Below are 56,708 nucleotides of genomic sequence, written 5' to 3'. Positions count from 1 at the left end.
AAATCTGACTCTGACGCGGGATGGAGCAGCCCGGTAGCTCGTCAGGCTCATAACCTGAAGGTCGCAGGTTCAAATCCTGCTCCCGCAACCAATACTCTCAGTCAGATATCAAACACTTAGCGCCCCAAAGGGCGCTTCTTGCGTTTGGCCTATTGGAGCCCGGTGCTACACCGGTGCTACGCGACAGAGCAAACTTAGGCAGCCTAGAAGAAGCGTACCCGCACAAATTCTGTTCACGAGTGCTTTGACTGAAGCATTTCCCTGTGAATAGGGGGAATCCAATGGAGGCTTTGTCCGCAAAGTGCATATAGGCGCTGCGCAAGAACATCCGAAGAGGTAGAACAATAGTAGAAGTTCCCGACCGTTCAGGTCGAGCGCTTGAGCATTTGTTGGGGAGAGAATTCTCACCGACTGGTCATTTCTATCACCCGCATCCCAGCTTTGCCTTCCCGACTGAACGCAATGTTCACACCCTGACGCTGCAATACGGGCTGAACCCTGCGTAGGGCCGCGCCAAGCTCAAGCGACCTGCACTTCCCTCTCCGGCCAGAACTCGTCCACTATGACATAGGCGACAATTACGAAGAATGCGGCCCCTGCGACTTGCAAAACGCGCGTAATACTTTTGACGTCGGCCTCATCCGAAAATGGCGCAATCGACCCACCATAAACGATCAGGACAGTCGTCAACGCCGAGCCGGCTGCCGCGGCGAGAGCGGCCTGAGACTTTCCAAGCGCTCCGAGGGTGAAGCAGAAGAACAGACATAACAAAATTGGCGTCAGAATAACCGGTGCGATCACGTTTACTTCATAACAGATGATCGACACCGCAGCTCCAAGCAGGTTTGCTGTCAACATCGCTTTAGCGACGGTCTTACCCATTGAAGGCATGGCTGCCAGTTGCTGACTCAAAAGGGCGACGAAGAACAGAACCAATAGGGCAGATGCGCCAGATAGAAAAAACACCATGGCAAATGGCACAGTCACAAGTGACATTCTGACGATCCGCCGGTGCGGATCAAATACGGGTGGCGCGTCAGCTTTCTTCTCGGCGGCTGATTGAAGATCTGCTGGGATCAGCACAAACATCAGCGTCGATACGAAACCTGCAAATAGCAGGTTTATCGGTATCCAGAACACGAGCACAAGCGCCAGGTCCTGCGATTGCAGGGCGAGGTTCGGGATCATCAATGCCCCCATAAGCGCGATGACACCAGGTAGAACACCAGCCCCTGAAACTGACCACATGAAGGACAGGATGATCCCGATGGCCACCAGAATAAGGAATACCACTGGGTAGGGTGCGAAGATCGACGACAACAGAAATGAGATGAACATCAATCCTATCGAGAAAACAAACAATTTGGTGAATGCTGCTAACGGCAGCGCAGCGGGTGCTTGCAGGAAGAGCGCAGTGAAAACTGCCCCTACAACCGCCAAGGGCCATCCTAAAAACAGGCCCAAGGTAAAGACGCCGGTCACACCCAAGGCGAGCCTGAAAATGGATTTCCGGCCCTCAATAGGCATAGGAAAGAATCGAAACCAAACGGATATAGGTCTGCCCGACCATGTTCAGCAGGGAATTGTCGCTCAGATACATGATCACGTCGGCCTGCCCGTTAAGTTGGAAGCGTAGGTCGTCTTCGGCGCTTCCGGCCTCATACCCCGGCAGCACGATCCGAACAGGGAACCGTTCTGGTTCGCGTAGAAACCCTTTGGTACTTGGCGGGCTCGCCAACTGGCCGGGTTCATCGCCTCCGCTCAAAGATACGGCCGCGCTGAAGCTCTCAATAACACCCGGGACGATTTTACCGGGATGCATATCCAACACGACATCGACAGGAGAACCTATTGCAGCTCGGCCTAAGTTGTTTTCAGTAAAATACGCCTCAATCCAAACGTCGGTTGCATCTAGGAACGTCAAAAGGTCCTGACCAGATCGTGCGTATGTACCAGGGGCTATCAACAAATTGGATATGACACCCGTCGCCGGAGCGCGAAGTTCCGTCCACTCGAGGTTTAGCTCTGCATCTGCCAAGGCTGCCAATGCGCGTTGTATTTTTGGATTTTCGATCCCGTCGTCACCCAACCTCTGCTTTGCTTTTTCCAAATCCGCTTTAGCGTTCTCATAACTTGCCTCAGACTCTGCCAATTGACCTCGGGCATCATCGGCTTTTGAGACGGCGATCAATCCCTTTCTTTCCAGCGCAAACACGCGCTCTGTTTGAATCCGCATCGTATCCAGATCGCTCTGGGCCCGGGCTAATTTGGCTTGCGCAGCCCTCACCTCTGCCGAGGATGCGCCCACTTCCTGCGTAGCGGCTTCCAGATCAGCTTCGGCCTTGTCGCGTTGAATTTCGTAGGGCCTGGGGTCAATCCGAACCAGAACATCACCTGCCGAGACAACCTGTCCATTTTCGACAAGAACTTCGGTCACTGTACCGGTGACCTGTGGAACAATTTGGGTCGCGACGGCCTTTACTCTGGCATTCCCGGTAAACGGGGTTTTGCGGTCCGCGACAAGGTACCAGACGAGGAAAATAAGAATGACGGCCAAAGTGGTCCAAATCGTCTTTCTCATTTCGCCGCTCCATCAGCTTCACTTTCGGCTTCTGCAGGCGCATCGATCCAGACCTTGAACAGTTCATAGAATACAGCGAACAGAACAGGCCCCATAAAAATTCCGATCAAGCCATACGCCATCATGCCGCCGAGAACACCGATGAGGATGACTAGCATAGGTGTCTCAAGGCCTTTTGAGATAAATACTGGCCTTAGGAAGCTGTCCATTATCGCTACGGGAACGGCCAGTACGGTGAAGATCAACGCTGTGCCACCGGACATGGTACTCCAGGCGTAGATGACTACTGGCAGAAGAACCAAACCGGGTCCAATTTGGATAATCGAAAGGATCAGGCAAATAAACGCCAGCGTCGCGGCCGAGCCAATCCCGAACAGCGCCAACAATACCCAAACTACGACCGCCTGAATCGCAGCCACGCCGATCACACCCTTTGTCACATTGCGGATCGTCGCGCCTGCCAGTGTAACGAATTCGCCGCCTCGGGGCGCAAAGACTCGGTTGGCAAAACGCTGAAGGCCTTGCACAAGACTTGGGCCAGGGCTGAACAAGGCACCCATAATCAAGACGGACAAAGCCAGTGCCAAGAGCCCAAGTCCGATGCTTAGCACCCGTCCGAACAGCGATTTGGTAATCTCAAGAATCTGCGCGCCGTATTTGGCAAGCGCGCCATCAAGGTTTCGTTCAAATAAGCCCCAAACTTCAGAAATCTTGTTGCCGACCAGGGGCAGCTCTTTTAGCCCTTCTGGTGCCGGTGGGACTTTTAGCTCGCCGCTGTCAGCTTGCTCTGCAAACTCAGATCCAAGCTCGGCTGCCCCCGATACCGCTGTTGCGACCGGCCCCAAAGTCAGAAGAAGACCTAACAAAACCAAAATCGTCGTAGCAAGTTTCTTCCGCCCGCCCAACTTGGACTGTAGCCAATCGAAAACTGGATAGAGTGCGACGCATAGGATCGTCGCCCAGATCACCACGCTTGCCAGCGGTGCCACCATTACCAAAGCGCTGTAAAGGAATAGTCCGAGAAACAGCAGTCTTATCGCGAGATCGACAATCTTCGCGTCCTGGGTCTTTTCCATACCATCCCTCCAATATTTGTTTTCTGAATGTTACACTCAAAAAACGAAATATGTATATTTTTAAATTGGAGGGACCTGCAGCAACCTGAATTCTCTTGTAAATTCGTATTTCAGAGGGCTGGTCTGTAGATGTATAGCCTGCGTATGAAATTGGGTTGGCTCATTGGAGCAAAAATTAGTCGTCCCCTTTGGTGTCATCTTGGGACAGGATTGTATCCGCCACCGTGGTCGCTGCAGTCACGAAAATGCCGAGCCCCACGATGATGTAGAACATTGTAAAGATTTTGCCTGCTGCGGTTTCAGGAGAAAAGTCGCCAAACCCTACAGTCGATATTGTCACAACAGAAAAGTAGATGGAGTCGAGCCAACTCCAACCTTCGACATAGCGATAGAATACAGACGCCCACAGGATCATACCGGTTGTGAAGGCCAGAAGGCCTTTGACCCTGCCATCTTTAAAGGCGACGCCTATTCCTCGCGTAATTCTGGCTATCGAATTCATAAAGCGACAATATCAAGGTAAAAACAAATATATACTATTTTTTGAATTTTTTCGTACTAGCCCGAAAATCTTGTGCGCTCTCTCCGCGCGTATCGTGCGGAAATTGTAACCGACTGTTCGCCCAACCGCTTTAGGACTACTCAGTTCTGTTGTTACTCTATCGGCAGTGACGGCAATGGTGAAATGCGACACTTGCAACGAAAGGCTAACGGAAATTTCAAGTTCATACCGCATTGGCGAAATCCACTTTCCCAATGTCAGTAGGGTCCGCTAACAGGGACTGCACAGTCTGTTTTTGAATGTCCGGTTCGGGCTGTATTCTGTTACAGGCGACGGTGGAACGTGGTTCCCCGCATTCACCATGAAGCGAAACCCTTTTACTTTGCCCTGAAATTTTGTTTCGTAGCTTGGCCAAAAAGCGAAATTTCATGACAGCGTAGGCGCGATGGTTTAGGTTTTTACTTTAAATAGAATATCCAAGTCTCGGTGGGCTCCTTGGAACAAGTTACCTTTACGTTTGAGATGGGTGTGGTTTGCGTTTTGTTGGCCTTCACCGTCTTCTTGTTCGTGTCAGAAATTGTCAGAATTGACCTCTCCGCCATACTGGTTCTGGTTCTCGTCGGACTTCTCAGCTACGTACCCGGGCTTGAGAACCTGGCGGATGTTTCGCATCTGTTCGATGGGTTTGCGTCGAACGCTGTGATTTCTATTATCGCGGTCATGATCGTCGGTGCCGGATTGGATAAAACTGGTATCATGAACAAGGTTGCGGCGGTCATTCTAAAATATGGCGGCACGGCTGAAAGCCGGGTCCTGTCGATTGTGTCAGGAACGGTCGGCATCATATCCTCATTCATGCAGAATGTCGGAGCGGCTGCGTTGTTTTTGCCGGTCGTCAGCCGCATTTCTACGAGGTCGGGAATACCCCTGTCCCGCCTGCTGATGCCCATGGGGTTTTGCGCCATTCTTGGCGGCACGATGACTATGGTCGGGTCTTCTCCGCTGATTTTGCTGAACGACCTGGTCCAGACTGCAAACGAGGGGCTACCTGAAGGCCAAAAAATCCAACCCTTCGGGCTGTTCTCGGTAGCGCCAATTGGCGCGGCCTTAATCCTGACCGGGATCGGTTATTTTCTTCTGTTTGGGCGTTGGGTGCTGCCTGAAGACACCGGGTCCGACAACACCGGCACAGGACAGGGTACGCAGGAATACCTGCAACGGGTTTACGGCTTGCAGGCGGATATTTTCGAAGTGATCGTGCCAGAAAAAAGCCCGTTGGTCGGGCAGATACTGGCTGACATCAACCATGAAAATCATCTCTACATAATATCCACATTTTATCGCGGTAAGACTTCCATGGTTCAGGTTCTTACCGCCGAGATTGCCGCTCCGTGCCGGCTTGCCATCATAGGGAACCGCTCGGTTGTCGAACAGTTTGCAGAGAAATTTGGTCTGACTGTTCTTCCTGAACTGGATATCTTCGTAGAAGAGTTTGCGCCAACCAATGCCGGAATAGCCGAAGTCGTCGTGACACCTGATAGCAAGCTGATCGGGAAATGCCCCCGCGAGCTTTTGTTCCGAAAGACGTACGGCATGTCATTGCTTGCTATTCATCGAGGAGAAGAAACTCTCAGTCACGTCGAGACTGATACGCACGCGTCCACTCAGATCGGACTTGAAGAGTTTCACGCAGGCGACATGCTTGTCGCGCATACGAGGTGGGACAACCTGATGCGGGTCAAAAAGGATCCAGACTTTGTGGTTGTGACAACAGATTTTCCGCAAGATGAGCTACGGCCTCAGAAGGTCGGTTGGGCTTTGGCCTTCTTTGCAATATCGCTGTCGCTGATACTGTTCACCGACGTTCGCTTGTCCCTTTGCCTTCTGACGGGCGCCGCTGGAATGATGCTCACGCGGGTACTCAGTGTCGATGAGGCATACAGGGCAGTCGGATGGAACACGGTTTTCCTGCTGGCATGCCTGATACCTCTGGGGCAGGCGGTGCAAAATACCGGCACCGCAGCTTGGATCGCCCAGCAAATCATGATCATTTTGAACGGTTGGCCGATTTGGGCGCTTCAAGCCGGTGTCGCAATATTGGCCACCGCGTTTTCCCTGGTTATGTCGAATGTCGGGGCAACCGTGCTGCTCGTGCCCCTTGCTGTTTCAATTGCCGTAGCTGCCGGCGGAAACCCAGCGGCCTTTGCGCTAACAGTTGCAATCTCGACCTCGAACAGCTTCATCATTCCGACCCATCAGGTAAACGCACTGATTATGGGGCCCGCGGGTTACAAGGTAATGGACTTTGTGCGTTCCGGGGGCATCATGACCGTCCTGTTTTTGTTGGTTTCCTTGGTGATGCTCAATGTGATTTTCTGAACCGACTGACGGGAACAGATATCAAACTTTAGGCACCAAACCAAAACCTAACGATGCCGGTTTTAACTTTTTGCCGCTTACCGGGTTCCACTGGTCATCTGAACTCGCCCATGCCCAATCTGTCTATTTTAGCCGAGAACTTTCACGAGTTTGGCACGCTCGGCGCATCAATTGCATTGCAAATTTCAAACCCGAATTGGAAAGCACGCGGGTCACAACAAATTCGGTCCCGACCTTCAAACGGATTGCTATTTTGCGTCCCGTTGAACGTCCGAAAAGCCAGTTGGATGGCAGACACGGATCCCGGCGCTTAAGGTCCGGTTTTCTCCTCACTAACAATTTCACTATGAGTAACGGTTTTGTGAGGCTCATCGGTTCATGACTAGCTAATCAACTAGTTGAATCAGAATTAGTATTTTCAACAGAGACTGATTGTGTTGGGTGGCGAGTATGTATTCACTATTGTTTTCTATTTGGGCATCTCTTCCGTTTGACTTTGGCCAAAGGGCTGAACACTGCTCTAGGGCAGTGGAACAAGCACTCCTCATAGCTGCGCTTCTGACTGTTCCGGCGACGGTGTTTTCTGCGGAACATCAATTAGAGGACGGCACGACCGTCGCGCCGCTTGAGATGTTTCAGGAATGCGATGTCTGCCCCGAGATGATCGCGCTTCCCGTGGGTGAGTTCATGATGGGTGGGCCTCCAAGGGAATCTCGGCGAACCAAGTATTTTGCTGATGGAAAAACGCGTACCGCTACGCCGGAGGCTCCTTACATCGCAAAACATGAGGGTCCGGTTCACCGTGTAGAAATCGACATTCCAATTGCAATGGGGCGCAACGAAGTAACCTACGATCAATGGATGGCGTGTGTCCAAGATGGGGGCTGTGGCGGGATCGTTCCGCAAAATTGTATTCCTCAGATCGATGGTTCCTGTGTGTCATTGACCGGAAATTTCCCGGTTATCTACGTCTCGTTTGAAGATGCGATTAGTTATACGAATTGGCTTAATCAAAAGGTTGGAGCCCAGGTCTATCGGCTGCCAACCGAGGCTGAATGGGAATACGCCGCGCGGGCGGGAACTCAGACGCTGTTTGCCCAGGGCGAAGAGGTTTCTACTGATCAGGCAAACTTTAGCGGTTCCGCGACCGCGAAGATGTTGGGAGTAGATCGCCCTGATCTGGTCTCACGCCGGCTACCTGTACAGGTTGACCAACTCAATGCCGCGAACGCGTGGGGGCTAAGGCATATGTCAGGCAATGTTGCGGAATTGACGATGTCTTGTTGGTCTAAGAGATACGAAGGGTGGCCGATGTCCAGCCGTTATTTGGTCGAAGCGGAACTTTTAGATTGCGAACTAAGAGTAACTCGTGGAGGAGCTTACCGCTTTGCAATGAACTATGCGCGTACGGCTTCTCGTGGAAGAGGCTATGAAACGAGTCGGCGGAATGCAGTTGGGTTCCGTGTACGCAGAGAATTGAATTATTACGACTAAATTTTGGAGAGTTAATATGACTTGAGTCCATGGTGACAGAGATCCCCACACAGTAATTGGTCCATTTGCGGGGCTTCCAACGAGCTTAGGGGAACCTGTACGGACAACCACCTAAGGTCACGTTTTCTGGCTCACGTGATCGCATCAATCTCCCCTCGAACATAATCCCAAAGACTGAGGCGACCGAGGAAGAGATTTCAGAAAAACTGGAAAAAGGCACAGCGCAACGACATCAATTCATAGTCCCAAAAAAAGGGATAGAGAATTTCTGAACGCATCTCGTTCTGCTTAGATTGACACCGTCAGACAAAGCGAAAACACGCTTTCAGTTTCGCCTAAACTTTCCTTAATCGTTCAGAATAGCAGCCTTAACTTCCGCCTCCTTTATCTGTTGTACGACATCAACAGGACACTAGGAATTGGAGGAATTACCATGGCCAATACTCATGCCGCCCCAGCGCCGAAAAACGTTTTTGCCGGGATGATAGCAGACTATGCAGAGGCACGGACCGAGCTCTTTCGGCGGCGGATTTTCGCAAAGACCGTGCGGGAGTTGGAAAGCCTGAATGATGCACAGTTGGCGGATATCGGCGTCCCGCGCGCCGAGATCAAACAGCGCGCTTACCAAAGTGTCTATCGCGGCGTTTCTTACCACAACTGACATGGCCCTCGACCAGCTCAAAGTAGCAAAGAAGGAAGGACCCTGAATATGTTTGATGACGTTTCATTGAATGGCAGGCTGACCCCGGCCGAAAGCGCATTGTTGCTGTTTGACAGAGCGATGAGGATCCAGGCAATCAGAGCCGATATCGTTCGTGCCGCACAATATCTGGACGGGTTCAGTGATCGCAAACTCTCAGAGCTAGGGATCAATCGCAGCGATATCGAAACAACAATCGACAGGTATATCTGACCGCATCACGCAGGGTTGGATAGCGTCTTATCGAAAAAGCCATTCCGGGGTCCTTGGAATGGCTTTTCAAGCTGAACGGTCAGTTGCAGTGGGTCTCTATCTGTAGGTGCTGTGCCAGCCTGTCGATCTCGGCCATCCATGTTTCCACGAGTTTCGGGTCCCTGGGTGCTGCGTGAACCCCGGCTGGAATGGCCCGGTTTAGAACCGCTTCGACGGCTAGTGACACCGGCACTGAGACAAGGCGCGCCATCGCCGTGCCCCGCGCGTCGCCCCACGCGTCCATGACGTAGGTTTTGTGCCAGACAGGAATGCCGTCCTTCTCGGCTTTCAGGCCCACGCACAGGACCACGCGGTCAGGCTCGCCCGCGTCATAGGCGTTCTCGGCCCAGAACTGATCCGACATCTCTTTCAAACGCGCGTCACCTTCGGGGCCCGAGAGGGTCTCGATCTCGGTAAATACGTCCGCCCAGGCATCGGCCCAGCCGTTCAGGCGCAGAGTGCCGCGGACGAATTCCTTGACGGTCCAGTGATCCTCGAATTGGTACTCGGCCATGAACGGCAGAGAATCCCGGTTGGGATAGACCTCAAAGCTTTCGGGAGCGGGTAGCGGTGCAATATAGCTGGTGATGGCATCCCACGGGCGGGCAACGTCCAGCGGCGCGTAGTCGCGGATGGATTTTGACGGCGACCGCAGGGCTTTCAGAACGCCCAGAGGCGACCAGCTGAATTTATAGCGGAACGGGTTGGGGTTTTTGGGGATGCCGCCGCAATAGGAGATGAAGCTCAGGTGGTTTTGCGCGTCAAAAGCATCCGAGGCGCGGTAGTCAGCGACCAATGCGTGCGCCATCAGGTGATCGATGCCCGGATCCAGCCCGACCTCGTTGACAATGGTAACACCCGCTTCGCGCGCCTTGTCATCCAGCGCGCGCATTTCGGGGGCGATATAGGATGACGACACAAAGTTCGCGCCTTTGGAGATCGCCAATTCGGCCAGCGGTACATGCCAGTCGCCGGGTAGCATGGATACGATCACATCGCCCTTTTCCAACACCGCGCCCAAAGCGTCTATGTTAAATGCGCGAATGTCATCCGTCAGGTCGCCGACCTCAGCCTTGGCCTTGTCGATGGTCCGGTTCCAGACGGTGACTTTGTGACCGCCCACGATCAGGCGGCGCAGGCCGGGGATGGCCGACAGGCCGGTGCCACACCAATGGATGGTCATTCGTATGCTCCTTTTTGGCTTTCAGCCGAATTTAAGTTTCGCAGTTACAATCGCACCGACAAGCAGGATCGATATCACATTGCCAAGGATCAACGGCCACGCAGCGATCATCAGCCCATAGATCAGCCACAGTGTCAGCGTGGTCAGAATCAGCAAGTTGGCGGGAAGGGACAGGTCTTTTGTTTCGCGGGTGCGCCAAGTTTTGAGAGTTTGAGGCAACCAGCATACTGTTCCCAAAATTGCCGCTGTTGCCCCAATCAGGTGTTCCATGGTTCGCCTTGCCTAACAATGTTTGACGAACTCGGCCCGTGCGCGGCCCCAAACGCCGCTGTCCAGATCGGTCAGGGTCAGCAGGGAGGGCAGCAGTTGCGTGGCATAGTCTTCCGAGCTTTCGACCGGCAGCATCGAGGGCAGGTTGTCGATGGCCATCACGTCCATCACCGGGTCGGTGGCCACGCGCAGCGCGGGGGCGTCCCATGTGGTCGCCCGGTCATAGACTGGCACTGGGTTATAGTCGCTGTCCGGATCGCAGGCCACGTCTCCGATGGCGGTCAGGTTGCGCTGTGCGCTGAGCGCCTCGCGCGGGACAAAGATCGGCGTGCCGGGGCGAGCGAAGATGCAGTTCAGGAACAGATCATGGTCGAGGATCTCGGGGAAGGGTCCACCGCTGGCGGTCTCGGCCATGTCCCACTTTGTAACAGTGACTCCCATCGCCTCGCACAAATCCGCAGCACCCGTGCCCACGCGGCCCAAGGCGCCTATGACGATAGCACGGGGGCGGGTGCCCGTGGCGTCCAGCTCGGCCAGCAACTCGGCGTTCAGCGCGTCTTTGTTGGGGAACACCCCGACCGGAGGGCATTCCTGCCCCCGCTGCTGCGCAGCCCATGTTTTCAGTGTCACCGCCGCGCCCGCATAACCGGCCCAATAGCCAAAGGCAGCGACCCGGCGGCCGTCTTCGTCGACCAGATATTCCAAATCATAAAGCGTTCCGCCCCCGGTCTTGAAACGCTCTAATAGGGCGCGTCCAGAATGCTGGCCCTTATAAGCATGGCCGAACATGATATGGCGATGGGGCAGGGGCGTGCCGTCCTCTGGCAGTTCTTTAAGGCCAAAGATTATCGCGTCCAGCGGGGCTTGGGGCCAGGAGTTCTCAGCTGCGACCTCACACCCGGCCGCCTTATATCCGTCCAGCGGGATGGCGCGGACCGAGCTTTCCTCGACCGTCACGCGGATGCCTGCGGCGATCAAAGCTGCGGCGCCTTTGGGGGTCAGCCCAACCCGTTCTTCGTTCGGGCGCTGTTCTGCCCGGACCCAGAGATGTGTCATCGTCGTTCCTTTTTCAGAGCATTCCGGCAGCGCGTACGGTCTGCACCGATGCCCGCGCCTCCATCGCGTCTCGGAACGCGATAATCTTGGGAAAGGCTGTAACGTCAACGCCGTCGCTCTCGAGCCAACTGCAGACCACATACAGATAAGCGTCCGCCAGCGAGAACTCATCCCCCAGTACAAAAGGCCCACGCAGCCCGTTCGAGGAGATATAGTCGCAGGACGCGGTCATCGTCTGCGCTACCTTACCCTGCATGTCTTTCCAGCTGGATTGCTTGTCAGCCCACCGCGCTCCGCGCATCTTGTGGGCGTGGTTCACATGCATGGTCGAGGCAAGGTAGTACATCACCTCGCGCATCCGCGCGGCCATGATCGGATCAGAGGGCACAAGCCCGGCCTCGGGCGCTATGGTTGCGATATAGTCCAACAGTGCGCCCGTTTCAGTCAGGATACCTCCGTCTACTACCAGCGCTGGCACACGACCCTTAGGGTTGATTTGCTTGTAGGCGGGTTTGGTCTGCTCACCGCCTGCGAAATCCAGCTTGATCGCCTCGTATTCCAGCCCGGCCTCTTCCAAGGCGATGGCCGCGGCGACTGAAATCGTACGGGGAGCATAGTAAAGCTGCATGAAGGGCCTCCTTACAGGTGGGTCTGGGCGTATTGCCGATCGGGTGCTTCCAGATGCGGCACTGCATTGAACAGCACCGGGCTCAGCTGCGCACCAATTGGGTGCAGACGATGCATCGACGTATTCATGATGGCAAGCGCCACACGCGCCATCGCCGGGATATCCAGCCCCATCGCCTGCCGCACGACCATCGAGATCAGCCCGCCTGATGTCACCACAATCGCAGGGCCCCCTGCGGTTCCAATATCGTGCAGAGCGTCGCGCACGCGGGTTTCGAAGGTCTCAAACGTTTCTGGTGCGTTGGCGATTTCACCACTCGCCCACGCGGCGAATGTGCGGGGCAGGTGTTCCACAAACCCTTCGCGGTCTGTGGGCACGGCCACGTTGTGTTGTGTTTCATAGAGCTTGGCGATGTTGAAATACTCGATCTCGTTCAAACGCGGATCTTGCACGGGGTTCGGAAAACCCATGCTGGCCGCTGTTTCCAAATGGCGTTTCAGCGTTCCTGAATAGACCCGAGGAAAGTTGGCTTGTGTGTCGCGCAGATGCGCCCCCAGCCAACGCGCTTGCTGATGTCCCAGTTCGCTCAGCTTGTCGTAATCAGCTTCGTCCCGCGCGGCGGTATTGGCCTGACCGTGGCGTATCAGAGTTATATGTGACATGTCCGTCCCTTCCGGGGCGAAGTCTTATGACAGCTTGAACCGAGGGACCAGAGGCTTCGGACCTGAACCAGGGAATTTCACCCTTTGGCGCGCGCTTTGCGGGAAAGCAGAAATGACTTGGGTTGCATCGGCAATTTCAAGTGTTGCGTAACGGAAAAAAGTTTCCTATACGCTACAAAACTGCTGTATGCGCCCGTATACACCTCTGGTTTCACCCGCCGAGTTGGGTCTTGTGTTTAAGGTTGTTGACTTGCGGCTGAGACCTCGGAAGCTTGTGGTGGGATCATTTTGAGCGACCAGCGCAAATAACGCGGCGGTACGGGATGCCAGGTTTTGAAAGGTTATAGATATGACATTACCGCGGCGCACGCCTTTGTATGACTTGCATGTTGAGTTGGGCGGGAAGATGGTTGATTTTGCTGGGTGGGAGATGCCTGTTCAGTATTCTTTGGGGATTATGGGTGAGCATTTGCAGTGTCGCGAGAGGGCTGCGGTGTTTGACGTCAGCCATATGGGTCAGGTGATTCTGCGCGGTGAGAATGTGGGGGAGAAGCTGGAAGCTTTGTGCCCGCAGGCTTTTGCGACGCTGAAAGAGGGCAAAGCGCGCTACGGTTTTTTTACGAACGAAGACGGCGGGATCATGGATGACCTGATCGTGTCGAATGCGGGGGACCATTACTTTGTGGTAGTGAACGCGGCGCTGCGGCATCAGGACATTCCGCATATGCGCGAACATCTGGACGGCGTCGAAGTGACCGAGATCTTCGACCGTGCGCTGGTTGCGGTGCAGGGACCCAAGGCCGAGGATGTGGTGGGCGATCTCTGCCCTGCGGCGCGGGATCTGAAGTTCATGGAAACCACGGTGGCGGATATCAACGGCGTTGAATGCCGTATCTCACGCCTGGGTTACACCGGTGAGGACGGGTACGAGATCTCGATCCCCGAGGACAAGGCCATAGAAGTGACCCGCGCGTTCCTGGCGCATGAGGATTGTGAAGCCGCCGGTCTGGGCGCGCGCGACAGCCTGCGGCTGGAGGCGGGGCTGTGTCTTTACGGCAATGACATCGACCAGAGCACCTCTCCGATCGAAGCTTCGTTGGCTTGGGCAATCCAGAAGCGCCGCAAGGAGGAGGGCGGCTTTCCCGGCGCTGCGCGTATCCAAAAGGAACTGGCCGACGGGCCTGCACGCAAGCTGGTGGGCATCAAGCCGACAGGTCGAGCGCCTGCACGTCAGGGCGTGGAAATCCAATGCGCCGAGGGCAATAGCATTGGCCAGATCACCTCGGGCGGGTTTGGCCCCACGGTGGGTGGACCGGTGGCGATGGGCTATGTGGCGGCGGGCCATGGCGCGCCGGGCGAGGTGGTCAACCTGATCATCCGGGGCAAGCCGCAACCGGCCGAGGTTGTGGCGCTGCCCTTCGTCACCCAGAATTACAAGCGTTGAAGTCAGGAGAGAAAGACCATGGCAACCTATTATTCCGAAGAACATGAATGGCTGGATGTGGACGGCGACACGGCCACGCTGGGCATCACCAAGCACGCCGCCGAGCAGCTGGGCGATGTGGTCTTCGTGGAACAGCAGGAAGTGGGTGACGAGTTCGAGAAAGACGGCGAGATCGGCGTGATCGAATCCGTCAAGGCGGCCTCGGAACTCTATGCGCCGGTGGATGGCGAGATCACCGAGGTCAACGAAGCACTGGCCGACAATCCCGGCGCGCTGAACGAAGACCCCGAGGGTGAGGCGTGGATCTATAAGATCAAGATCGCGGACGCGTCGCAACTCGAAGATCTGATGGACGAAGCTGGCTACAAGGCCTTCATCGGCTGATCCAGACCGGGGCCCTGTACAGGGCTTCGCCCGTTCGGGCCGAACCGGCTCGTGATGATGTATCGGAGGCCTGCGTGGTCTCCGCCCGACCTGACTTATTCATAGGAGCGCTGCAATGGCTTTCAAACTGACCGACTACGAAGCCTATGACTTTGCCAATCGCCGCCATATCGGGCCCAGCCCGACCGAGATGCGCGACATGCTCAAGGTGATCGGCTTCAAGACGCTGGACGCGCTGATCGACGCCACCGTCCCGCCCGCGATCCGCCAGAAAGAGCCGTTGGACTGGGGTCCGGCGATGACGGAACGCGATGCGCTGTTCCACATGAAAGAGGTGGCGAGCAAGAACAAGGTTCTGACCTCGCTGATCGGTCAGGGCTATTATGGCACCACCACGCCGGCGCCGATCCTGCGCAACATCCTGGAAAACCCGGCCTGGTACACCGCCTATACGCCCTATCAGCCCGAGATCAGCCAGGGCCGGCTTGAGGCGCTGTTGAACTTCCAGACTATGGTCAGCGACTTGACCGGGCTGGACGTGGCGAATGCTTCGTTGCTGGACGAAGCCACCGCCGCAGCCGAAGCTATGGCGATGGCCAAACGCGGTGGCCGGTCCAAGGCCAACAACGCGGCTTTCTTTGTCGACCGCAACTGCCACCCGCAGACCATCGCGGTCATTAAAACCCGGGCTGAGCCTCTGGGCATCGACGTGCAGGTGGCCGACCCCGACCAACTGGACGCGGGCGCCGTCTTTGGCGCGATCTTCCAATACCCCGGCACCCACGGCCATGTGCGCGACTTCACCGCCGAGATTGCGGCGCTGCATGAGCACAAAGCGATTGCCATCGTCGCCGCCGACATCCTGTCGCTGGCGTTGCTGAAATCCCCCGGTGAGATGGGCGCGGATATCGCCATCGGATCGACCCAGCGCTTTGGCGTGCCGATGGGCTATGGCGGGCCCCATGCCGCCTATATGGCGACCACCGACAAGCTGAAGCGCGCGATGCCGGGCCGGATCATCGGTGTCAGCATCGACAGCCGGGGCAACAAGGCCTACCGCCTGGCGCTGCAGACCCGCGAGCAGCATATCCGCCGCGAAAAAGCCAACTCGAACGTCTGTACCGCGCAGGCGCTGCTGGCGGTGATGGCCTCGATGTACGCGGTCTATCACGGCCCCGACGGCATCAAGGCGATTGCGCAATCGGTGCACCGCAAAACCTCGCGCATGGCCGCCGGTCTGGAAGAGGCGGGCTTCTCGGTCGAACCCGAAGTGTTCTTTGACACCATCACGGTCGAGGTCGGCCACTTGCAGACCACCGTTATGGAGGCCGCCGTTGCCCGTGGCATCAACCTGCGCAAGGTCGGCGAGACGAAAGTGGGCATCAGCCTGGATGAACAGACCCGCGCCGAGACGATTGAGGCGGTTTGGGGCGCCTTCGGCATCGACCGTCAGGATGACAGCTCGAACGTGGCGTACCGCCTGCCGGATTACGCCCTGCGCGAGACGCCCTATCTGACTCACCCGATCTTCCACAAGAACCGGGCCGAGGCCGAGATGACCCGCTACATGCGCCGTCTGGCCGACCGCGACCTGGCGCTGGACCGGGCGATGATCCCGCTGGGATCCTGCACCATGAAGCTGAACGCGACGATCGAGATGATCCCGGTCACATGGCCCGAGTTCGGCAATCTGCACCCCTTTGCTCCGGAAGATCAGGCGCAGGGCTATCATGAGATGATTGCCGATCTGAACGACAAGCTGTGCCAGATCACCGGCTATGACGCGATCTCCCAGCAGCCCAACTCGGGCGCGCAGGGCGAGTATGCAGGCCTGCTGACCATCCGCAACTATCACTTCGCCCGCGGCGAAGGGCACCGCAATGTCTGCCTGATCCCAACCTCGGCGCACGGGACCAACCCGGCCTCGGCGCAGATGGTGGGCTGGCAGGTGGTGCCGGTGCAATCGGATGAGAACGGCAATATCGACCTGAATGACTTCCGCGCCAAGGCCGAGAAGCATTCGGATCATCTGGCCGGCTGCATGATCACCTACCCCTCGACCCATGGTGTGTTCGAGACCACCGTGCAGGAGGTCTGCCAGATCACCCATGACCACGGCGGTCAGGTCTATATCGACGGGGCCAACATGAACGCCATGGTCGGCCTGTCGCGCCCCGGTGATATCGGCGGCGATGTCAGCCACCTGAACCTGCACAAGACCTTCTGCATCCCGCATGGCGGCGGCGGCCCCGGCATGGGCCCGATCGGTGTCAAGGCACACCTTGAAGAGCACTTGCCCGGTCACCCGGAATACGGCACCGCCGTGGGGCCGGTCTCGGCGGCGCCTTTTGGCTCTCCCTCGATCCTTCCAGTGAGCTGGGCCTATGTGCTGCTGATGGGCGGCGCGGGTCTGACGCAGGCGACCAAAGTGGCGATCCTGAACGCCAACTATATCGCAGCGCGTCTGCAGGATGCCTATCCGATCCTCTACACCTCCGAATCCGGTCGTGTGGCGCATGAATGCATCCTCGACACCCGACCCTTGGACGAGGCGGCGCATGTCAGCGTCGACGACATCGCCAAACGTCTGGTCGACAGCGGCTTCCACGCCCCGACGATGAGCTGGCCGGTTGCCGGAACCCTGATGGTGGAGCCCACCGAATCCGAGCCCAAGGACGAGTTGGACCGCTTCTGCGACGCCATGCTCTCGATCCGCTCCGAGGCGCAGGACATCATCGACGGCAAGATCGATGCGGAAAACAACCCGCTGAAAAACGCCCCCCACACGGTGCGCGATCTGGTCGGCGACTGGGACCGGCCCTATAGCCGCGAACAGGCCTGTTTCCCTCCGGGCTCCATGGGCGTCGACAAATACTGGTCCCCCGTCAACCGCGTCGACAACGCATACGGAGACCGAAACCTCGTCTGCACATGCCCTCCAATGTCAGAATACGCGGAAGCGGCGGAATAAAAAGAAAACCCCCGCCCAGCGGGGGTTTTTCTTAGGGAACGAAGCCTTTCGGTACCCCGAATGGTGGAGAGTCCACGCTGGATCCCGTCAGTGCGTTGAGGAATGCCACGAGACTTGCGATGTCAGCTTCGGACAATTCCAATGGCGTGATGTCCATCTTGCCGCGCACACGCGCCATTTCCAACCGGTCGTCCCAGACGACGAAGTCGGCTTTGTGCAACCAAGGAACGTTCGGCAGGTCAGCCATATCACGATTCCATTTCGATAGGCTGTTTTCAGGGTTCAGGTGATGGAGGATCATACCCTCGAGGTCGGGGAAAGCTCCGTTATGACCATAGGGCGCCGTCAAGGCCACGTTGCGCAACATCGGCGTGCGAAAGCGATAGGCGTCCTCCAGCCGGTCGCTTTCCCCCATGCGGCCAACGTCGCGCACATAGGGGTCCCATTGCCGCGTGCGGCCCGGCCCAAAAGGGGGCAAGGCCAAGGCGTGAAATTCCTGATCTGACATCAGCGGCCCGGAATGGCAGATGGAACACTGCGCTTTGCCATAGAAAAGATCCAGCCCATCTTTCTGCTCTGCCGTCAGCGCCGAGGAGTCACCCGCGAGGTATTGATCGAACGCGCTGTCGGCGCTGCGCCATTCAACCGCCATGAACGCGGCTAAGGCGTTGGCGATCTGGGTGATTGTGATATCCTCGGTCGTGTTGACCTCATCAAAAGCAGCGACCATTGCCGGGCCATAGCGCGGATCGGTGCGCACGCGCTTGGCAAGGATCGGCCAGCCCAGATCAATCCTGTCGGCAACCGCTCCGGTCACTTGATTTTCGCCGACATTGCCGGCCATTTCGAATTGTGAGGTCAGCGGGAACAGCGCCTGTGCGGCGAGCAGCGAGTTCAGTCCCTCAGGCAGCCATTCCTGTGCCGGAGAATTAAACCCGTTGCCGTAGACATCCGAGATGCTCAAGCGGCCATCGTGGAATACGGTGTGAATCTCTTTCGCGCCAAGGTTCCACAGCCCCGGAGAGTTGCGCGGGATGCGTTTGCGGATCTTGTCCTTACCCACACCGGGCGTGCGGTCCGGTCCCAGCCCCCGCCCGCCTTCTCCAATCCCAAGCGACAGCCCGTCCGATGTGCCGAAATCCGGGTGGTGGCAATGGGCGCAGGATATGTTCTGGTTGCCTGAAAGGATGGGGTCGTAAAACAGTTGATGACCGATGGCAGCCTGTTCCATATCAAAGAGGATGAAGTCATCATCGCTCAGCGGGCGCGGCAAATCCTGAGCCGCAGCTGATCCGACGAAAAGGAAGAAAACCCCATGCGCCAGCTTGTATTTGCCCTTTGCCTTTTTGCGACCCCGACGCTGGCCGAGTTGGAACAAGCGCGCGACATGATGGAAGCCGGCGAATTTGAAGCCGCGCGCGAAGAGCTTCTGCCGGCCGCGCGGTCTGGAAATGCCGAGGCCGAGGAACTGATCGGCGTCATGTACGGGCTTGGGCTGGGGGTCGAGCAGGATTACGAGCGGGCATTTGACTGGTATCTGCGCGCCTCGATGAAGGGGCATCCGGGGGCGCAATCGGGTGTCGGCTGGTACTATGAGCTGGGTCTGGGCATGCCCGCGCCCGATTTGGTGCGCGCCTATATGTGGTACACGCTCAGCGCGATTGGCGGTGATCCCGATGCGGCGATCAGCCTTGAGGAAGTGGTCAAGAAAATGTCGCCGGATCAGATTGAAAGAGCGCATGTTCTGGTTAATGACTACAAAGGGTGGATGTACCCGTTTCGGTAAGGGCCGGACGCAGCGCCCGGCCCCTTTCGCTTAGTTCAGATCCGCATCGCGAGAGGCGTTGATATCAGCCTCGGCTGCAGCAACCGCTTCGGTCAGGGCGTTGAACACCTCGTCCCCGCGGGCCACGTTGGACTGGAACCAGTCATAAACCGGCGTTGCGGCCTCTTTGAACGCAGCTTTCTGGTCGGGTGTCGGCACATAGAGATCCCCGCCACCGGCGACGAAATCTTCATAGGCCTGGATCGACTTGCGCTTGGGCGAGGCAAAGGTGGCCTGCTGCAGAGCATAGAACCCATCGACCACCACGCGGCGCATGTCCTCGGGCATCTCCTGGAACTTGGCGTTATTCATCCACCACAGCGCGCCCATATAGGCGTGGCCGTCCAGCGTCACGTATTGCAGGCCGGCATCGGGGAATTTCATCCCCATGATGTCAGTGATCCCGTTCTTGGACCCTTCAACCACGCCGGTCTGGAAACTGGTGAACAGTTCCGGCCACGGGATCGGGGTGGGCGATGCACCCAGTGCCTTGACCAGCTCTTGCGGCAGGTCTGCGACCACGGTGCGGATTTTCAGACCTTCCATATCGGCAGGTTCGGCGATGCGACGCTGGGTGTTGGCGAAGTTGCGCCAGCCGCCGGTGTTTCCGATGGTCATCAGACGGATCGCGCCACCGGAATCCTCGAGCGCCATGTCGCGGACCTTGCGGGTGAAATCGCCTGACAGAACATGCTCGGCCACGCGGTCATCGGCCATCAGATAGGGCAGGTCCAGAACCTGCACGTAGGGGAAGATGCCTGACGCGCCGCCCGAAGTGGAGATATAGATGTCGATCGTACCGTCGGCCACGCCTTGCAGGCACTCGGCCCCGTTCGAGCACAATTGGGTGCCGATGAACAATTCGACCTCGATGGCACCGTTCGAGGCAGCCTCGACGTAGTTCTTGAAGACGATCAGACCATCATAGTCTTCGTCGTTTTCGTTTGAGTTCGCTGTGGCGCGCAGGGTGTAATCAGCAGCCGTTGCAGCTAGTGCGGATGCGGCCACCAGCGAGGTGGCCACCGCAGCGGTTTTGATGAAGTCTCTGAGCATTCGTTTCCTCCCTGTGATACTCAGTTCAGTTTGCAAATCCCGTTATCCTCGGGATCGTCATGGATAGTGCGGGGACATAGGTGATCAGGAAGATCACTATGATTTCGACAGCCAGAAACGGCAGGATCGCCTTGGCAATGGTTTCGACCTTTTCGCGCGATACGGCGGCGGCCACGAACAGCACCAACCCCATGGGCGGAGTGGCCAGGCCGACGGTCAGGTTGACGCTCATGATAATAGCAAAATGGATCGGGTCCACGCCGAGGCTTGTGAAAATGGGCGCAAGGATGGGGCCAAGGATGATGATCGCGGGGCCTGCATCCAGAAACATGCCGACGACGAACAGCAGCAGGTTGATCAGGAACAGCAGGATCAGCGGATTTTCCGACAGGCCAAGGATCAGTGCCGCCAGTTGTTCAGGAGCGTGGCTAAGGCTGACCACGGTCTTGAATGCCATCGCAGCGCCCACCAGCAGCAAAACCACCGCGGAGGTCAGACCCGCATTGCTGAGGATCTCGGGCACTTCTTTCAGGGTCAGCGTGCGCAGCACGAAGAAACCGATGATGAATGCATAGCCTACAGCGACCGCAGCAGCCTCGGTCGGGGTGAAGATGCCGCCGAGGATGCCCCCCAGAATGATGACGGGGGTCAGCAGCGGGAAGAACGCTTTGAGGCTTGCCTGACGACGCTCGGACCATGTGTATTTGCGGCTGGCGACGGGGAAGTCGTATTTGTCGGCCATGACTTTGATCATCAGCATCAGGCCGACGCCAACCATCACGCCTGGAACAATGCCTGCCAAAAACAGGGCGGCCACGCTTTCACCCATCACGTAGGCATAGATGATCATGATGCCCGAGGGCGGAATGATTGGCCCGATCACCGAACTGGCCGCTGTGATCGCAGCGGCGAAGCGGCGGGTATAGCCCTGTTTCTCCATCGCTGGGATCAGCATCGAGCCCAGTGCCGAGGTATCTGCGACCGCCGAGCCCGACAGGCCGGCAAACAGGATCGAACTCAGGACATTCACATGGGCCAGACCGCCGCGCAGGTGCCCCATCAGGGCCTGAGAGAACTCGACCAGACGAATGGTGATGCCACCACGGTTCATCAACTCTCCGGCCAGCATGAAGAAGGGGATCGCCATCAACGGGAAGCTGTCCATACCGTTATAGACGTTCCGGTACAGCAGCGTGATGTCGTTGGTTTGGCCGTTCAGCCAAAGCAAAATGCCGGGCGCGGCCAGAAGTGCGAAAAAGACCGGCAGGCCGATCATCAGGAAAATCAAGAAGGTGGGCAGGAACCAGATCAGCATCTATTCAGCCCCCACCGGTGCATCTGCGATTTCGGGTAGCAGGTCTCCGCCGCCCATCATCTTGACGATCGACCGCAGGATAAGCTCGATATTGACGACCAGCAGCAGGAATACCCCCACCAGCAACGATGCCATCATCCAGCTGCGCGGAACGCGGTACCACTCGTCAAACCCCAGCGAGGTCGGAACATAAAGCGCCGCCGTGGCGAAACGGCCGCCAAAACCCGTGACCTCGGACCAGCCGATATTCACGGCGACGGCCAACACTGCCAGCGAGACGAAAAGCAGAAACAGCATCAACACCTGTCCCAGCACGCGTGGCAGCATCATGGGCAGCATATCAATCGCCACAAACCCGCCGCGCCGAAACGCGGTAGGGGCCATCAGCCCGGTCATCCACAACATGCAGAAGCGCGCGGCTTCGTCCGGCCAGGGCAGGGCGTTGCCTAAAACGTATCGGAAGAACACCTGAATCAGGATTGCGATCACCATCAATGCAATCGCAACGACACCAACCGCGCGGCCCAAACGCAGCACGGTTTCGTTCACGAATGCAATCGGCGCAAGCGCCGTTGCCAGTCCGCCCATGCGGATCCTCCCTTGTTCAGCCGCAGGTTTGTCCCGCGGTCGTCAAATCGCGCTTAGTGCTGCGCAAATTGGCCGAGTTTCCCGGCGTAGAATGTCAGCGCGTCTCCGTCCGCCATGCTGACTTTCAGGACTTTGCCCACCACGATCACGTGATCGCCTGCATCGTGATAGGCGTGCTGTTCGCACTCAAACCGCGCCAGACAATCCGGCAGCAGAGGTGTTCCGTTCCCGCAGCGGTCGTGGTCGATATCCCGCAGGGCGAACGCGTCTTTAGAGCAGCCAAAACACAGATCGGCCTGCTCCGACGATAGCACGTGCACGCTGAAATGGCGCGCCTTGTGGAAATAGGGGAACCGGCGCGAATTTCGGTCTCCGGCCCACATCACCAGCGGGGGGTCCAGCGACAGCGATGAAAAGCTGTTGGCGGTGATGCAGACCGGACCATCGTCGCTGTCACAGGTGACGATAGTCACGCCGGTCGCAAACTTACCAAAAGCGTCCCGCAAGGTGCGGGTGTCATCTTTATGCGGGACGAATGTGTGAGTGATGTCCTTTGAGATTGCGTTCATCATGGTACCTCATGCCCCAGCGCCGCCTCGTAAAGGCGGAACCAACTTTCGCGATCCAGATTTACTTTCAATGCGTCCGAGATGCTTTTGATCCGGTCCAGATTATTCGTGCCCATAACCGGCAGAATTCCTGCGGGGTGCGCCAATAGGAAAGCGATGGCGACTGCCGCGCGATCCACGCCGAATTCGGCAGCTATCTCATCTGCAACTATGCCGACCGGAGGGTTTCCGGCCATCAGCAACCCGCCCCCCAAAGGCGACCACGCCATTACGCGTTGGTTATGCTGTTGATGAAAAGCCAGATCGCCATTGCTGAATGGATCGATCCGGCCCAGAGACAGCTCGATCTGGTTCGTGACCAGACGCGTGTTCATGGCCGATTGCAGCAGGCTCCAGTCCCACGGGCGGAAATTCGACACGCCGACAGCGCGCACCTTGCCGCTGGCGACCACCTCATCCAGCGCGGCGCCGGTCTCAACGTGGTCCATGAACGGATCAGGACGGTGAATCAGCAGCAGGTCGATGTGGTCGATGGCCATCTCGGTCAGAGAAGTATCGACAGATTTCAGAATATGCGCGCGCGAGGTGTCGTAGTATTTGACCTTGGCGTCCGAATACCGTCCGCAGGGCGCGACGATATCGCATTTGGTGACGATCTCCATCTTTGACCGCAGGGCCGGGTTGGCGCGCAGGGCGGCACCCAGAATGCCTTCGGCCGTGTAGTCGCCGTAGATATCCGCCTGATCGAAACTGGTGATCCCCTGATCCAGACAAGCCTGTATCTTGGCCTCGACATGCGCGGCCGAGGTGTCATCGTCATCCCCGATACGCCACATGCCATAAACGATGCGGCTCAGTTCCAGCGTGTTGGATAGTTTCACACGGTGCATCAGCGGCGAACTCCGGTGCCCAGCGGGGTGGCCGGGGTTTTTGCAGGCACGCGCCCGTATTTTTCGGGCAGCGAGCAGGTTTTCAGATTAGGCAGGACGCGGGCCCCGAAATGCTTGGCCTCATCCATGTGCGGATAGCCTGAGAAGATGAAAGCGCGGATACCCATCTTTTGATATTCTTCGATCTTGGACATCACCTGATCGGTCGATCCGACCAAAGCTGCCCCACAGCCCGAGCGCGCGCGGCCAACACCTGTCCACAGGCCCGGTTCTACATAGCCATACTCATCCGCCAGATCGCGGTTCTTGGCCTGATGCGCCACGCCTAGAGAGGTCGAATCCAGCGCCCGTTCCCGGATCGCACGGCCATATTCGTCATCCAGCTTCGAAACGATGTAGTCCGCATATTCCTGCGCTTCAGCCTCGGTATCGCGGACGATCATGTGAACGCGCAGGCCGTAGTCCAACGTGCGGTTGTAGTTTTCAGCCACGGCGTGAACGGCCTTCATCCGCTCGGCCAGTTGATCCTTGGTTTCGGGCCACATCAGGTAGACGTCGCAATGCTCGCCACAAAGGTCCAAAGCGGACGGAGAATAGCCTCCAAAATACAGTAGTGGACCGCCGGTCTGATAAGGCTTGGCCGGATCGGTGGTCAGGCCCGAGAAGTTATAGACCTCACCCGCATGGTTGATCTCATCCTGTGTCCAGGCTTGCTTGAGGATCTCGACCACCTCGCGAGACCGCTGATAGCGGAACGCGCTGTCGGCCTTTTCGCCGGGGAAATCGGACGAGATGATATTCACCGTCAGCCGCCCTTGCAGCATGTGATCCAGCGTTGCAATTGTACGCGCCAGCATGATTGGCTGCATCTCGCCACAGCGCACGGCGGCCAGCAAATTGATCTTGTCGGTGATCGGCGCGCAGCCAGCCGCGAAACTCAGCGTGTCCTGACCAACCTGATAGGAAGACGGGCACAGTATGTTGCGGAACCCTTGCGCCTCGGCCTCGCGGACGATGCCGGAACAATGCTCCCAACTCGATCGCAGATCGCCGTCGGGGACACCCAGAAACTGATAATCGTCTGAGCACAGCGCGGCGAACCACGAAACCTCGGCCGCATCCAGATCGGGGGATGTGATGGGGACGATGGTCATTTGATTCGTTCTCCGTGCATCTTTTGACTTTCCTCTTGCGTAGCAATCACTTTGATGTAGATCAATAGTGTATCAATTTTTTCCGAGACTCGGTGAAGCACCCCGAAAATGACTGCCAACAGCCGCAACCCCAACGCGCTGCCGATCTATGTTCAGATCGCCGAGCTTTTGATCCGTGACATCGCCGCGGGCCGGTTGATCGACGGTGAGCGTTTGCCGCCCGAGCGGGACATGGCTGCGAACCTCAATGTCTCGGTCGGGACGTTGCGAAAATCGCTGGCGGAGCTTGAGAAAAAAGGGATGTTGGAGCGTATCCAAGGCTCGGGCAATTACATCCGCGAGACCGGGACGCAGAACAGCGTCTATGCGATGTTCCGGCTGGAACTACCCGAGGGCGGGGGCCTGCCGCGCGCGGATATCCTGTCGGTGGATCATCTGGAAAAGCCCTCCGATCTGCCGGAATTCGGTACATCGCCCAAGGGGTCGCGGGTGCGCCGGATGCGCTATTTGAATGACACAATCATCGCGGTCGAGGAAATCTGGCTGGATGATTCCGCCGGAAAGGTCGATCAGGCGCTGCTGTCGGATTCGCTTTATCGCTATTACCAGCAGCAGCTTGGGTTCTGGATCACGCGGGCTGAGGATCGGGTTTCGGTCCGTGCGCTGCCTGCGTGGACGCCTGCGACCTTCACCAAACCCGCTGGCGAAACAGCCGGTTATATTGAGCGGTTCAGCTGGTCCGAGGGGCCAGAACCAGTCGAGTTTTCAAAAACGTGGTTCGACCCGGATCGGGCCACCTATGTCCAACGTCTGAAATAAAAGGAAAAACGCATGACCCGGACCATCCATTACGGGCTGATCGGTTGCGGCATGATGGGGCAGGAACACCTGCATAACATCGCGTTGCTGGAAGGTACGCGCGTCTCGGCGATTTTCGAACCCGACGCCGCGATGGCCAAGTCAGCGCAGACGATTGTACCGGATGCGCAGATGGTGGGTTCGGTCCAAGATCTGCTGGCCGTGGATGATCTGGACTGCATCGTGATTGCCAGCCCCAACCATCTGCACGTGGACCAGATCGAGCAGATCGCGCGGGTGCGACCTTTGCCTTTGCTGGTCGAGAAACCTCTGTTCACCGACCCGGCAGATGCGGCGCGGCTTGACGCCATCCAGCGTGACTACCCTCATCCGATCTGGGTGGCGATGGAGTATCGCTATATGCCGCCCATCGCAGCCTTGATTGAGGGGGCGCAGGTGACCGGCGGTGTCAAAATGCTGACCATCAAGGAGCACCGCTTTCCCTTCCTGGAAAAGGTCGGCAACTGGAACCGCTTCAACCGCAATACGGGCGGTACCTTTGTCGAGAAATGCTGTCACTTCTTCGACCTCATGCGCCTGATCCTGCAATCGGACCCTGTGCGCGTGACAGCCAGCGGGGGGCAGGCTGTCAATCATTTGGACGAGGCGTATAACGGCGAAACACCCGACATTCTGGACCACGGCTATGTCATGGTCGATTTCGCCTCGGGCGCGCGTGCCATGCTGGAGCTGTGCATGTTCGCAGAAGGCGCGCGATATCAGGAGGAGATTTCAGCCGTCGGGCCGGACGCGAAGATCGAGGCGCTGGTGCCCGGACCGGGCCGTTTCTGGCCCGAGCATCTTGGCGATGCACCGGTGCCGCAACTGATTGTAAGCCCGCGCCATCCCAAAGGGCCGGTTGCCAAGGATATTCCGGTCGATCCAACGCTATTGGCTGCGGGTGACCATAACGGGTCTACTTTCTATCAGCATCAAGAGTTCCTAGCCGTCCTGCGGGGCGACAAACCCGCCCCCGAAGTGACTCTGCAGGACGGGATGTGGGCTGTGCGCATGGGTCTGGCCGCGCAACAGGCGCTGGAGACCGGAGAGGCGGTTCGGTTCTAGGGTTACTGTGCGGCCTCTTTCTGATGTGCTGACGCCAGCAGGCTCGCCAGTTCCGGACGGCAAGAACCGCAATTGGTTCCGGCCTGCAAGGCCTCGCCAATGGCTTCGACGGTCATCAGTCCTTTGGTCTCAATAGCGGTCAGGATGGTATTCACACCGACGTCGAAACAGGAACACAGAACAGGACCGGGATCGGGCCGGTCCGCAGGGGCCCGGCCTGACAGCAGGTCGGGCACCTGTGGCAGAGTCGCCAGATAGTCGCGCATCACCGCCACGGGCTCGGGAGAGATGAACAAGGCAGCGACCAATCGTCCGTCTTCGTAAAACGCCAGCCGCGCCATGCCGCGCGCTGGGTCTTCGACGATCGTTATCTGCGCCTCGGGCAATCCGAAAAGATCACGCGCGGCGGTTTGCCAGTCATCTATTGTATCCATCCCGGCCAACTCGGCGCGATAGCCGAGTTTGGTGGGGGTTTGCGCCCAATAATCGCACGAAGGCCGCATTTCGCGATCTGACACCGCAAACCCATACCATTTGGCGTCAAAGCGGGCGACGTTCACCACGGACGCTTTGCTTTCGGGCTGTCCCGAAACCGGGTCCGTCGCCGCAGCGACCACGGCGTCGATTCGGGCCGCAGGGGCGGTTTCTCCGGTCCAGTGGATCGGCGCAAAGACCTGTCCCCGCGTCACATCGCTGGTGATCCGTGCCCGCAGGATGGATGTGCCATGCGGGCTTTCGACCTGCACCAGATCGGCGGAGTTTATCCCCTTGTCATGCGCATCATCGGGGTGAATATCCAGAAACGGCTCGGGCAGGTGGGCCGACAGCCGCGCCGACAGACCGGTACGGGTCATCGTGTGCCACTGATCGCGCAGCCGACCGGTGTTCAGCCAAAACGGATAGCGCGGTTCTGTTTTGGCCGCAGGCGCGCGCCATTTAACTGGTAAAAGCCGCGCCTTGCCGTCGGAGTGATAGAATTGCCCATCCGCAAAGAACCGCCCGCCTTGCCGTGCAGCGGTGACAGGCCAGCGCGTCGGCTGCAGAGCGTCATAACCCGCCGCATCCAAGTCGCTGAAGCCCGAGATATCGAAATCACGCCCGAACTTGGCGGCCACTCCGGACAGGGTTGCGTATTCTCGGAAAATCTCTCCGGGCGTTTGATAATCAAAGGCCGAGGCCCACCCCATCCGTCGTCCGACCTCGGCCAGAATATCCCAATCCGCGCGGGCTTGCCCCGGCGCAGGCAGGACCGAGCGTTGTCGGCTGATCGTGCGGTCGGAATTGGTGACTGTGCCGTCTTTTTCGGCCCACGCAGCGGCGGGCAGCAGCACGTCGGCCTGCCGTGCCGTATCGGTGCGCGCTGTGATGTCCGAGACCACGGTGAACGGGCAGGCCGCGATCGCATCGCGCACCGCGTCGGCCTCGGGCATCGACACGACGGGGTTCGTGTGGATCACCCACAGCGCCTTGACGCGCCCGTCGCCCACGGCGCGGAAGAGATCCACGGCCTTGAGGCCCGGGGCCTCGGGCATCGTTGGTGCTGACCAGAAATCGCGCACGGCGGCGCGGTGATCGGCATTTTCGATATCCAGATGACAGGTGAGCATATTGGCCAGTCCACCAACCTCGCGCCCGCCCATGGCATTGGGCTGGCCGGTGACTGACAACGGGCCGCAGCCGGGCTTGCCGATCCGCCCCGTGGCCAGATGGCAGTTCAGGATCGCGTTAACCTTATCGCTGCCCGAACTGGATTGGTTCACGCCCTGACTGAAGATCGTAACAACCTTTTCAGTGCTCAACCACATCTGACAGAACTGCGCGATGTCGTCGGTGTCGAGACCGGTGACCGAGACATCATCGGCCAGCGCACTGTCCAGCGCCGCCTGAAAGCCGGTGGTGTGGGTCAGGTAATCCGTATCCACCAACCCGGCGGCGTCGATCTGCGTCAGCAGATGATTGAACAGCGCGACATCGCTACCCGCTGCCAGCGGCAGGTGCAGATCAGCGCTGTCACACGATGCCGTCCGGCGCGGGTCGACAACGATGATCCTGGTGCCGCGCGCCTGCCGGGCTGCCATCAGGCGCTGATACAGAACCGGGTGGCACCACGCCAGATTGGACCCGACCAGCACAACCATATCGGCCTCATCCAAATCCTCATAGGTGCCGGGCACGGTGTCAGTGCCAAAAGCGCGTTTGTGGCCCGCTACGGTCGAGGCCATGCACAGCCGCGAATTCGTGTCGATATTGGCCGAGCCGATGAAGCCCTTCATCAGCTTGTTGGCGACATAGTAGTCCTCGGTCAGCAACTGACCCGAGACATAAAAGGCCACTGAATCCGGCCCGTGTTCGGCGATCGTGTCGCGGAAACGGTCGGCGACCAGTTGCAGCGCGTCGTCCCAGCCAGTCTCTTCGCCCGCAACCACGGGCGCTAGCAGCCGTTGCGATAGACCCACTGTTTCTGCCAAAGCCGAGCCTTTGGAACACAGCCGCCCCTGATTGGCCGGGTGATCTGGGTCGCCGGTGACGGTCAGGCCACCTGCGCCATCCGGTTGCAGCAGAACACCGCAGCCCACCCCACAATAAGGGCAGGTTGAGCGTGTGGTGCAGGCACTCAGGTCTTTCACGCGGCGCTCCTTTGCCCCAGCGAGGTGCTGTCCAGCAGGATGCGATCGCCGTCCAACTGCACCGGGTAGGTGGCGATCTGGCCTTCGTCCGCGCCTTGTGCTTGACCCGAGTTCAGGTCGAACACCCAATTGTGCAGCGGGCAGGTGACGGATTGGCCATGCACGATGCCTTCGGAGAGCGGCCCGCCCTTGTGGGGGCAGGTGTCCGAGGCCGCAAAGACCTCATCTTTGGCAGTACGAAACAGGGCGATGCAGCCCACGGGCGTTTTCACCACGCGCGCGCCTCGCAGGGGGATGTCGTCGATATGTCCGATGTCGATCCAGCTCATTCTGCGGCCTCCAATGTCAGATCGGCCATGGGCGCAAAGCGCGGGGCCTCTTTGGCCTGCTCGGCCCATGGGTCTTTGCGGTAGATGGATTGGCTGAGTTCGAACCGCTCGACCAGCGCGCGGCGGTTGTCCAGATCATCCACCACGGTTTTCTTGATCCAGTCCAGGCCGACTTTCGCCATCCATTTGTACAGACGGTCCAGATACTTGCCGCCCTCGCGATAGGCCTGGGTGACGGCCATCACGACCTCAATCGCCTCGTCCTCGGTGGGAACCTGCACCAGCAGTTCGGTTTCTTTGACGTCCATGCCGGCCGCGCCGCCGATGCTGATCTGGAACCCTGAGTCCACGCAGACCACACCGATATCCTTGCAGGTCGCCTCGGCGCAGTTGCGCGGGCAGCCCGAGACCGCCAGCTTCAGCTTGTGCGGCGTCCACGAACCCCACAGGATTTTCTCAAGCTTCACGCCCAGCCCGGTGCTGTCCTGCGTGCCAAACCGGCAATGATCAGTGCCAACACAGGTTTTCACCGTGCGCAGACCCTTGGAATAGGCGTGACCTGAAACCAGCCCCGCTTTGTTCAGATCGGACCAGATATAGGGCAAATCCGCGCCTTTCACGCCCAGCAGGTCGATACGCTGACCGCCGGTGACTTTGACCGTGGGCACATCGTATTTCTCGGCCGCGTCGGCAATGGCGCGCAGTTCCGTCGGGTTGGTGATGCCGCCCCACATGCGCGGCACCACACTGAACGTGCCGTCCTTCTGGATGTTGGCATGTTTGCGTTCGTTGACGAAACGGCTTTGTGGATCGTCCTGATACTCCACCGGCCAATCGGCCAGCAGGTAGTAGTTGATCGCCGGGCGGCAAACATGACAGCCGTTGAGCGTCTTCCAGCCCAGTTCCTGCCAGACGGCCTCCTGACTTTTCAACTCCTGCGATTTGATCAGGCGGCGGACGTCTTCGTGGGTCAGATCGCAGCAACCGCAGATGGGCTGCGCTGTGGGCATCTGGAACTCATCGCCCAATGTGACCTGCAGCAGTTGTTCGACCAGTCCAGTACAGGTCCCGCAGGACGCACTGGCCTTTGTGGTCGCTCGGATTGCGCCCAGATCGGTTGCGCCGCCTTCAATGGCTGATGTGATTTGGGATTTGCAAACGCCGTTGCAGCCACAGATTTCCGCCTCAGGCGGCAATGCTGCAACGGCTGAGAGAGGGTCCGCAGAGCCGCCCCCCTGATAGGCCGGGCCAAAGATCAGAGTTTCACGCATCTCGGACACGTCCTCACCATCGCGGATCAGGCCAAAGAACCAGTTGCTGTCGGCGGTGTCGCCATACATGACCGCGCCGACCAGCTTGTCGTCTTCCAGCACTAGCCGTTTATAAACCCCCCGCGCGGGGTCGCGGAACACGATGTCTTCGCGGGTCTCGCCCTCGGCAAAGTCCCCGGCGCTGAACAGGTCACAGCCGGTAACCTTCAGCTTGGTCGAGAGCGAGCGTTGTTTGAACGCCGCATCCTCGCCCAGCAGGGTCTGCGCCAGCACCTTGGCCTGATCGTAGAGCGGCGCGACAAGGCCAAAGACCTCGCCCTTATGTTCGATACATTCGCCAACGGCATAGATATCGGCGTCCGAGGTGATCATCTGATCATCCACATGAATACCCCGACCCACGGCAAGGCCCGTTTCCTGCGCCAGCACGGTGTTCGGGCGGATGCCAACAGCCATCACCAACAGGTCGCAGGGAAGTTCAGTGCCGTCCTCCAACAGCAGCGCGCGGGCCTTGCCATCCTTGCCTGCGATCTCGGTCGATTTGGCATTCAGCAGTACCGTGATGCCTTTTTCTTCCAACGATTTCTTCAGCAGATAGCCTGCGGCAGGGTCCAGTTGACGCTCCATCAGGTGGCCCATGATATGCACCACAGTCACATCAGCGCCGCGCGCGGCCATACCTGCGGCGGCCTCAAGCCCCAGCAAGCCGCCGCCGATCACGACGACCTTGTTGCCTGCGCCCATGCCCATCATCTGTTCGGTGTCTTCCAGATCGCGATAGGCGATGACGCCGTCCAGATCATGCCCCGGCATCGGGATCATGAACGGGTTGGAGCCTGTGCCGAAGATCAGCTTGTCGTAAGGCACATGGCCGTTCTCGCCTTCTACCACCTTCAGATCGCGGTCGATTTTGACCACTTTCTCGCCAAACCGGCAGGTAATCCCGCGGTCCGCGTACCAGGCGTCGTCATGGGTGACGATCTCTTCATAGGTCTGATCGCCTGCCAGAACCGGGCTAAGCATGATGCGGTTATAGTTCCCGCGCGGCTCGGCGTTGAACAGGGTGATGTCGAACGCATCGGGGGCAGCGTCGGTCAGGTGCTCCAGCGCCCGGCCCGAGGCCATGCCGGCACCGATGACAACCAGTTTCTGTTTCATGTCAGTCACTCCGCAGCAATGGCATTGGGGGCAGGGGATTTGGGCTTGGGTTTCGCCCCATGCTCATATTCCTCGAGGAAATCCAACACCTCTTGCCGGTATTCGTAGTAATCAGGATGAGCCAGCAGCGCCTTGCGGGTGCGCGGGCGTGGCAGGTCGACATTGGTGATCTTGCCGATCGTGGCCTGCGGACCGTTCGTCATCATCACCACGCGGTCGGCCAGCAGGATCGCCTCGTCCACATCATGGGTGACGCAGATGGTGGTGACTTTGGTCCGCGACCAAACCTCCATCAGAACCTCTTGCAGCTCCCATCGGGTCAGGCTGTCTAGCATCCCAAAGGGCTCGTCCAGCAGCAGCAGTTTTGGCGAAAGGGCAAAGGCACGGGCGATGCCAACACGCTGGCGCATCCCGTTCGACATATCGGCGGCGGATTTGTCCATCGCGTCGGCCAGACCGACCCGTTCGAGGTAATATTCCACGACATCCTGCCGCTCGGCCTGGCTGGCGCGCGGATAGACGCGGTCCACCCCGACCGAGACGTTTTCCTTGGCGGTCAGCCATGGGAACAGCGAGGGCGACTGGAACACCACGGCGCGTTCGGGGTCGGCGCCTTCGACATGGCGGCCATCCAGCTTGATTGCGCCTTTCGAAATTTCGTTCAGACCGGCGGCCATGGTCAGCACCGTGGACTTGCCGCAGCCCGAGTGACCGATCAACGAGATGAACTCACCCCGGTTGAGTTTCAGGTTGAAATCCTCGACCACGGTCAGCGGGCCTTTGGGGGTGGGGTAGACCTTGTGCAACTGGCTGAAATCCAGATAGCGATCTTCGATCAGACCCGATTGCGCCTCTTTCACCGCCGCAGGCACACCGTGGATCGGGGTGACGTCGGGTAGGGTCTTGGTGCCTTCGACCTTGGCCTCGATGCCCACATCCATCAGGTATTTCGTGACCTCGCCACGTAGCGCCTTGAACGTCTCATCATGGTTCATGGCGGACCGGTCGCGGGGGCGGGGGATCGAGACCTTGAACTCGGTCCCGAGCGTGCCATCGGGGTTCAGCGGGATGATGCGGTCGGCCAGTAGGATCGCTTCGTCCACGTCATTGGTGATCAGGACACAGGTCTTGCGGTCGGTCTCCCAGATCTTTTCGATCTCTTCCGCCAGATTGCCACGGGTCAATGCATCCAGCGCCGACAGGGGCTCGTCCAGCAGCAGAACCTCGGGGTCCATCGCCAGTGCGCGGGCCACGTTCACCCGCTGACGCATCCCACCCGACAGCTCGGCGGGGCGACGGGTCGCCGCGTGGCTGAGGCCCACCATGCGAATGTAATGGGCTACCTTTTCCTCTTTCTCAGCCTTGGGCATCTTGGGGAACACCGCGTCCACGGCCAACCGCACATTGCCCGTCACCGTCAGCCACGGCATCAGCGAGTAGTTCTGGAAGATCACTCCCCGCTCCGGCGCCGGGCCGGTGATGGCCATGTCGCGAAAGGTGACGCTGCCCTTGGAGGGAAACTCGATCCCCGCCATCAGGTTGATCAGCGTGGTTTTGCCAGTGCCGGAAAAGCCCAGCAGCACCACGAATTCCCCTTCTTCAACCGAGAGGTTGATGTCTTTCAGCACATCCGTCGCAGCAGTGCCGGTACCGAATGATTTGCTGACATTCTTGAAGTCGATCACAGCCATATCGCTCACCGGTTGTTCGAGAAGGTAAACAGCGACTGCAGCGCATACATCACGCGATCCAGCAGGAAGCCGATGATGCCGATGGTAAAGACAGCCACCATGATCTTGGCGAGAGAACTGGAGGAGCCGTTCTGGAACTCATCCCAGACAAACTTGCCCAGACCGGGGTTCTGCGCCAGCATCTCGGCCGCGATCAGGACCATCCAGCCAACACCCAGAGATAGACGCAATCCGGTGAAGATCAGCGGCAGGGCCGAGGGCAGCACCAGCTTGGTGATTTTGGTGTAGGTGTTCATTTTCAGAACTTTTGAGACGTTCACCAGATCCTTGTCGATCGACGCCACACCCAGCGAGGTGTTGATCAGCGTCGGCCACAGCGAACACAGCGTCACGGTGATGGCCGAGATCAGGAAGGACTTCGCGAACCAGCCGTCATTGGTGACGTAGACGGCCGAGACAATCATCGTCACAATCGGCAGCCAAGCCAGCGGCGAGACCGGTTTGAAAATCTGGATCAGCGGGTTCAGCGCCGCATTTGCGGTGGGTGACAGACCCGCAGCGATGCCCAGCGGAACAGCGACGATGGTGGCAATCAGAAAGCCGAAGAACACGGTTTTGATCGAGGTCCATATCTGGTTGTAGTAACTCGGAGCGCCGGTATAGGCGACCTCTTTGACCTTTTCGGGCTGGCCCGCATCGATGAACTTCTGGTTGCGCTTTTCAACCATGGCCTCGAACTTTGCCTTTTTGGCGGCCTTGGCCTGTGCGTCCTGATGTAGGCTAATGGCTTCGGACCAGACCTGCGCCGGTCCGGGGACAGCGCCCAGCGAGGTTTGCACCTTTGGGGCCAGCGTGCCCCACATCAGAAGGAAGGCGAAGATGGCCAGCAGCGGCACGACCAGCAGGCGCCAGATCTCGCCCATCTGAGCGCGCGGGTTGTCGCCTGCGCTGGCCTTCAGGATGGGGGTGATCCAGGCCAAGCCCAAAACCTGAAACCATTTGTCGGCGGCGTTGATCCGGGTGAACAGGCGGGCGCGTCGGGCCTCGCGTTCAGCATCAGGGGATAGCGTATCGTGGTCGATGGCTGTCATCTTGCGGTCTCCTGGCCCGGTCGTTCAGCGCCGGACGGGGGTGGAATTCTGTGAGAGAGAAGGAAGCCCCCCAGCGACCAAGGGCCGGGAGGCAGTGGAGTTAACCCTGAACTTCGGTGCCGACGACGACCTGTTCGCCTTTCAGGCCAATCGGCAGGCTTTGCAGATAGGCGTTGGGCATGCGGGCGTCATAGGGAATGCCGTCGATGATATCCTCGGCGGGCGTGGGGGCCTTGTAGCCGTCGCTCTCCCACGGGAAGTCGGCCTCATTCGCCAGACCCTCATCCACCAACATTTTCGCGGCTTCCAAATAGATGTCCGGACGATAGACCGACTTGGCGACCTCGTCATACCAGGCATCGGTCTGCGGCTCGGCGATCTGGCCCCAGCGGCGCATCTGGGTCAGGTACCAGATGGCGTCCGAATAGAACGGGTAGGTCGCGTTATAGCGGAAGAAGACGTTGAAATCGGGCACTTCACGTTTGTCGCCCTTTTCATATTCGAACGTGCCCGTCATCGAGTTCGCGATCACGTCGTAGTCCGCACCCACATATTCCGGCTGGCTCAGCATCTCGACCGCGGCGGGGCGGTTGGCGTTGTCGTTTTCATCCAGCCACATCGCAGCGCGGATCAGGGCTTTGGTCACGGCGCGGGTGGTGTTGGGGTACTGCTCGGCGAACTCGGCATTGATGCCGAACACCTTTTCGGGGTTGTTCTTCCACAGCTCATAATCGGTGATGACCGGCACGCCGATGCCTTTGAACACGGCCTGCTGGTTCCAAGGCTCACCCACGCAATAGCCATAAATTGTGCCCGCTTCCAACGTGGCCGGCATCTGCGGCGGAGGCGTCACCGACAGGAACACATCCGCGCCGATCTGGCCGGTCACATTCTCGGGGCTGTAGTAACCGGGATGCAGACCACCCGCCGCCAGCCAGTAACGCAGTTCGTAATTGTGGGTCGAAACCGGGAAAACCATGCCCATGTTAAAGGGCTTGCCTTCGGATTTGTATTTCTCGACCACCGGGGCCAGCGCCTCGGCCGAAATCGGGTGCTGCGGGCGGCCGTCATCCATTTTCGGGATGTTGGGCTTCATCTCTTCCCAGACCTCGTTCGACACAGTGATGCCGTTTCCGTTCAGGTCCATCGAGAAGGGGGTGATGATATGCGCCTCGGTGCCATACCCGATAGTTGCGGCCAGCGGCTGACCGGCCAGCATATGCGCGCCGTCCAGCTGTCCGTCGATCACACCGTCCAGCAGCACTTTCCAGTTGGCCTGCGCTTCGAGCGTGACGAACAGGCCCTCATCCAGGAAGTACCCATTCTCATAGGCCACAGCCAGCGGGGCCATGTCTGTCAGTTTGATAAAGCCAAAGGTCAGCTCGTCCTTCTCCAGCTCCAGCGTTTCGGCCAGCGCGGGGCTGATCAGGGCGGTGGTGGCGACAAGGCCTGCAAGCAATTTCTTCATGTGGGTCTGTCCCTTTCTTGGTCCCGGTCAACCGGGTGGGTGAAATACAAAAAGCCGCTGCACGCTCTGACCGGGAGGATTGGCCAGAGAGTGAGCGGCTTTGCTCAGTCGTTCCCAAACTTTGGGAGGAATTCTTGCGGCACACGCCTTTGCGTGCCGATGAGTTCAGAGTGGTAAATGCACCGTTGCCGATCAAGTGATTTTGCTGCGACGCGGCGTTAAATGCTGCAATCGCGCGGTTCGGCGCGCGCGTCTGCCTAATTCTTGGGCGTCAGATATCCTGAGGGTCAAAAATGCGCCCATCCAAGAACGCATCCCGCTTCAGCGACAGCTGCCCGTTGTGGGACGCAACCGGTGTGGTTTCACGAATCGCGCCCTCAAGTTTTTCCGAGGCTCCGGGCAGATCCGCCCCCAACCCTGCCAGTTGATTGCGGTAGATATCGCTGCGAAACACGCTGCCCGCTTGGGCCAGCGCCAGATGCGGGTCCAGGCCGTATCGTTGCGCCAGACGGTGGGCGATCCACTTGGCCTGACTGCGCCATGGGAAGTTTGCGGCCCCGTCGTGGAACTCGATAAATCCCGGCACCTCGCGCTGTTCGGCGTGGCCTGTGATGGTAAAGCGCCCCGAAAGCGCCCGGTCGATCAGTTCCGAAGGCAGGTTCAGATAGGTGTCTCGGGCAAGGATTTCAGCGGCGGCGGTGTGGCTGCCCGGCTGGCCCAGCCAGCGCCCGGCGCGCCAGACGGCTCGCATCAGCTTGCCCAGCAGGTGCGGCTCGGTATCCGCCCAGTCGGTGCGCACGGCCAGCACCTTTTCCGGCGCAAAGGCCCAGATCGCCTGACCGGGCAGCAGTAACGCCCCCGCCTGCGATTCCACGGCGACCGAGCCCCAGGGCTCGCCCACACAGAACGCATCCACATCGCCCTCGGCCAAAGCCTGCGCCATCAGGGGTGGCGGGATGGTGCGCACCTCGACCCCGATTTTGGACAGTTCGGTAGCCTCAAGCCAGCAATGCAGCAGTTCCACATGCAGCGAGAACGGGAAGGGCACGCCGAAGACCAATGGCCCATCCGCGACCGAGGCCAGCGCGGCGGCGGCCTTGAAGGGGTCGCGAAAGTCGAATTCATAGCCCGAGTCGCGTAGGCGGGTTTCCAACGTGCGGCTAACGCCGATCACGTCGCCATTCACCGACAGGACCGAGACGGCGGACAAGGGTTGTGACACCCCGCCCAGCCCCAAGGCCATTGCAACAGGGACCGGCGACAACAGCTGCGCCGCGTCCACCCGCCCAAAGGCCAACATATCGCGCACCGACGACCATGAGGGCGCTGCGATCAGGTCCAACTCGACTCCTTCGGCGCGGGCCAGACCCATCTCATGCGCCACGATCAAGGGGGCGGCGTCTACCAGCGGAACATAAGCAACGGGCAGGGTCACAGCGTTCATGACAACAGCCCCGAGGCCGTGACCAGCGCCTCGGCCACATCAGCGACGCGGCGGCCCTGATCCATCGCGGCTTTGCGTAGCAGGGCATAGGCCTCTTCTTCCTCGACCCCGCGCGCCTTCATCAGCAGACCCTTGGCGCGGTCGATCACCTTGCGTTCTTCCAGCGCACGTTTGGTCTCGGCCAGTTCACGGCGCATTTGCCGGACGATCTGGAACCGGGCGATGGCCGCGTCCAGCACGGGCTTCAGCCGATCCGGTTGCATGCCGTCGACGACGTAGGCCGACAGCCCCGCCTCAATCGCGGTCGAGGTCAAATCGCCCGCCGCGCCCGAGACAAACATGGCTACTGGCCGTTCCAGTGGCCCGGATGCAAGGGTCAGTTCCTCAAGCATGTCGCGGGTCGGGTTGTCGATGTCGATCAGCACCACATCGGGCACCAGCGCGGCGATCTTGCGCGCAAGGCTCGAGACATTGCCGATCACATGCACATCATAAGCCCCAGACGCCTTGAGCGCATCGACGATGGCAATCGCGCGCTCGCGGTCTTCTTCTACAACGACAATGGTCAGGGTGTCAGGCATGGCACCTTTTCACTGCGCCGATGTCTGATCACAAGGGTTCCCGGCCTATTCCGTCACGATCCGCGCGTGACTGCCCAAAAAACAATCAACTGGTCACCGAGTCGCGTTAACGGACTGCAAATCTTTCGCCTATCGGAAACTCATGACCGCGGATGGGGTGAAATTGAATGTCGTTTTTCGACTTCGAAGAGTCTTTTCCGCTTGCTGCGACGCGGCAGGCTTTCTAGGTGTGGCGGCGGGACACCCCTCCCCAACGAGGGGCGTGTATCTGGAAGGGTAATACAGATGAGCACAAATACACCGGCAACGCGGCCGGCGAATCCGCGTTTTTCCTCTGGCCCCTGCGCCAAACCCCCCACATTCGAGCTGAACAAGCTGGCCGACGCTGCATTGGGCCGGTCGCACCGTGCTGCGGTGGGCAAGGACAAGCTGAAGGCGGCCATCGAAGGCACGCGTGAGGTGCTGGGCATTCCGGCGGATTACAAGATCGGCATCGTTCCCGCCTCGGACACCGGCGCGGTTGAGATGGCGCTGTGGTCGCTGTTGGGCGAACGCAAGGTCGAGATGCTGGCCTGGGAAAGCTTTGGTGCCGGTTGGGTCACGGACGTGGTCAAGCAATTGAAGATCGACGCCGAGGTGAAAACCGCCGAGTATGGGCAGATCGTTGATCTGGCCTCGGTCGATTTCGCCAATGATGTGGTGTTTACGTGGAACGGCACGACCTCGGGCGTGCGGGTTCCCAATGGCGACTGGATCGCGGATGACCGTCAGGGTCTGACGATCTGTGATGCGACTTCGGCTGCATTTGCGATGGACCTGCCGTGGGACAAGCTGGATGTGACCACGTTCAGCTGGCAAAAAGTGCTGGGTGGTGAAGCAGCGCACGGGATGCTGATCCTCAGCCCGCGCGCGGTTGAGCGGCTGGAAAGCTACACCCCCGCATGGCCGCTGCCCAAGATTTTCCGCCTGACCAAAGGCGGCAAGCTGATCGACGGTATCTTTACCGGGGCCACGATCAACACGCCTTCGATGCTGGCGGTCGAGGACTACCTGTTTGCGCTGGACTGGGCGCGCTCGGTCGGTGGGTTGCAGGGCCTGATTGCCCGCGCAGATGCCAATGCTGGAGCGGTTCATGCCTTTTGCGATCAAAACGACTGGATCACCAATCTGGCCGAGGATGCGGCGACGCAATCGAATACGTCGGTCTGCCTGAAATTCACCGATCCGCGCATTCAGGATGGGACGACATTCGCCAAGGCCGTAGCCAAACGGCTGGAGGTCGAGAATATCGCGCTGGATATCGGTGCATATCGCGATGCCCCCGCGGGCCTGCGCATCTGGTGTGGCGGCACGGTCGAGACCTCGGACATTCAGGCCATGCTACCGTGGCTGGCCTGGGCCTTTGAGGCCGAGATCGCTGCGCAATCGGCAGCCGCCTGACAAGATTTTTCGACGAAAAATCTGGGCCCGACTGTGGCCCGGATACTTTCCCAAAATTTAAGGACCAGAAATATGGCCCCCAAAGTACTCGTATCTGACAAGCTCAGCGAAACCGCCGTGCAGATTTTCCGCGATCGCGGCATCGACGTGGATTTCATGCCCGATCTGGGCAAGGACAAGGATAAACTGGCCGAGGTGATCGGTCAGTATGACGGCCTCGCTATCCGTTCCGCCACAAAGGTCACGCCGACCCTGCTGGAAAAAGCCGACAATCTGAAAGTTATCGGCCGCGCTGGGATTGGCACCGACAATGTCGATAAGGAAGCAGCCAGCAAAAAGGGTGTGATCGTGATGAACACGCCGTTCGGCAACATGATCACAACGGCCGAACACGCCATTGCGATGATGTTCGCCGTGGCGCGGCAAATCCCCGAGGCCAGCACCTCGACCCATGCGGGCAAGTGGGAAAAGTCCAAATTCATGGGGATTGAGCTGACCAACAAGACTCTCGGCGTCATTGGCGCAGGCAACATCGGCGGCATCGTCTGCGAACGCGCGCTGGGCCTGAAGATGAAGGTCGTCGCCTATGATCCCTATCTCAGCGAAGAGAAAGCCGCCAAGATGGGCGTTGAAAAGGTCGAGTTGGATGACCTGCTGGCCCGCGCGGATTTCATCACGCTGCATGTTCCGCTGACCGATCAGACCCGCAACATCCTGAGCCGTGAGAATCTGGCCAAGACCAAGAGAGGCGTGCGCATCGTCAACTGCGCCCGCGGCGGTTTGGTCGACGAAGACGCGCTGGCCGAGATGCTGCAATCGGGCCATGTGGCCGGTGCCGCCTTTGACGTGTTCAGCGAGGAACCGGCCAAGGAAAACGCTCTGTTCAACTTGCCCAACGTCGTCTGCACACCGCATCTGGGGGCAGCTACGACCGAGGCGCAGGAAAACGTGGCGCTGCAGGTGGCCGAGCAAATCTCGAACTACCTGCTGACCGGGGCGGTTGAAAACGCGCTGAACATGCCGTCCGTGACCGCCGAAGAGGCCAAAGTCATGGGGCCGTGGATCAAGCTGGCCGGGCATCTGGGCAGCTTCATTGGGCAGATGACGGATGAACCGATCAAGGCGATCAACATCCTTTATGATGGTGTCGCCGCTGAGATGAACCTGGCCGCGTTGAATTGTTCTGTCGTCGCGGGGATCATGAAAAAGGTCAATCCCGATGTGAACATGGTGTCCGCACCGGTGATCGCGAAAGAGCGCGGGGTTAAAATCTCGACCACCAATCAGGACAAGACCGGCGTTTTCGATGGCTATGTGAAGGTCACTGTTGTCACCAGCAAGCGTGAGCGTTCGATCGCTGGGACTGTATTCAGCGATGGCAAGCCGCGGTTCATTCAGATCAAAGGCATCAATATTGATGCCGAGGTCGGGGCGCATATGCTCTATACCACCAACGAAGACGTGCCGGGCATCATCGGTACGCTGGGTCAGACCATGGGCGAGAACGACGTGAACATCGCGAACTTTACCCTTGGCCGGTCCGAAGCGGGCGGCGAAGCGATCGCGCTGCTGTATGTGGATGAACCTGTCCCGGCCGAGGCCCGCGCAAAGTTGGCCGAAACGGGGCTGTTTACCCAGATCAAACCTTTGGAATTTGACGTGGCCTAGTAGGCAGTGTTGAATTTCTGAGACAATCCCAACCCGCGCTGCCTAAGGCGCGGGTATTTTCTTTGTCAGGGACCATTTTAACGTCACAAGCAAAGTGATTTTCGACCCGAGGTTTTTCATGACGTCTGCCATTTACGCCATTGGCGATATTCACGGCCAGCTTGAGATGTTGCAAACCGCCCTGCTCCGGATTGAGGCGGATGGAGGCCCAGATGCGCGAGTCGTGTTTCTGGGGGATTACGTGGATCGTGGGCCGAACAGTCGCGGGGTGCTTGACCTGTTGATCGAAGGTCAGCGTGCAGGACGCAACTGGGTCATGGTGCGGGGTAATCACGACCGGATGATGGCGCGGTTCGTGCAGGATTGCGAGGTCGCCGACAGCCATCTGCCCGTTGCGCTCAGCTGGTTGCATCCGCGTTTGGGCGGGCGCGAGACGTTGGCCTCTTACGGTGTGGATGTCACCGACAATGACCGTATCATCTATGTTCATCAGCGCGCGGTCGAGGCTGTTCCACCGCAGCATCTGGATTTCCTCAATGCTCTGCCGAACTATCACCAAGAGGGCGAAATGCTGTTCGTTCACGCGGGTATCCGACCGGGCCTTCCGCTGGAGCAGCAATCCGAGAATGACCTGATCTGGATTCGCAACGAGTTTCTGATTGAAGCCGCGCCGCATCCGTGGCTGATTGTCCACGGCCACACACCTGTCGATCAGGCCGAGCATTGCGGCAACCGTGTCAATCTGGATGCGGGCGCAGGTTATGGCCGTCCATTGGCCACGGCGGCGTTTGAGGGGCGTAAGTGCTGGCTTTTGACCCCGACGGGACGCGTGCCGCTTAGGTAAACAGCTCGGCGAAACGCTCGCGCAGGGCGTTTTTCTGCACCTTGCCCATCGTGTTGCGCGGCAACGCGTCCAGAACGATCAGCTTGTGGGGATGTTTGAACCGCGCCAACTCGGCCTGCGCACGGGCCATGATCGCGTCCAGATCAGGTGTTGCGCCGGGTTCCGCCACCAGCAGGCCGACAGGCGTTTCGCCAAAGTCCGGGTGCGGCACACCGATCACCGCGCTTTCCAATACGCCGGGCTGATCGTCCAGCAGCATCTCAAGTTCCTTTGGATAGATGTTGAACCCGCCCGAGATGATCAGATCTTTGCCGCGACCGACGATATGGACATAGCCATCGGCGTCCACTCGACCCAGATCGCCGGTGATGAAAAACCCATCCTCGCGCAGCTCGGCGGCGGTTTTCTCGGGCATTTGCCAATAACCCTGAAAGACGTTCGGACCGCGCACCTCGATCATGCCGATCTCACCCTGCGGCAGGGTCTCGCCGCTGTCAGGGTCGGTCACTTTCAGTTCGACATCGGGCAGGGGGAAGCCGACCGTGCCCGCGCGGCGCTCGCCGTCATAGGGGTTTGAGGTGTTCATGTTGGTTTCGGTCATGCCATAGCGTTCAAGAATGCGGTGGCCGGTACGGGTTTCGAACCGCTCATGGGTTTCCGCCAGCAAGGGGGCCGAGCCCGAGATGAACAGTCGCATATGCCGGGCCAGATCACCGGTGAACCGATCATCCCCCAATAGGCGGGTGTAGAAGGTCGGCACCCCCATCATTGAGGTCGCCTGCGGCATCAGGCGCAGCACATCGTTCAGATCGAACTTCGGCAGAAAGATCATCGACCCTCCCGAGGCCAGCACCACATTGGTCGCCACAAACAGCCCATGTGTATGGAAAATGGGCAAGGCATGCAGCAGCACGTCTTCGGCTGTGAACCGCCACTCCTGCACCAATGTTTCCGCATTCGATAGCAGGTTGGCTTGAGACAGCATCGCGCCTTTGGACCGCCCGGTGGTGCCGGAGGTATATAGGAAGGCGGCCAGATCGTCCTCGGTCCGGCGCGCGGGCTCGAACGCGGGCAACATCCCCAAGGCGCGCCGCATCAAACTGCCCGAGCCATCGGCATTCAGCGTCTCGAGCCGCGCTTCTTGCATCTTGGCCAGCGGTGCCAGGGCGGTTTGGTTCGCGTCGTCGCACACAACCAGCGATGCGCCGCTGTTTTCGATGAAATAGGTTAGCTCGTTGACGGTGTAGGCGGTGTTCAGGGGCAAAAAGACCAACCCGGCCTGCGCGCAGGCGGCATAGAGTGCCAAGGCCTCGGGCGATTTTTCGATCTGAACGGCAACCCGGTCGCCCGGTTCCAATCCATAGCCGTTTAGCGTGTTGGCCAGCCGCGCTGCCATGTCCAGAAACGCGGCGTGTGTTATGACTTTGCCATCCGGAAGATGCAGAAACGGCGTGTCCTTACCTGCGTGAATGCCAAACAAGCGGTCGTATAGCGGGTTTGCCATTCTGTCTGCCTTTGTCAACGGAACTGTTGCCTGCGAATCTGGCGTGGATTGGCACAGTGGTAAAGCCCAATTTGACGCGTTCAGAACTGGGTGGTCATCCGGTATCCGGCGCCGAAATACATTTTGGCGTAGGTGACGGGTTGCCCCTCCAACCATGTGATGCGTTCACCGGTAAACACCGGCTCACCTTCAGGCAGGTCCAGAAAACGGGCGACGGTCGCGTCCGCCCGGCTGGCTAGAAAGCTGAGTTCCACATTGGTGAACGGCACAGTCTGGATCAGCCACTCATTTGGGCCGATTGCCGAAAAATCCGCCTGCGCTACTTGCGGCACGCTGTCCACTACAATCCATCGGTCTTCGTATTGAAACGGGGTATTGCCCGAAAAATGCATGCATCGCACATGCACGGTGCTTTGGTCGGGCCGCAAAGCAAGACGCGCGGTCAGCCAATCCGGGGCGACAGTCGTCTCGGCTGAGACCAGTGCATAGCGATAGGTTCCACCGGTCGCTTCGACCTCGTCCCGGACCATGGGTATGCTGAACCGGGCCTGCCGCTGAGGCGCGCTAAGCACACGGGTGCCAGCCTTGCGGCGGCGTTCCAGATAGCCTTCATCCGCCAGTTCTCGCAAGGCGCGGTTGACGGTGGTGCGGGTACAAGAGAACTCGGCCGCCAAATCCTGTTCGTTGGGTAACAGCGAGTCGGGCTGCCATTCGCCCGAGCGGATGCGCGCCAAAACAGTTTTCTTGATGTCTTTGTAGCTGGTGGTCTCGGTTGATTGCGGCATGTACCCTCGGTTTTCGGATGCGTTCTAGACCGCGGACAAAAGATCGGCAATTCCTACCCTGTAGGCAGAAATGATCTGGTCGCGGTTCACGTGGCGGCCTTGCCGCACCATATGCCGTCCGGCAGACCACAGATCGGTCACGACCCCGTCAGGGGCGGCGAAGCACAAGCCGTCCAGCAACTGATCGTCGGTCAAGGCGCAAAGGGTCGGATGGGTGCGGTCGATGGCCACCATATCGGCCAACTTGCCCACCGCAATCTGCCCTGCATCCCGCGATAGGGCCTGCGCGCCACCCTCAGCTGCGCAGGTATAAAGCGCGTGGCCCACCGATCCGGCCTGCTGAACCAGAACTGTACGTTCCCGGTCGCGAAGACGTTGGGAATATTCCAGCATCCGCAATTCCTCGGACAGGGAAATCCGGACGTTCGAATCCGACCCGACCCCAAACCGTCCGCCCGCCTGCATATAAACCGCGCCGTTGAAGATCCCATCACCCAGATTGGCCTCGGTGATCGGGCAGAGCCCGGCAACAGCGCCCGAGCGCGCCATGGCCTGCGTTTCCGCATCGGTCATATGGGTCGCATGGATCAGGCACCAGCGGTCATTCACATCGGCATTGTCCAACAGCCAAGACACGGGCGTCGCGCCCAATGCGGTCTGAACATCCCGCACCTCCTGCGTTTGTTCGGCAATGTGGATATGTACCGGGCCTTGCGGTGCCGCTTGCAACAGGCTCTGCAAGTCGGACGCAGAGGTCGCACGCAGGGAATGGGGCGCAATGCCCACAAGACTGTCGGGATGCGGCGCCCCTTTGCGGCAATCTTCGACCAGGCGCAGATAGGCGTCCACGCTATGACCGAACCGCAACTGCCCGCCCGCAAGCGGCTCTTGCTGAACGCCGCCATAGGTGTAAAGCACCGGGAGATGGGTTAGGCCTATTCCGGTCTGTTGCGCAGCGGCAAATATACGTTGGCTCAGTTCCGAGCGGGTCTCGTAGGGCTGCCCGCCGGGTTGGTGGTGAACATAGTGAAATTCACCGACCGAGGCGTAGCCTGCCTCTTGCATCTCTATGAAAACCAAAGCTGCGATGGCTTCGATCTGGTCGGGCGTCAACCGGTCCAGAAAGCGGTACATCAGGGTGCGCCATGTCCAGAAGCTTTCCCGCCCGTCGGCGCGGGTTTCGGTCATTCCGGCCATGGCCCGTTGAAAGCTGTGGCTGTGCAAGTTGGCCAAAGCGGGCATCAGAACGTCCACCTGATCGTCCTGCGGCTGAGGCCGCGCGCCGGTTTCGATCCGACTGATCCGGCCTTCTTTCACCTCGACCCTAAGGTCCGAGACCCAGTCAGAGCCGATCAGGGCGGTTTTGGCGTGCACAGTCATTGGGATTCCATTTTGTGTAGACTTTAATATTTTATACGTATACTTAAAAAGCGACAAGAAAGGGAGCCCAAAAGAATCCTCATGGCAAAAAAATCGGTTCTTCTAAGTGCGCATATGGCAACCATGGTCGCGGGCGCGGCGCCGTATGGCCTGTGTCAGAACGCAGCAATTGCTGTCGACGGGGGGCGGATCGTCTGGGTGGGTGCTCGGGCGGATATGCCCTCGGATTATGCGGATTGGCCGATTCAGGATTTTGGCGACCGGCTGATCACGCCAGCCCTGATTGATGCGCACACGCATGTGGTGTTCGGTGGCAACCGCGCCGCCGAGTTCGAGATGCGCCTGAACGGGGCCAGCTATGAGGAGATCGCCCGCGCCGGAGGAGGGATTCTGTCCACCGTGACCGCCACGCGTTCAGCCAGCCAAGAGGCGCTGCTGGCAGATGCCCTGACGCGCGTGGATGCACTGCTGGCCGAGGGGGTCAGTTGTATCGAGGTCAAGTCCGGCTATGGCTTGGATGTCGCGACCGAGCTTAAGATGCTAAGCGTTGCACGGCGGATCGGGCAGGCCCGGCCCGTGCGGGTCAAGACCAGCTTTCTGGGCGCACATGCCGCGCCGCCGGATTACCGCGCTGATCCCGACGCCTACTTGACTGAGGTTTGCATTCCCGCCCTGCGCAAGGCCCATGCCGAAGGTCTGGTCGACGCGGTGGACGGGTTCTGTGAGGGCATTGCTTTCAACCCGACCCAGATCGCCAGGGTGTTCGATGTGGCGCGGGAACTTGGTTTGCCCGTCAAACTGCACGCCGAGCAACTCTCCAATCTGGGCGGCGCCAAATTGGCCGCAGCCTATGGGGCGCTGTCGGCGGATCATGTGGAATATCTGGATGGCGATGGCGTCTTGGCCATGGCGGAAGCGGGTACGGTTGCGGTTCTTCTGCCCGGCGCGTTCTATACCTTGCGGGAGACCCAGAAGCCTCCGGTCCAACTGCTGCGTGACCGAGATGTTCCGATTGCGCTGGCGACGGATTGCAATCCGGGCTCGTCACCTTTGGCCTCGCTTTTGCTGACTATGAACATGGCCTGCACCCTGTTCCGCTTGACACCGGAAGAGGCGTTGGCCGGTGTAACCCGAAACGCTGCGCGCGCTTTGGGGCTGGCGGATACCGGGCAAATTGCGCCGGACCTGCGGGCTGATCTTGCGGTCTGGGATGTTTCTCATCCGGCGGAACTGGCTTATCGCATTGGCTTCAACCCCTTGCACGCGCGCCTGTTCGGAGGATCGGAATGACCGAGCTGACCCTGACCCCCGGCGCGGTCACTCTGACCGATTTGGCGCACGTGTATTGGCAGGATGCCGCCGTGGCGTTGGACCCCGCATGCAAGCCTGTGGTCGAGGCCGCAGCCCACCGCGTGCAGGCCGCCGCGCAAGGCGCAGACCCTGTTTATGGCGTCAATACTGGCTTCGGCAAACTGGCCAGCCACAAAATCGCGGCGCAGGATACATCTACCCTGCAACGCAACCTGATCCTCAGCCATTGCTGCGGGGTTGGCCCTGCAATCTCACGCCGCGTGACCCGGTTGATGATGACGCTCAAGCTGTTGTCCTTTGGCCGTGGGGCCTCGGGCGTGCGGTGGGACTTGATCGAGCTGCTCCAGCAAATGCTGGCACGTGGTGTGACACCTGTCATCCCGGCGCAGGGATCGGTCGGGGCATCGGGCGATCTGGCCCCCTTGGCCCATATGACCGCCGTGCTGATCGGTGCAGGTGAGGTCGAGGTGGACGGGACCGTCCTTCCAGGGCTTGAAGCGCTCAAAAAGGCCGGGTTAGAGCCGGTTCAACTCGGTCCGAAAGAGGGGTTGGCATTTATTAATGGGACCCAGTTCTCGACAGCATTTGCGCTGACAGGGCTGTTTCAGGCCTGGCGTGCAGCGCAAAACGCTTTGGTTGTGTCTGCTCTATCGACCGACGCGATCATGGGTTCGACCGCGCCGTTGCGCCCCGAAATCCACACTTTGCGTGGGCATCGGGGCCAAACCGAGGCGGCCAGCGCCATGCGTGCGGTTCTGGACGGGTCAGAAATTCGCGAAAGTCACCGTGTTGGCGACACGCGGGTTCAGGACCCTTATTGCATCCGTTGCCAGCCGCAAGTCACGGGCGCGGCCATGGATGTGATGCGCCAAGCGGCGGCCACGCTTGAAGTCGAAGCCAACGCCGCCACCGACAACCCGCTGGTTCTGGAGGACGCGATTGTCTCGGGCGGGAATTTTCACGCCGAGCCCGTGGGCTTTGCCGCCGACATGATCGCATTAGCCCTGTCCGAGATCGGAGCCATCGCGCAACGACGCATCGCCCTGATGGTGGACCCGGCGCTGAGCTTTGATCTACCGCCCTTCCTGACGCCCAAACCGGGGCTGAACTCGGGCCTGATGATCGCCGAAGTGACAACTGCGGCATTGATGAGCGAAAATAAGCATCTGGCCAACCCCTGCGTCACCGACAGCACGCCGACCTCGGCCAATCAAGAGGATCACGTCTCGATGGCGGCCCACGGCGCGCGACGGCTTACACGGATGGTCGAGAACCTGAACTATATCCTGGGGGTCGAGATGCTGTGTGCAGCCCAAGGCGTGGAATTCCGCGCGCCCCTTACAACAAGCGCCCCGTTGCGGCAGGCCGTAGCCCGGCTGCGCGCCGATATCCCGGCCCTGTCCGAGGATCGCTATCTGGCGCCAGAGCTTGAACAGGCGAAGGTGTTGATTGCCGATGGGTGTGTGTTGGACGCGGTCAAACTGCCCATGCCGGAGTTGTTCTGATGCAGGTGGTTTCGGTTCGTTCCGGTGACAGCCCGATTGTGCTGGGTCAGCCTCATGGCGGAACCCATGTGCCCGATGACATCGCAGCGCGGTTGAACGACATTGGCCGGGGGCTTGCGGACACGGATTGGCACATAAACAGGCTCTATGAAAGAGCATTTACCGATGCGACGGTGGTGCAGTCCCATATCCATCGCTATGCCATCGACGCAAATCGCGACCCCGACGGTGTGTCGCTCTATCCCGGTCAGAACACAACGACGCTGGTTCCGCTGACCGATTTTGACGGCCAACCGATCTGGGCCGATGGGCAAGAGCCCTCAGCGGATGAAATCGAATCCCGGCGTCACGCCTATCATGCGCCTTATCACGCCGCGCTGCTGCAAGAACTGCACCGCGTGCGCGCGCGTCATGGGGTGGCGATCCTGTTCGATTGCCACTCGATCCGGTCCCGAATTCCGTTTCTGTTCGAAGGGGAATTACCCGTTTTCAACACCGGCACGAATGACGGTCAAAGCTGCGCACGCGTCATCGAACAGGCCGTGCAAGGGGTGGCTGAGGGTGCCGAAAGGATGCCCGCGGAGCTGAACGGACGCTTTCGCGGTGGTTGGACAACCCGCCACTATGGGCAACCAGATCAGAATATCCACGCGATCCAGATGGAGTTGGCGCAGCGCTCCTACATGGACGAGATGCCGCCATGGACGTGGCGCGCGGACCGGGCTGCGGCCTTACGGCCTTATCTCACCGACATGCTCACCCGCCTCAATGACCTCGCCCGATCGGGGGCACTGACCAATCAAGGAGCCCAGACATGAGCGACCCGCGCAAAAACACCCGTGATATCTATCCGCCCACTGGTCCCGAGCTGAACGCCAAAAGCTGGGTGACAGAGGCACCGTTGCGGATGCTGATGAACAACCTGCACCCGGACGTGGCCGAGAACCCGCATGAGTTGGTGGTTTATGGCGGTATCGGACGCGCAGCTCGTACATGGCAGGATTTCGACACTATTGTTGAGGGTTTGAAGGATCTGGAAGAGGATGAGACTCTGATTGTCCAGTCCGGCAAGCCCGTGGCCATCATCCGCACCCACAAGGATGCACCGCGCGTTCTGATCGCCAATTCAAACATCGTGCCACATTGGGCCAACTGGGATCACTTCAACGAACTCGATAAGAAGGGCCTGATGATGTACGGCCAGATGACGGCCGGCTCGTGGATCTATATCGGCACGCAGGGCATCGTTCAGGGAACCTATGAGACCTTTGCCGAGGCCGGGCGTCAGCACTATGGCGGCGACCTGACCGGCAAGTGGATTCTGACCGGCGGCTTGGGTGGTATGGGCGGCGCGCAGCCTCTGGCGGCCGTCTTTGCCGGGGCTTGTTGTCTGGCGGTGGAATGCAACCCCGACAGCATCGACTTCCGCCTGCGCACCAAATACCTGGATGAAAAGGCCGAGACGCTGGACGAAGCGCTTGAGATGATCGACCGCTGGACCAAAGCTGGTGAGGCGAAATCCGTCGGTCTGCTGGGCAATGCCGCCGAGGTTTTCCCCGAGATCTACCGTCGCATGGCCGAGGGGTGCATGCGCCCCGATATCGTCACCGATCAGACCAGCGCCCATGATCCGATCAACGGCTATTTGCCCATCGGCTGGTCCATGGCACAGTGGCGGGAAAAGCGCGAAACAGAGCCTAAGTCGGTGGAAAAAGCCGCACGTGCGTCTATGAAACAGCATGTCGCGGCCATGGTTGATTTCTGGAATGCAGGCGTCCCGACACTGGATTACGGCAACAACATCCGCCAGGTGGCGCAGGATGAAGGGCTGGAAAACGCCTTTGCCTTCCCCGGTTTTGTACCTGCTTACATACGCCCGCTGTTCTGCAAAGGGATCGGCCCGTTCCGCTGGTGCGCCCTATCCGGCGACCCCGAAGATATCTACAAAACCGACGCCAAGATGAAGGAACTGTTCCCAGAAAACGAGCACCTGCACCGCTGGCTCGATATGGCGCAGGACCGCATCGCATTTCAGGGTCTGCCCGCGCGCATCTGCTGGATCGGGCTTGGGGATCGGCATCGCGCTGGGCTCGCCTTCAATGAGATGGTGGCTAATGGTGAACTAAAAGCCCCCGTGGTGATCGGGCGGGATCACTTGGACAGCGGTTCTGTTGCCAGCCCGAACCGCGAGACCGAGGCTATGCTTGATGGCTCAGATGCGGTCAGCGACTGGCCTTTGCTGAATGCGCTGATCAACACGGCCAGCGGGGCGACATGGGTTTCGCTGCACCATGGAGGCGGCGTTGGCATGGGTTTCAGTCAGCACGCGGGTGTGGTGATCTGCGCCGACGGGACCGAGGACGCCGCGCGGCGGCTAGAGCGGGTGTTGTGGAACGATCCGGCGTCGGGCGTGTGGCGTCATGCGGATGCCGGGTATGAGGCGGCGAAGGATTGCGCCCGTGCGCATGGGCTGCGGTTGCCGGGTATTCTGGGCTAGGGCGCATCTCTCCTCTGGCGAAAATGCTGCACCTGCGATATCCCGCAGGTGAGCTTGCCGGAGATTGAAGATGTACGTTGCCACTCTTTTGACTAACCCTGACAAAAATGCGCTGGAACAGACTCTGGTCGACTCCCTGCGCAATGCTTGGGGCGGGGGTGACGTTCAGTGGCTGAGCCCGGATGAAGCCGCAGAGTTTTCGCTGGCGGGCCTGCCGGACAATCAGTGGGACGTGTGGGCTGATTTGCAGAACATGGGTGTCGATCTGGTGATTCAACCCGCCGACGATCGCCGCAAGAAGATGCTGCTGGCCGATATGGACAGCACCATGATCCAGCAGGAATGCATCGACGAACTGGCCGATGAGGCCGGCGTAGGCGAGCGCGTCAAGGACATCACAGCGCGCGCCATGAACGGCGAGCTGGATTTCGAGGGCGCTCTGACCGAGCGTGTCGGTTTGCTGAAAGGGTTGGACGAGGCTGTGATCGACAAGGTCCTGGCCGAGCGTATTACCCTGATGCCCGGCGGCAAGGAACTGGTTGGCACGATGCGGGCGAATGGTGGTTATGCCGCGCTGGTTTCAGGAGGGTTCACGGCGTTTACGTCCAAGGTCGGGGCCGAACTGGGCTTTGATGAGAACCGTGCAAACACGCTGCTGGCCGAGGGCGGTAAGCTGACCGGTGATGTCGGGCGTCCCATTCTGGGTCGTCAGGCCAAGGTGGATGCTTTGGAACAGATCACTGCGCGGTTGGGTCTGTCCGAATCGGATGTGATCGCTGTGGGCGATGGCGCGAATGATCTGGGTATGCTGGGACGGGCCGGAACCGGGGTGGCGCTGCATGCGAAACCTTCGGTCGCGGAACAGTGTGAGGTGCGGGTAAACCACGGAGATCTCACGGCTTTGTTGTTCCTGCAAGGCTATGCACGATCTGAGTTTGCGGCCCGTTAGCACGGCGCGGCTTTCTTTTATTTAACAAAAATGTTAAACAATGGTCATGAACACCCTTCTGACCACATTTTCCGCGTTGTCCGACGCAACGCGATTTTCCATCGTCGAGCAGCTTATGCAGGATGGAGAATTACCTGCCGGAGACCTGATCGAAGGACGCGGCATGTCCGGCGCCGCGATCTCGCGCCATTTGAAACTGCTGCGCGAGGCGGGGCTGATAAATCAGCGCGTGCAGGGCAGCCAGCGGATGTATTCGATCCGCCCCGAGGGGCTGCGCGCGATTGCGGAGTGGACCATCTCGAAACGTCAATTCTGGGAAAGCAGCCTGGACCGTCTGGGTGATGCAATCGAAAAGGAGACCTCATGGCCGATTTGAAACTGGAGCGCGCTTACCCGCTTGCACCGGACGATCTGTATGCGTGGATCAGCACCCCCGACAAGCTTCTGCAGTGGTGGGGACCCGAAGGGATGCATGTGCCCGAGCACAACCTGGATTTCTCTCGCACGGGTCCGTGGTATTCGGTGATGCAAAATGGCGAAGGGCAGCGGTTTAAGGTTTCGGGTCATGTGACGCATGTCGATCCGCCCAAATCGGTTGGGTTCACATGGGGCTGGCATGACGATCAGGACCAGCGCGGAGCCGAAAGCCATGTGACGTTGGTGGTCGAGGCAGCAGAAGAGGGTGCAAAGTTGATCATCGACCACCGCGAGTTGGGCGATGACGAAATCGCAGCGAACCACACCAAAGGCTGGACGTCGACGCTGAACAAGCTGGCCGCACAGCTGGCCTAGTTTTTCATCACGAAGGCATAAGGGAGGAAATAAATGCCACAGTTTCTATTTGTCTATCACGGTGGTCATACCCCGACCGACCCCGCTGAAATTGAAGCGACCATGGCCGCCTGGGGCGCTTGGTTTGGCGGAATGGGCGAGGCACTGGACATCCCCGGAAACCCGGTTGGCCAGTCTTACACCGTCAGCAGCAGCGGTGTTGTTGACAATGGCGGCGCCAATCCGGCCTCGGGCTTTACAGTTGTCAAAGCCGAAAGCATGGATGCTGCGACCGACATGGCCAAAGGTTGCCCGATGGTTGTCAACGGGTCCGGCTCGGTCGAAGTGGCCGAGATTCACGAGATTGAGATGTAGCCTTTAGCTGGGGAACCCCGGCGCGGGTTTGATCACGCCGCATTCCAGCCCTCGACGGCTGTATTGCGTGGCGTTCAGAAATTTGCGGGTGGCCGGGTGGTCGGCCTCCAGCACGCCCAAGCTGACCAGAACCGCGGCAATGGCGCATTCGCTGGCGCGGGTGGTGCCGTCGGTGATCTTCAATGCCACGCCCATGCGTTTTTCGGGTAGGATTGCGATGAACACAGCCTCGGCACCGGTTTTGATGGCAACGCGACCACCCATGGCGCGCATCAGTTCGGTGCAGGCGCGGGTTTCACCGGCGACCAGCTCGGGGTGTTTCATCATTGCGGCCGTCAGCTGTTGCGCCGCGTCGCTGGCCCGGTCCGACCGATCCGCGGCGCTGGCAAACCACGCCATCGAACGCGCCAACCCGACCAGCGAGGTCGCAAAGTTCGGGGCCGAGCAGCCGTCGATGCCGTAGGCGGGGCTGGTCTCGCCCGTCGTTTCCTCAAGCGCGGACAGGCAGGCCTGTTGTACGGGGTGGTCGATTTCCAGATATTCCGGTCCGGCGCCCATATGCTGAGCAACGGTCAGAAACCCGCAATGCTTGCCCGAACAGTTATTGTGAATCTGACATGGCGTGTCATCGGCTAATATTAACCCGTCGCGCGCAGCCATGTCCTGTGGCTCTTGCGGGCCGCAGCGAAGATCGGGTTCCGCCAGACCCAGGTGGTCCAACCAGGCTGAGACGCGATCGGTATGAATATGCGCTCCACTGTGCGAGGCACAGGCCAGTGCAAGATGTTCCGAGGTCAGCCCGTACTTCGCCGCTGCACCCGAAGTGATCAGCGGCAGCCCCTGAATCATCTTGGCCGAGGATCGCGGATAGATCACAGCGTTCGGATTCCCCCAACTTTTAACGATCTGGCCGGTATCGTCGCAGATCACCGCATGCCCAAGATGTAGGCTTTCCAACAGCGGTCCGCGCCACAGTTCTGTCATTGGTACGGCTTGTGTCATTAGAACATTCCTTAACATGCGCAAAATTCTGCCAATCGCTCTTTCGCCTGTGGCGAAACCTGCGTTACAGTGTGTATGTCGGCAATCATCGGAAGACGCAACGTACAGACGGATCAGGCAGGGTCCGCACGCATTTCCGGTGGGTATGAGGTAATGGGTCGAGCTAGGAGGCTGGACGATGGGATCAAAGCTTGTCCGCGTGATCGCGGGCCTGTGCATAGCAGGATTGGCAACAACGGCAACTGCACAACAGGCGACGAGCACGAACAGGGTTGCAGCCAAAACGGACTGGAGCGTCTTCGTCGAGGATGACCCGACTGAATGCTGGAGCGTTTCCGCCCCCAAGGAAACCGTGAACACCCGCGGTGGGCGGGTCGTGTCGGTACGGCGCAGCGACATTCTGCTGTTCGTGTTCTACCGCCCCAACGCCGAGGTCAAAGGGCAGGTGACGTTCACGGGCGGCTATCCATTTGCACCGGGATCGACTGTCAATCTTGATATCGACGGCACCAAGTTCGAGCTGATCACCGAAGGTGAATGGGCGTGGCCCGCAACCGAAGGTGAAGACCTGAAGGTGGTCGCAGCCATGAAGCGCGGGACCGAGGCCGTCCTGACGGCGCGCTCGGAGCGTGGGACGCAGACCAAGGACACGTTCTCGCTGCTGGGGTTCACCGCTGCGATTGAAGACGCCGAGACGCGCTGCACCAACTAGACTGGGCATTTGCCTGATCGCTGCCCCGCCAGTCTGGCGGGGTTTTTGCGTTGTGGCAGGGCATTGTGCAGCGTTCTGGAGGCGGCATTCGTATTCGAAATTTGATTCCAGTCAAAGAAATGAATGCAAATATCTGCATGTATAAGGCTCTGAACTAGGGAAGGAGCCCGACATGCAAACGAAATCACTCACCGCTCTCTTGATGATGGTCGCCCTTATCCTGAGTGCTTGCGAGAAAGAGGCCGACACATATCCGGTCACGGGCGAGCAATGCGGGCCGGATGATCCAGTTCAAACGCTGGACGCAACGGATTGCAATATCGTGCCACCGGGCATTTGACGCATGCGGGTCCCATCGTGGCACGGCCATGTCGTCGTGTCTGGGGCTTCGACGCTTTGGGGTAAAACCGGGCCTGTGCTAGTATTGGGCAACCAATAGGGGGCTGCCCGATGCGCTTTGCATTTTTGATTTTGTTTCTGTCTTCCGCTGCCAGTGCTGATCCAACTCTAGAATGTCTGGATGCTGGTTCTCAGATAGAGATTGGCGCATGCGTGGGCGCGATGGAGGACCGCGTCGATCAGGCGATAGATGCAAGTTACAACATTGCCATGCAATCGGCCAAAGAACTGGATGATGTTACCGGACGTGTTGTGGCAGTGCCCGCGTTGGACAGCGCGCAGACCGCGTGGCTGGCTTACCGCGATGCCCAATGCGAGGCTGTTGGCGCGTCGTTCGGCGGTGGGTCAGGTACCGGCATTGGCATTACCGCCTGTCGGGTAGAGTTGGGCCGGGCACGTGTGGACGAATTGCTGCGCTACGCGAATTAAACGCGACGATTTCTTTTGATCTTTGCGCTAGGTCCTATATAGAGGCGCATCCCAAGCCAGAATCCGTTGAGATAGCCCCATGTCGCCCAAAGCGCCGATCACTCAAGACGTCATGACCATCCCCCGCAAGCTGCCCGAGGGGAAGGTTAACCTTGTCGGTCTGACTCGCGACCAATTGCGCAAGACGCTGGTCGCACATGGCACGCCCGAGAAACAGGCCAAGATGCGCACCGGGCAGATCTGGCAGTGGATCTATCAATGGGGTGTTCGCGATTTTGCGCAGATGACGAACCTCGCCAAAGCCTATCGGGCCCAACTGGCCGAGAGCTTTGTGATCGAAATTCCCGAGGTCGTAACACGGCAGGTGTCCGAGGATGGCACCCGAAAATACCTGTGCCGCATCGCCGGCGGGCACGAGGTTGAGGTAGTCTATATCCCCGAGGACGATCGCGGCACGCTGTGTATTTCCTCGCAAGTGGGCTGCACGCTGACCTGTTCTTTCTGCCATACAGGCACACAGAAACTGGTGCGCAATCTGACCGCGGCCGAGATCGTGGGTCAGGTGATGATGGCTCGCG

Annotated in this window: 53 protein-coding genes and 1 tRNA gene (1 of these 54 running past the window's edge); 26 read left to right on the top strand and 28 right to left on the bottom strand. The window is 59.1% G+C overall.

Translation table 11 applies throughout. The features are described 5' to 3' along the window. The first annotated feature begins 14 nt into the window (after window positions 1-14). A tRNA-Met gene (locus tag ACR0C5_RS13760) sits at window positions 15-91 on the top strand. Window positions 92-519: 428 nt separating this feature from the next. On the opposite strand, the gene ACR0C5_RS13755 is transcribed toward ACR0C5_RS13760, so the two are convergent. The 4 genes from ACR0C5_RS13755 to ACR0C5_RS13740 form a co-directional block, all read right to left on the bottom strand. Continuing rightward, complete coding sequence (locus ACR0C5_RS13755) at window positions 520-1,527, bottom strand: DUF2955 domain-containing protein (RefSeq protein ID WP_480552994.1); 1,008 nt, start codon at window positions 1,525-1,527, stop codon at window positions 520-522. Next, entirely contained in the window at window positions 1,517-2,557 is a 1,041-nt protein-coding gene (locus tag ACR0C5_RS13750) for an HlyD family secretion protein (protein WP_480552996.1), read from the bottom strand. The genes ACR0C5_RS13755 and ACR0C5_RS13750 overlap by 11 nt, the downstream gene beginning before the upstream one ends. A gap of 20 nt (window positions 2,558-2,577) precedes the next feature. Continuing rightward, window positions 2,578-3,657 (bottom strand): AI-2E family transporter, encoded by a 1,080-nt coding sequence (locus ACR0C5_RS13745; RefSeq protein WP_480877373.1) that lies wholly within the window; start codon window positions 3,655-3,657, stop codon window positions 2,578-2,580. Between the two features lie 175 nt (window positions 3,658-3,832). Beyond that, window positions 3,833-4,159, bottom strand: coding sequence for a potassium channel family protein (locus ACR0C5_RS13740; RefSeq protein WP_170775830.1), 327 nt, complete (start codon window positions 4,157-4,159; stop codon window positions 3,833-3,835). A gap of 522 nt (window positions 4,160-4,681) precedes the next feature. On the opposite strand from ACR0C5_RS13740, the gene ACR0C5_RS13735 reads away from it, so the two are divergent. The 4 genes from ACR0C5_RS13735 (at window position 4,682) to ACR0C5_RS13720 (ending at window position 8,945) form a co-directional block, all read left to right on the top strand. Next, window positions 4,682-6,538 carry an SLC13 family permease gene (locus ACR0C5_RS13735; protein ID WP_170787540.1) on the top strand — a complete coding sequence of 619 codons (1,857 nt, stop codon included), beginning with the start codon at window positions 4,682-4,684 and terminating at the stop codon, window positions 6,536-6,538. 450 nt (window positions 6,539-6,988) lie between these two features. Further along, complete coding sequence (locus tag ACR0C5_RS13730) at window positions 6,989-8,032, top strand: formylglycine-generating enzyme family protein (RefSeq protein WP_480877371.1); 1,044 nt, start codon at window positions 6,989-6,991, stop codon at window positions 8,030-8,032. A gap of 433 nt (window positions 8,033-8,465) precedes the next feature. Continuing rightward, complete coding sequence (locus ACR0C5_RS13725; RefSeq protein WP_170775826.1) at window positions 8,466-8,693, top strand: DUF1127 domain-containing protein; 228 nt, start codon at window positions 8,466-8,468, stop codon at window positions 8,691-8,693. A gap of 48 nt (window positions 8,694-8,741) precedes the next feature. After that, entirely contained in the window at window positions 8,742-8,945 is a 204-nt protein-coding gene (locus tag ACR0C5_RS13720) for a hypothetical protein (RefSeq protein WP_170775824.1), read from the top strand. 79 nt (window positions 8,946-9,024) lie between these two features. Here ACR0C5_RS13720 and ACR0C5_RS13715 read toward each other — a convergent pair whose 3' ends face one another. The 5 genes from ACR0C5_RS13715 to ACR0C5_RS13695 are packed head-to-tail and all read right to left on the bottom strand — an operon-like array spanning window position 9,025 to window position 12,783. Continuing rightward, entirely contained in the window at window positions 9,025-10,167 is a 1,143-nt protein-coding gene (locus tag ACR0C5_RS13715; protein ID WP_480877369.1) for a saccharopine dehydrogenase family protein, read from the bottom strand. A 21-nt stretch (window positions 10,168-10,188) separates the two neighbouring features. Then, on the bottom strand, window positions 10,189-10,437 hold the full coding sequence (locus ACR0C5_RS13710) for a SemiSWEET family sugar transporter (RefSeq protein ID WP_170775820.1): 249 nt from the start codon (window positions 10,435-10,437) through the stop codon (window positions 10,189-10,191). 12 nt (window positions 10,438-10,449) lie between these two features. Next, window positions 10,450-11,493 carry a saccharopine dehydrogenase gene (locus ACR0C5_RS13705; protein WP_480877367.1) on the bottom strand — a complete coding sequence of 348 codons (1,044 nt, stop codon included), beginning with the start codon at window positions 11,491-11,493 and terminating at the stop codon, window positions 10,450-10,452. Between the two features lie 13 nt (window positions 11,494-11,506). Further along, window positions 11,507-12,121, bottom strand: coding sequence for a glutathione S-transferase family protein (locus ACR0C5_RS13700; protein ID WP_480877365.1), 615 nt, complete (start codon window positions 12,119-12,121; stop codon window positions 11,507-11,509). 11 nt (window positions 12,122-12,132) lie between these two features. After that, a complete protein-coding gene (locus ACR0C5_RS13695; RefSeq protein ID WP_170791769.1) occupies window positions 12,133-12,783 on the bottom strand; it encodes a histidine phosphatase family protein in 651 nt (216 codons plus the stop codon). Between the two features lie 349 nt (window positions 12,784-13,132). On the opposite strand from ACR0C5_RS13695, the gene gcvT reads away from it, so the two are divergent. The 3 genes from gcvT (at window position 13,133) to gcvP (ending at window position 17,582) form a co-directional block, all read left to right on the top strand. Beyond that, the gene (gene gcvT, locus ACR0C5_RS13690; protein WP_480877363.1) at window positions 13,133-14,227 is read left to right on the top strand and encodes a glycine cleavage system aminomethyltransferase GcvT; all 1,095 of its coding nucleotides are present in this window, start codon (window positions 13,133-13,135) and stop codon (window positions 14,225-14,227) included. Window positions 14,228-14,245: 18 nt separating this feature from the next. Then, window positions 14,246-14,611: a glycine cleavage system protein GcvH gene (gene gcvH / locus ACR0C5_RS13685; RefSeq protein ID WP_170775892.1), complete on the top strand. Its 366-nt coding sequence runs from the start codon at window positions 14,246-14,248 to the stop codon at window positions 14,609-14,611. Window positions 14,612-14,726: 115 nt separating this feature from the next. Beyond that, complete coding sequence (gene gcvP, locus ACR0C5_RS13680; RefSeq protein WP_480877361.1) at window positions 14,727-17,582, top strand: aminomethyl-transferring glycine dehydrogenase; 2,856 nt, start codon at window positions 14,727-14,729, stop codon at window positions 17,580-17,582. Window positions 17,583-17,613: 31 nt separating this feature from the next. Here the strand turns inward: gcvP and ACR0C5_RS13675 are convergent, their stop codons facing one another. Next, window positions 17,614-18,855 (bottom strand): cytochrome-c peroxidase, encoded by a 1,242-nt coding sequence (locus ACR0C5_RS13675; RefSeq protein WP_480877359.1) that lies wholly within the window; start codon window positions 18,853-18,855, stop codon window positions 17,614-17,616. 42 nt (window positions 18,856-18,897) lie between these two features. Here ACR0C5_RS13675 and ACR0C5_RS13670 point away from each other — a divergent pair, with 42 nt between their 5' ends. Then, window positions 18,898-19,368: a tetratricopeptide repeat protein gene (locus ACR0C5_RS13670; protein WP_480877357.1), complete on the top strand. Its 471-nt coding sequence runs from the start codon at window positions 18,898-18,900 to the stop codon at window positions 19,366-19,368. Window positions 19,369-19,398: 30 nt separating this feature from the next. On the opposite strand, the gene ACR0C5_RS13665 is transcribed toward ACR0C5_RS13670, so the two are convergent. From ACR0C5_RS13665 to ACR0C5_RS13640, 6 genes are read right to left on the bottom strand one after another with little or no spacing between them, the layout of a single operon-like run. After that, window positions 19,399-20,460 (bottom strand): TRAP transporter substrate-binding protein, encoded by a 1,062-nt coding sequence (locus ACR0C5_RS13665; RefSeq protein WP_170355481.1) that lies wholly within the window; start codon window positions 20,458-20,460, stop codon window positions 19,399-19,401. Between the two features lie 25 nt (window positions 20,461-20,485). Continuing rightward, window positions 20,486-21,775 (bottom strand): TRAP transporter large permease, encoded by a 1,290-nt coding sequence (locus ACR0C5_RS13660; RefSeq protein WP_170783146.1) that lies wholly within the window; start codon window positions 21,773-21,775, stop codon window positions 20,486-20,488. Then, window positions 21,776-22,363 carry a TRAP transporter small permease gene (locus ACR0C5_RS13655; protein ID WP_170791364.1) on the bottom strand — a complete coding sequence of 196 codons (588 nt, stop codon included), beginning with the start codon at window positions 22,361-22,363 and terminating at the stop codon, window positions 21,776-21,778. A gap of 53 nt (window positions 22,364-22,416) precedes the next feature. Then, on the bottom strand, window positions 22,417-22,932 hold the full coding sequence (locus ACR0C5_RS13650) for a flavin reductase family protein (RefSeq protein ID WP_170355478.1): 516 nt from the start codon (window positions 22,930-22,932) through the stop codon (window positions 22,417-22,419). Beyond that, window positions 22,932-23,822: an aldo/keto reductase gene (locus ACR0C5_RS13645; protein WP_480877354.1), complete on the bottom strand. Its 891-nt coding sequence runs from the start codon at window positions 23,820-23,822 to the stop codon at window positions 22,932-22,934. Before ACR0C5_RS13645 ends, ACR0C5_RS13650 begins: the two co-directional genes overlap by 1 nt. Continuing rightward, window positions 23,822-24,976 carry an LLM class flavin-dependent oxidoreductase gene (locus ACR0C5_RS13640; protein ID WP_480877352.1) on the bottom strand — a complete coding sequence of 385 codons (1,155 nt, stop codon included), beginning with the start codon at window positions 24,974-24,976 and terminating at the stop codon, window positions 23,822-23,824. The genes ACR0C5_RS13645 and ACR0C5_RS13640 overlap by 1 nt, the downstream gene beginning before the upstream one ends. A 108-nt stretch (window positions 24,977-25,084) precedes the next feature. Here ACR0C5_RS13640 and ACR0C5_RS13635 point away from each other — a divergent pair, with 108 nt between their 5' ends. Together ACR0C5_RS13635 and ACR0C5_RS13630 are read left to right on the top strand one after the other, a co-directional pair. Then, window positions 25,085-25,795, top strand: coding sequence for a GntR family transcriptional regulator (locus ACR0C5_RS13635; RefSeq protein WP_353394199.1), 711 nt, complete (start codon window positions 25,085-25,087; stop codon window positions 25,793-25,795). Between the two features lie 12 nt (window positions 25,796-25,807). After that, window positions 25,808-26,899: a Gfo/Idh/MocA family protein gene (locus ACR0C5_RS13630; protein ID WP_480877349.1), complete on the top strand. Its 1,092-nt coding sequence runs from the start codon at window positions 25,808-25,810 to the stop codon at window positions 26,897-26,899. Window positions 26,900-26,901: 2 nt separating this feature from the next. On the opposite strand, the gene ACR0C5_RS13625 is transcribed toward ACR0C5_RS13630, so the two are convergent. The 8 genes from ACR0C5_RS13625 to ACR0C5_RS13590 form a co-directional block, all read right to left on the bottom strand. Beyond that, window positions 26,902-29,526: a molybdopterin-dependent oxidoreductase gene (locus tag ACR0C5_RS13625; protein ID WP_480877347.1), complete on the bottom strand. Its 2,625-nt coding sequence runs from the start codon at window positions 29,524-29,526 to the stop codon at window positions 26,902-26,904. Next, window positions 29,523-29,855: a nitrite reductase small subunit NirD gene (gene nirD / locus ACR0C5_RS13620; RefSeq protein WP_170355473.1), complete on the bottom strand. Its 333-nt coding sequence runs from the start codon at window positions 29,853-29,855 to the stop codon at window positions 29,523-29,525. Before nirD ends, ACR0C5_RS13625 begins: the two co-directional genes overlap by 4 nt. After that, a complete protein-coding gene (gene nirB / locus ACR0C5_RS13615; protein WP_480877345.1) occupies window positions 29,852-32,284 on the bottom strand; it encodes a nitrite reductase large subunit NirB in 2,433 nt (810 codons plus the stop codon). Before nirB ends, nirD begins: the two co-directional genes overlap by 4 nt. 5 nt (window positions 32,285-32,289) lie before the next feature. Then, window positions 32,290-33,975: an ABC transporter ATP-binding protein gene (locus ACR0C5_RS13610; protein ID WP_480877343.1), complete on the bottom strand. Its 1,686-nt coding sequence runs from the start codon at window positions 33,973-33,975 to the stop codon at window positions 32,290-32,292. 5 nt (window positions 33,976-33,980) lie between these two features. Then, on the bottom strand, window positions 33,981-35,066 hold the full coding sequence (locus ACR0C5_RS13605; RefSeq protein ID WP_480877341.1) for an ABC transporter permease: 1,086 nt from the start codon (window positions 35,064-35,066) through the stop codon (window positions 33,981-33,983). Window positions 35,067-35,166: 100 nt separating this feature from the next. Beyond that, entirely contained in the window at window positions 35,167-36,534 is a 1,368-nt protein-coding gene (locus tag ACR0C5_RS13600; RefSeq protein ID WP_480877339.1) for a CmpA/NrtA family ABC transporter substrate-binding protein, read from the bottom strand. A 271-nt stretch (window positions 36,535-36,805) separates the two neighbouring features. Continuing rightward, a complete protein-coding gene (locus ACR0C5_RS13595) occupies window positions 36,806-37,978 on the bottom strand; it encodes a CmpA/NrtA family ABC transporter substrate-binding protein (RefSeq protein WP_480877337.1) in 1,173 nt (390 codons plus the stop codon). Beyond that, complete coding sequence (locus ACR0C5_RS13590; RefSeq protein WP_170774956.1) at window positions 37,975-38,559, bottom strand: ANTAR domain-containing response regulator; 585 nt, start codon at window positions 38,557-38,559, stop codon at window positions 37,975-37,977. Before ACR0C5_RS13590 ends, ACR0C5_RS13595 begins: the two co-directional genes overlap by 4 nt. Window positions 38,560-38,844: 285 nt before the next feature. Between ACR0C5_RS13590 and ACR0C5_RS13585 the strand changes: the two genes are divergently transcribed. From ACR0C5_RS13585 to ACR0C5_RS13575, 3 genes are all read left to right on the top strand, one after another. Beyond that, entirely contained in the window at window positions 38,845-39,999 is a 1,155-nt protein-coding gene (locus tag ACR0C5_RS13585; protein ID WP_480877334.1) for a phosphoserine transaminase, read from the top strand. Between the two features lie 72 nt (window positions 40,000-40,071). Continuing rightward, entirely contained in the window at window positions 40,072-41,667 is a 1,596-nt protein-coding gene (serA, locus tag ACR0C5_RS13580) for a phosphoglycerate dehydrogenase (RefSeq protein ID WP_170774951.1), read from the top strand. Between the two features lie 118 nt (window positions 41,668-41,785). Continuing rightward, window positions 41,786-42,511 carry a metallophosphoesterase family protein gene (locus ACR0C5_RS13575; RefSeq protein ID WP_480877332.1) on the top strand — a complete coding sequence of 242 codons (726 nt, stop codon included), beginning with the start codon at window positions 41,786-41,788 and terminating at the stop codon, window positions 42,509-42,511. On the opposite strand, the gene ACR0C5_RS13570 is transcribed toward ACR0C5_RS13575, so the two are convergent. The 3 genes from ACR0C5_RS13570 to ACR0C5_RS13560 all read right to left on the bottom strand — a co-directional run bounded on the left by ACR0C5_RS13570 (window position 42,504) and on the right by ACR0C5_RS13560 (window position 46,180). After that, complete coding sequence (locus ACR0C5_RS13570; RefSeq protein ID WP_480877329.1) at window positions 42,504-44,015, bottom strand: malonate--CoA ligase; 1,512 nt, start codon at window positions 44,013-44,015, stop codon at window positions 42,504-42,506. The two genes, ACR0C5_RS13575 and ACR0C5_RS13570, sit on opposite strands and share 8 nt — an antisense overlap. Window positions 44,016-44,095: 80 nt before the next feature. Further along, complete coding sequence (locus ACR0C5_RS13565) at window positions 44,096-44,800, bottom strand: GntR family transcriptional regulator (RefSeq protein ID WP_170783130.1); 705 nt, start codon at window positions 44,798-44,800, stop codon at window positions 44,096-44,098. A 24-nt stretch (window positions 44,801-44,824) separates the two neighbouring features. Next, window positions 44,825-46,180, bottom strand: a complete 1,356-nt coding sequence (locus ACR0C5_RS13560; RefSeq protein WP_480877326.1) for a formimidoylglutamate deiminase — start codon at window positions 46,178-46,180, stop codon at window positions 44,825-44,827. Between the two features lie 81 nt (window positions 46,181-46,261). Between ACR0C5_RS13560 and hutI the strand changes: the two genes are divergently transcribed. The 8 genes from hutI (at window position 46,262) to ACR0C5_RS13520 (ending at window position 53,588) form a co-directional block, all read left to right on the top strand. Continuing rightward, window positions 46,262-47,470, top strand: a complete 1,209-nt coding sequence (hutI, locus tag ACR0C5_RS13555; protein ID WP_170774941.1) for an imidazolonepropionase — start codon at window positions 46,262-46,264, stop codon at window positions 47,468-47,470. Further along, a complete protein-coding gene (gene hutH / locus ACR0C5_RS13550; RefSeq protein ID WP_480877323.1) occupies window positions 47,467-48,996 on the top strand; it encodes a histidine ammonia-lyase in 1,530 nt (509 codons plus the stop codon). Before hutI ends, hutH begins: the two co-directional genes overlap by 4 nt. Next, complete coding sequence (hutG, locus tag ACR0C5_RS13545) at window positions 48,996-49,814, top strand: N-formylglutamate deformylase (protein WP_170774937.1); 819 nt, start codon at window positions 48,996-48,998, stop codon at window positions 49,812-49,814. The genes hutH and hutG overlap by 1 nt, the downstream gene beginning before the upstream one ends. Next, window positions 49,811-51,493 (top strand): urocanate hydratase, encoded by a 1,683-nt coding sequence (hutU, locus tag ACR0C5_RS13540; protein ID WP_480877319.1) that lies wholly within the window; start codon window positions 49,811-49,813, stop codon window positions 51,491-51,493. Before hutG ends, hutU begins: the two co-directional genes overlap by 4 nt. A 70-nt stretch (window positions 51,494-51,563) precedes the next feature. Continuing rightward, complete coding sequence (serB, locus tag ACR0C5_RS13535) at window positions 51,564-52,442, top strand: phosphoserine phosphatase SerB (RefSeq protein ID WP_480877316.1); 879 nt, start codon at window positions 51,564-51,566, stop codon at window positions 52,440-52,442. 46 nt (window positions 52,443-52,488) lie between these two features. Then, the gene (locus ACR0C5_RS13530; protein WP_170355455.1) at window positions 52,489-52,818 is read left to right on the top strand and encodes an ArsR/SmtB family transcription factor; all 330 of its coding nucleotides are present in this window, start codon (window positions 52,489-52,491) and stop codon (window positions 52,816-52,818) included. Next, window positions 52,806-53,234 (top strand): SRPBCC family protein, encoded by a 429-nt coding sequence (locus ACR0C5_RS13525; RefSeq protein ID WP_480877313.1) that lies wholly within the window; start codon window positions 52,806-52,808, stop codon window positions 53,232-53,234. The genes ACR0C5_RS13530 and ACR0C5_RS13525 overlap by 13 nt, the downstream gene beginning before the upstream one ends. A gap of 33 nt (window positions 53,235-53,267) precedes the next feature. Continuing rightward, window positions 53,268-53,588, top strand: a complete 321-nt coding sequence (locus ACR0C5_RS13520; RefSeq protein ID WP_170791324.1) for a YciI family protein — start codon at window positions 53,268-53,270, stop codon at window positions 53,586-53,588. Between the two features lie 3 nt (window positions 53,589-53,591). Here ACR0C5_RS13520 and ACR0C5_RS13515 read toward each other — a convergent pair whose 3' ends face one another. Continuing rightward, window positions 53,592-54,590, bottom strand: coding sequence for an asparaginase (locus ACR0C5_RS13515; protein ID WP_170791323.1), 999 nt, complete (start codon window positions 54,588-54,590; stop codon window positions 53,592-53,594). Window positions 54,591-54,768: 178 nt separating this feature from the next. On the opposite strand from ACR0C5_RS13515, the gene ACR0C5_RS13510 reads away from it, so the two are divergent. The 4 genes from ACR0C5_RS13510 to rlmN all read left to right on the top strand — a co-directional run. Next, window positions 54,769-55,302 carry an invasion associated locus B family protein gene (locus ACR0C5_RS13510; RefSeq protein ID WP_170774923.1) on the top strand — a complete coding sequence of 178 codons (534 nt, stop codon included), beginning with the start codon at window positions 54,769-54,771 and terminating at the stop codon, window positions 55,300-55,302. A 172-nt stretch (window positions 55,303-55,474) separates the two neighbouring features. Further along, window positions 55,475-55,642 (top strand): hypothetical protein, encoded by a 168-nt coding sequence (locus ACR0C5_RS13505; protein WP_170774922.1) that lies wholly within the window; start codon window positions 55,475-55,477, stop codon window positions 55,640-55,642. 110 nt (window positions 55,643-55,752) lie between these two features. Continuing rightward, window positions 55,753-56,130 carry a lysozyme inhibitor LprI family protein gene (locus ACR0C5_RS13500; RefSeq protein ID WP_170774920.1) on the top strand — a complete coding sequence of 126 codons (378 nt, stop codon included), beginning with the start codon at window positions 55,753-55,755 and terminating at the stop codon, window positions 56,128-56,130. Window positions 56,131-56,209: 79 nt separating this feature from the next. Beyond that, window positions 56,210-56,708, top strand: partial view of a dual-specificity RNA methyltransferase RlmN gene (gene rlmN, locus ACR0C5_RS13495; RefSeq protein WP_170791314.1) — the 5' end (the start) only. Its footprint extends 689 nt past the window's final position; the window shows 499 of its 1,188 coding nt (coding positions 1-499); its start codon is at window positions 56,210-56,212; the stop codon falls past the right edge of the window.

Source organism: Ruegeria sp. N8 (assembly GCF_056531325.1).
The sequence above is the reverse complement of the archived record's forward strand: the minus strand, read 5'-3'. Positions and strand labels throughout refer to the sequence as shown.

Excerpts from the sequence above, each read along its gene's own strand:
- ACR0C5_RS13755 (WP_480552994.1), bottom strand. The coding sequence starts at position 1,527 with ATGCCTATTGAGGGCCGGAAATCCATTTTCAGGCTCGCCTTGGGTGTG.
- ACR0C5_RS13745 (WP_480877373.1), bottom strand. The coding sequence starts at position 3,657 with ATGGAAAAGACCCAGGACGCGAAGATTGTCGATCTCGCGATAAGACTG.
- ACR0C5_RS13740 (WP_170775830.1), bottom strand. The coding sequence starts at position 4,159 with ATGAATTCGATAGCCAGAATTACGCGAGGAATAGGCGTCGCCTTTAAA.
- ACR0C5_RS13735 (WP_170787540.1), top strand. The coding sequence starts at position 4,682 with ATGGGTGTGGTTTGCGTTTTGTTGGCCTTCACCGTCTTCTTGTTCGTG.
- ACR0C5_RS13730 (WP_480877371.1), top strand. The coding sequence starts at position 6,989 with ATGTATTCACTATTGTTTTCTATTTGGGCATCTCTTCCGTTTGACTTT.
- ACR0C5_RS13725 (WP_170775826.1), top strand. The coding sequence starts at position 8,466 with ATGGCCAATACTCATGCCGCCCCAGCGCCGAAAAACGTTTTTGCCGGG.
- ACR0C5_RS13720 (WP_170775824.1), top strand. The coding sequence starts at position 8,742 with ATGTTTGATGACGTTTCATTGAATGGCAGGCTGACCCCGGCCGAAAGC.
- ACR0C5_RS13715 (WP_480877369.1), bottom strand. The coding sequence starts at position 10,167 with ATGACCATCCATTGGTGTGGCACCGGCCTGTCGGCCATCCCCGGCCTG.
- ACR0C5_RS13710 (WP_170775820.1), bottom strand. The coding sequence starts at position 10,437 with ATGGAACACCTGATTGGGGCAACAGCGGCAATTTTGGGAACAGTATGC.
- ACR0C5_RS13705 (WP_480877367.1), bottom strand. The coding sequence starts at position 11,493 with ATGACACATCTCTGGGTCCGGGCAGAACAGCGCCCGAACGAAGAACGG.
- ACR0C5_RS13700 (WP_480877365.1), bottom strand. The coding sequence starts at position 12,121 with ATGCAGCTTTACTATGCTCCCCGTACGATTTCAGTCGCCGCGGCCATC.
- ACR0C5_RS13695 (WP_170791769.1), bottom strand. The coding sequence starts at position 12,783 with ATGTCACATATAACTCTGATACGCCACGGTCAGGCCAATACCGCCGCG.
- gcvT (WP_480877363.1), top strand. The coding sequence starts at position 13,133 with ATGACATTACCGCGGCGCACGCCTTTGTATGACTTGCATGTTGAGTTG.
- gcvH (WP_170775892.1), top strand. The coding sequence starts at position 14,246 with ATGGCAACCTATTATTCCGAAGAACATGAATGGCTGGATGTGGACGGC.
- gcvP (WP_480877361.1), top strand. The coding sequence starts at position 14,727 with ATGGCTTTCAAACTGACCGACTACGAAGCCTATGACTTTGCCAATCGC.
- ACR0C5_RS13670 (WP_480877357.1), top strand. The coding sequence starts at position 18,898 with ATGCGCCAGCTTGTATTTGCCCTTTGCCTTTTTGCGACCCCGACGCTG.
- ACR0C5_RS13665 (WP_170355481.1), bottom strand. The coding sequence starts at position 20,460 with ATGCTCAGAGACTTCATCAAAACCGCTGCGGTGGCCACCTCGCTGGTG.
- ACR0C5_RS13660 (WP_170783146.1), bottom strand. The coding sequence starts at position 21,775 with ATGCTGATCTGGTTCCTGCCCACCTTCTTGATTTTCCTGATGATCGGC.
- ACR0C5_RS13655 (WP_170791364.1), bottom strand. The coding sequence starts at position 22,363 with ATGGGCGGACTGGCAACGGCGCTTGCGCCGATTGCATTCGTGAACGAA.
- ACR0C5_RS13650 (WP_170355478.1), bottom strand. The coding sequence starts at position 22,932 with ATGAACGCAATCTCAAAGGACATCACTCACACATTCGTCCCGCATAAA.
- ACR0C5_RS13645 (WP_480877354.1), bottom strand. The coding sequence starts at position 23,822 with ATGCACCGTGTGAAACTATCCAACACGCTGGAACTGAGCCGCATCGTT.
- ACR0C5_RS13640 (WP_480877352.1), bottom strand. The coding sequence starts at position 24,976 with ATGACCATCGTCCCCATCACATCCCCCGATCTGGATGCGGCCGAGGTT.
- ACR0C5_RS13635 (WP_353394199.1), top strand. The coding sequence starts at position 25,085 with ATGACTGCCAACAGCCGCAACCCCAACGCGCTGCCGATCTATGTTCAG.
- ACR0C5_RS13630 (WP_480877349.1), top strand. The coding sequence starts at position 25,808 with ATGACCCGGACCATCCATTACGGGCTGATCGGTTGCGGCATGATGGGG.
- nirD (WP_170355473.1), bottom strand. The coding sequence starts at position 29,855 with ATGAGCTGGATCGACATCGGACATATCGACGACATCCCCCTGCGAGGC.
- nirB (WP_480877345.1), bottom strand. The coding sequence starts at position 32,284 with ATGAAACAGAAACTGGTTGTCATCGGTGCCGGCATGGCCTCGGGCCGG.
- ACR0C5_RS13610 (WP_480877343.1), bottom strand. The coding sequence starts at position 33,975 with ATGGCTGTGATCGACTTCAAGAATGTCAGCAAATCATTCGGTACCGGC.
- ACR0C5_RS13605 (WP_480877341.1), bottom strand. The coding sequence starts at position 35,066 with ATGACAGCCATCGACCACGATACGCTATCCCCTGATGCTGAACGCGAG.
- ACR0C5_RS13600 (WP_480877339.1), bottom strand. The coding sequence starts at position 36,534 with ATGAAGAAATTGCTTGCAGGCCTTGTCGCCACCACCGCCCTGATCAGC.
- ACR0C5_RS13595 (WP_480877337.1), bottom strand. The coding sequence starts at position 37,978 with ATGAACGCTGTGACCCTGCCCGTTGCTTATGTTCCGCTGGTAGACGCC.
- ACR0C5_RS13590 (WP_170774956.1), bottom strand. The coding sequence starts at position 38,559 with ATGCCTGACACCCTGACCATTGTCGTTGTAGAAGAAGACCGCGAGCGC.
- ACR0C5_RS13585 (WP_480877334.1), top strand. The coding sequence starts at position 38,845 with ATGAGCACAAATACACCGGCAACGCGGCCGGCGAATCCGCGTTTTTCC.
- serA (WP_170774951.1), top strand. The coding sequence starts at position 40,072 with ATGGCCCCCAAAGTACTCGTATCTGACAAGCTCAGCGAAACCGCCGTG.
- ACR0C5_RS13575 (WP_480877332.1), top strand. The coding sequence starts at position 41,786 with ATGACGTCTGCCATTTACGCCATTGGCGATATTCACGGCCAGCTTGAG.
- ACR0C5_RS13570 (WP_480877329.1), bottom strand. The coding sequence starts at position 44,015 with ATGGCAAACCCGCTATACGACCGCTTGTTTGGCATTCACGCAGGTAAG.
- ACR0C5_RS13565 (WP_170783130.1), bottom strand. The coding sequence starts at position 44,800 with ATGCCGCAATCAACCGAGACCACCAGCTACAAAGACATCAAGAAAACT.
- ACR0C5_RS13560 (WP_480877326.1), bottom strand. The coding sequence starts at position 46,180 with ATGACTGTGCACGCCAAAACCGCCCTGATCGGCTCTGACTGGGTCTCG.
- hutI (WP_170774941.1), top strand. The coding sequence starts at position 46,262 with ATGGCAAAAAAATCGGTTCTTCTAAGTGCGCATATGGCAACCATGGTC.
- hutH (WP_480877323.1), top strand. The coding sequence starts at position 47,467 with ATGACCGAGCTGACCCTGACCCCCGGCGCGGTCACTCTGACCGATTTG.
- hutG (WP_170774937.1), top strand. The coding sequence starts at position 48,996 with ATGCAGGTGGTTTCGGTTCGTTCCGGTGACAGCCCGATTGTGCTGGGT.
- hutU (WP_480877319.1), top strand. The coding sequence starts at position 49,811 with ATGAGCGACCCGCGCAAAAACACCCGTGATATCTATCCGCCCACTGGT.
- serB (WP_480877316.1), top strand. The coding sequence starts at position 51,564 with ATGTACGTTGCCACTCTTTTGACTAACCCTGACAAAAATGCGCTGGAA.
- ACR0C5_RS13530 (WP_170355455.1), top strand. The coding sequence starts at position 52,489 with ATGAACACCCTTCTGACCACATTTTCCGCGTTGTCCGACGCAACGCGA.
- ACR0C5_RS13525 (WP_480877313.1), top strand. The coding sequence starts at position 52,806 with ATGGCCGATTTGAAACTGGAGCGCGCTTACCCGCTTGCACCGGACGAT.
- ACR0C5_RS13520 (WP_170791324.1), top strand. The coding sequence starts at position 53,268 with ATGCCACAGTTTCTATTTGTCTATCACGGTGGTCATACCCCGACCGAC.
- ACR0C5_RS13515 (WP_170791323.1), bottom strand. The coding sequence starts at position 54,590 with ATGACACAAGCCGTACCAATGACAGAACTGTGGCGCGGACCGCTGTTG.
- ACR0C5_RS13510 (WP_170774923.1), top strand. The coding sequence starts at position 54,769 with ATGGGATCAAAGCTTGTCCGCGTGATCGCGGGCCTGTGCATAGCAGGA.
- ACR0C5_RS13505 (WP_170774922.1), top strand. The coding sequence starts at position 55,475 with ATGCAAACGAAATCACTCACCGCTCTCTTGATGATGGTCGCCCTTATC.
- ACR0C5_RS13500 (WP_170774920.1), top strand. The coding sequence starts at position 55,753 with ATGCGCTTTGCATTTTTGATTTTGTTTCTGTCTTCCGCTGCCAGTGCT.